Annotated in this window: 43 protein-coding genes; 28 read left to right on the top strand and 15 right to left on the bottom strand. The window is 63.3% G+C overall.

Annotated elements, in window-relative coordinates:
- Positions 1 to 525 precede the first annotated feature (525 nt).
- From ubiT to BLT42_RS13725, 4 genes are read left to right on the top strand one after another with little or no spacing between them, the layout of a single operon-like run.
- Positions 526 to 1071, top strand: coding sequence for a ubiquinone anaerobic biosynthesis accessory factor UbiT (gene ubiT / locus BLT42_RS13740; RefSeq protein WP_091771737.1), 546 nt, complete (start codon positions 526 to 528; stop codon positions 1069 to 1071).
- Positions 1068 to 2096, top strand: coding sequence for a ubiquinone anaerobic biosynthesis protein UbiU (ubiU, locus tag BLT42_RS13735; protein ID WP_091771744.1), 1029 nt, complete (start codon positions 1068 to 1070; stop codon positions 2094 to 2096). Before ubiT ends, ubiU begins: the two co-directional genes overlap by 4 nt.
- Positions 2093 to 2995 carry a ubiquinone anaerobic biosynthesis protein UbiV gene (ubiV, locus tag BLT42_RS13730; RefSeq protein WP_091771736.1) on the top strand — a complete coding sequence of 301 codons (903 nt, stop codon included), beginning with the start codon at positions 2093 to 2095 and terminating at the stop codon, positions 2993 to 2995. The genes ubiU and ubiV overlap by 4 nt, the downstream gene beginning before the upstream one ends.
- On the top strand, positions 2980 to 3336 hold the full coding sequence (locus tag BLT42_RS13725; RefSeq protein WP_091771735.1) for a chorismate mutase: 357 nt from the start codon (positions 2980 to 2982) through the stop codon (positions 3334 to 3336). The genes ubiV and BLT42_RS13725 overlap by 16 nt, the downstream gene beginning before the upstream one ends.
- A 34-nt stretch (positions 3337 to 3370) precedes the next feature.
- Here the strand turns inward: BLT42_RS13725 and BLT42_RS13720 are convergent, their stop codons facing one another.
- From BLT42_RS13720 to BLT42_RS13700, 5 genes are all read right to left on the bottom strand, one after another.
- Positions 3371 to 4129 carry an SDR family NAD(P)-dependent oxidoreductase gene (locus BLT42_RS13720; protein WP_091771734.1) on the bottom strand — a complete coding sequence of 253 codons (759 nt, stop codon included), beginning with the start codon at positions 4127 to 4129 and terminating at the stop codon, positions 3371 to 3373.
- 170 nt (positions 4130 to 4299) lie between these two features.
- Complete coding sequence (locus tag BLT42_RS13715) at positions 4300 to 5058, bottom strand: protoglobin domain-containing protein (protein ID WP_143024163.1); 759 nt, start codon at positions 5056 to 5058, stop codon at positions 4300 to 4302.
- Between the two features lie 109 nt (positions 5059 to 5167).
- A complete protein-coding gene (locus tag BLT42_RS13710) occupies positions 5168 to 6589 on the bottom strand; it encodes a coniferyl aldehyde dehydrogenase (protein WP_091771732.1) in 1422 nt (473 codons plus the stop codon).
- Positions 6590 to 6627: 38 nt separating this feature from the next.
- Positions 6628 to 8238, bottom strand: a complete 1611-nt coding sequence (locus BLT42_RS13705) for a GMC family oxidoreductase (protein ID WP_091771731.1) — start codon at positions 8236 to 8238, stop codon at positions 6628 to 6630.
- Positions 8231 to 9523 carry a serine hydrolase domain-containing protein gene (locus BLT42_RS13700; protein WP_091771730.1) on the bottom strand — a complete coding sequence of 431 codons (1293 nt, stop codon included), beginning with the start codon at positions 9521 to 9523 and terminating at the stop codon, positions 8231 to 8233. The genes BLT42_RS13705 and BLT42_RS13700 overlap by 8 nt, the downstream gene beginning before the upstream one ends.
- Before the next feature lie 249 nt (positions 9524 to 9772).
- On the opposite strand from BLT42_RS13700, the gene BLT42_RS13695 reads away from it, so the two are divergent.
- The 4 genes from BLT42_RS13695 to BLT42_RS13680 all read left to right on the top strand — a co-directional run bounded on the left by BLT42_RS13695 (position 9773) and on the right by BLT42_RS13680 (position 15174).
- A complete protein-coding gene (locus tag BLT42_RS13695; protein WP_091771729.1) occupies positions 9773 to 12493 on the top strand; it encodes a TonB-dependent receptor in 2721 nt (906 codons plus the stop codon).
- Positions 12494 to 12568: 75 nt separating this feature from the next.
- Entirely contained in the window at positions 12569 to 12985 is a 417-nt protein-coding gene (locus BLT42_RS13690) for a hypothetical protein (protein WP_143024162.1), read from the top strand.
- Positions 12986 to 13966, top strand: coding sequence for a sterol desaturase family protein (locus BLT42_RS13685; RefSeq protein WP_233342508.1), 981 nt, complete (start codon positions 12986 to 12988; stop codon positions 13964 to 13966).
- 119 nt (positions 13967 to 14085) lie between these two features.
- A complete protein-coding gene (locus BLT42_RS13680; protein WP_091771727.1) occupies positions 14086 to 15174 on the top strand; it encodes a ferritin-like domain-containing protein in 1089 nt (362 codons plus the stop codon).
- 54 nt (positions 15175 to 15228) lie between these two features.
- On the opposite strand, the gene BLT42_RS13675 is transcribed toward BLT42_RS13680, so the two are convergent.
- Together BLT42_RS13675 and BLT42_RS13670 are read right to left on the bottom strand one after the other, a co-directional pair.
- On the bottom strand, positions 15229 to 16242 hold the full coding sequence (locus BLT42_RS13675; protein ID WP_091771726.1) for a hypothetical protein: 1014 nt from the start codon (positions 16240 to 16242) through the stop codon (positions 15229 to 15231).
- A 121-nt stretch (positions 16243 to 16363) separates the two neighbouring features.
- Positions 16364 to 17794, bottom strand: coding sequence for a helix-turn-helix domain-containing protein (locus BLT42_RS13670; RefSeq protein WP_091771725.1), 1431 nt, complete (start codon positions 17792 to 17794; stop codon positions 16364 to 16366).
- 145 nt (positions 17795 to 17939) lie between these two features.
- Between BLT42_RS13670 and aceA the strand changes: the two genes are divergently transcribed.
- Together aceA and aceB are read left to right on the top strand one after the other, a co-directional pair.
- On the top strand, positions 17940 to 19226 hold the full coding sequence (aceA, locus tag BLT42_RS13665; RefSeq protein WP_091771742.1) for an isocitrate lyase: 1287 nt from the start codon (positions 17940 to 17942) through the stop codon (positions 19224 to 19226).
- An 80-nt stretch (positions 19227 to 19306) separates the two neighbouring features.
- Entirely contained in the window at positions 19307 to 20947 is a 1641-nt protein-coding gene (gene aceB, locus BLT42_RS13660) for a malate synthase A (RefSeq protein ID WP_091771724.1), read from the top strand.
- Positions 20948 to 21029: 82 nt separating this feature from the next.
- Here the strand turns inward: aceB and BLT42_RS13655 are convergent, their stop codons facing one another.
- The 5 genes from BLT42_RS13655 to BLT42_RS13635 form a co-directional block, all read right to left on the bottom strand.
- Positions 21030 to 21551, bottom strand: a complete 522-nt coding sequence (locus tag BLT42_RS13655; protein ID WP_091771723.1) for a hypothetical protein — start codon at positions 21549 to 21551, stop codon at positions 21030 to 21032.
- Positions 21548 to 23500, bottom strand: a complete 1953-nt coding sequence (acs, locus tag BLT42_RS13650) for an acetate--CoA ligase (protein ID WP_091771722.1) — start codon at positions 23498 to 23500, stop codon at positions 21548 to 21550. The genes BLT42_RS13655 and acs overlap by 4 nt, the downstream gene beginning before the upstream one ends.
- A gap of 139 nt (positions 23501 to 23639) precedes the next feature.
- Complete coding sequence (locus BLT42_RS13645; RefSeq protein ID WP_091771721.1) at positions 23640 to 25400, bottom strand: SulP family inorganic anion transporter; 1761 nt, start codon at positions 25398 to 25400, stop codon at positions 23640 to 23642.
- Positions 25390 to 26259 (bottom strand): MBL fold metallo-hydrolase, encoded by an 870-nt coding sequence (locus BLT42_RS13640; protein WP_091771720.1) that lies wholly within the window; start codon positions 26257 to 26259, stop codon positions 25390 to 25392. The genes BLT42_RS13645 and BLT42_RS13640 overlap by 11 nt, the downstream gene beginning before the upstream one ends.
- A 105-nt stretch (positions 26260 to 26364) precedes the next feature.
- The gene (locus BLT42_RS13635) at positions 26365 to 26682 is read right to left on the bottom strand and encodes an ArsR/SmtB family transcription factor (protein WP_233342507.1); all 318 of its coding nucleotides are present in this window, start codon (positions 26680 to 26682) and stop codon (positions 26365 to 26367) included.
- Between the two features lie 325 nt (positions 26683 to 27007).
- Here BLT42_RS13635 and BLT42_RS13630 point away from each other — a divergent pair, with 325 nt between their 5' ends.
- The 10 genes from BLT42_RS13630 to BLT42_RS13585 all read left to right on the top strand — a co-directional run bounded on the left by BLT42_RS13630 (position 27008) and on the right by BLT42_RS13585 (position 37465).
- A complete protein-coding gene (locus BLT42_RS13630) occupies positions 27008 to 27934 on the top strand; it encodes a DUF5655 domain-containing protein (RefSeq protein ID WP_091771719.1) in 927 nt (308 codons plus the stop codon).
- A gap of 470 nt (positions 27935 to 28404) precedes the next feature.
- On the top strand, positions 28405 to 28725 hold the full coding sequence (locus BLT42_RS13625; protein WP_233342506.1) for a YerC/YecD family TrpR-related protein: 321 nt from the start codon (positions 28405 to 28407) through the stop codon (positions 28723 to 28725).
- Positions 28719 to 29603: an ATP phosphoribosyltransferase gene (hisG, locus tag BLT42_RS13620; RefSeq protein WP_091771739.1), complete on the top strand. Its 885-nt coding sequence runs from the start codon at positions 28719 to 28721 to the stop codon at positions 29601 to 29603. Before BLT42_RS13625 ends, hisG begins: the two co-directional genes overlap by 7 nt.
- 1 nt (position 29604) lies before the next feature.
- Positions 29605 to 31506 (top strand): histidinol dehydrogenase, encoded by a 1902-nt coding sequence (gene hisD / locus BLT42_RS13615; RefSeq protein WP_091771718.1) that lies wholly within the window; start codon positions 29605 to 29607, stop codon positions 31504 to 31506.
- The gene (gene hisH / locus BLT42_RS13610; RefSeq protein ID WP_176780369.1) at positions 31503 to 32102 is read left to right on the top strand and encodes an imidazole glycerol phosphate synthase subunit HisH; all 600 of its coding nucleotides are present in this window, start codon (positions 31503 to 31505) and stop codon (positions 32100 to 32102) included. The genes hisD and hisH overlap by 4 nt, the downstream gene beginning before the upstream one ends.
- Positions 32099 to 32833 (top strand): 1-(5-phosphoribosyl)-5-[(5-phosphoribosylamino)methylideneamino]imidazole-4-carboxamide isomerase, encoded by a 735-nt coding sequence (hisA, locus tag BLT42_RS13605; RefSeq protein ID WP_091771716.1) that lies wholly within the window; start codon positions 32099 to 32101, stop codon positions 32831 to 32833. The genes hisH and hisA overlap by 4 nt, the downstream gene beginning before the upstream one ends.
- Positions 32815 to 33582, top strand: coding sequence for an imidazole glycerol phosphate synthase subunit HisF (gene hisF / locus BLT42_RS13600; protein WP_091771715.1), 768 nt, complete (start codon positions 32815 to 32817; stop codon positions 33580 to 33582). The genes hisA and hisF overlap by 19 nt, the downstream gene beginning before the upstream one ends.
- Complete coding sequence (gene hisIE / locus BLT42_RS13595; RefSeq protein ID WP_091771714.1) at positions 33579 to 34199, top strand: bifunctional phosphoribosyl-AMP cyclohydrolase/phosphoribosyl-ATP diphosphatase HisIE; 621 nt, start codon at positions 33579 to 33581, stop codon at positions 34197 to 34199. The genes hisF and hisIE overlap by 4 nt, the downstream gene beginning before the upstream one ends.
- A 31-nt stretch (positions 34200 to 34230) precedes the next feature.
- Positions 34231 to 36234, top strand: a complete 2004-nt coding sequence (locus BLT42_RS13590) for a TonB-dependent receptor (RefSeq protein WP_176780368.1) — start codon at positions 34231 to 34233, stop codon at positions 36232 to 36234.
- 28 nt (positions 36235 to 36262) lie between these two features.
- Positions 36263 to 37465, top strand: a complete 1203-nt coding sequence (locus BLT42_RS13585) for a serine hydrolase domain-containing protein (protein ID WP_091771712.1) — start codon at positions 36263 to 36265, stop codon at positions 37463 to 37465.
- A 7-nt stretch (positions 37466 to 37472) separates the two neighbouring features.
- Here the strand turns inward: BLT42_RS13585 and BLT42_RS13580 are convergent, their stop codons facing one another.
- Complete coding sequence (locus tag BLT42_RS13580) at positions 37473 to 38987, bottom strand: MFS transporter (RefSeq protein WP_091771711.1); 1515 nt, start codon at positions 38985 to 38987, stop codon at positions 37473 to 37475.
- A gap of 222 nt (positions 38988 to 39209) precedes the next feature.
- Here BLT42_RS13580 and BLT42_RS13575 point away from each other — a divergent pair, with 222 nt between their 5' ends.
- Both BLT42_RS13575 and BLT42_RS13570 read left to right on the top strand, forming a co-directional pair.
- Positions 39210 to 39809, top strand: a complete 600-nt coding sequence (locus tag BLT42_RS13575) for a hypothetical protein (RefSeq protein ID WP_091771710.1) — start codon at positions 39210 to 39212, stop codon at positions 39807 to 39809.
- Entirely contained in the window at positions 39802 to 40851 is a 1050-nt protein-coding gene (locus BLT42_RS13570) for a hypothetical protein (protein ID WP_091771709.1), read from the top strand. The genes BLT42_RS13575 and BLT42_RS13570 overlap by 8 nt, the downstream gene beginning before the upstream one ends.
- Here the strand turns inward: BLT42_RS13570 and hutC are convergent.
- Positions 40781 to 41521, bottom strand: a complete 741-nt coding sequence (gene hutC, locus BLT42_RS13565; protein WP_091771708.1) for a histidine utilization repressor — start codon at positions 41519 to 41521, stop codon at positions 40781 to 40783. The genes BLT42_RS13570 and hutC overlap by 71 nt on opposite strands.
- A complete protein-coding gene (locus tag BLT42_RS13560) occupies positions 41518 to 42888 on the bottom strand; it encodes a formimidoylglutamate deiminase (protein ID WP_091771707.1) in 1371 nt (456 codons plus the stop codon). The genes hutC and BLT42_RS13560 overlap by 4 nt, the downstream gene beginning before the upstream one ends.
- A gap of 79 nt (positions 42889 to 42967) precedes the next feature.
- On the opposite strand from BLT42_RS13560, the gene hutI reads away from it, so the two are divergent.
- The 6 genes from hutI (at position 42968) to BLT42_RS13530 (ending at position 49496) form a co-directional block, all read left to right on the top strand.
- The gene (gene hutI, locus BLT42_RS13555) at positions 42968 to 44176 is read left to right on the top strand and encodes an imidazolonepropionase (protein ID WP_091771706.1); all 1209 of its coding nucleotides are present in this window, start codon (positions 42968 to 42970) and stop codon (positions 44174 to 44176) included.
- Complete coding sequence (gene hutH, locus BLT42_RS13550) at positions 44173 to 45696, top strand: histidine ammonia-lyase (RefSeq protein ID WP_091771738.1); 1524 nt, start codon at positions 44173 to 44175, stop codon at positions 45694 to 45696. Before hutI ends, hutH begins: the two co-directional genes overlap by 4 nt.
- Entirely contained in the window at positions 45696 to 46505 is an 810-nt protein-coding gene (gene hutG / locus BLT42_RS13545) for an N-formylglutamate deformylase (protein WP_091771705.1), read from the top strand. Before hutH ends, hutG begins: the two co-directional genes overlap by 1 nt.
- On the top strand, positions 46502 to 48181 hold the full coding sequence (hutU, locus tag BLT42_RS13540; RefSeq protein ID WP_091771702.1) for a urocanate hydratase: 1680 nt from the start codon (positions 46502 to 46504) through the stop codon (positions 48179 to 48181). Before hutG ends, hutU begins: the two co-directional genes overlap by 4 nt.
- Positions 48178 to 48969: a putative phage abortive infection protein gene (locus tag BLT42_RS13535; protein ID WP_091771699.1), complete on the top strand. Its 792-nt coding sequence runs from the start codon at positions 48178 to 48180 to the stop codon at positions 48967 to 48969. The genes hutU and BLT42_RS13535 overlap by 4 nt, the downstream gene beginning before the upstream one ends.
- A gap of 281 nt (positions 48970 to 49250) precedes the next feature.
- Positions 49251 to 49496 carry a hypothetical protein gene (locus BLT42_RS13530; RefSeq protein ID WP_143024161.1) on the top strand — a complete coding sequence of 82 codons (246 nt, stop codon included), beginning with the start codon at positions 49251 to 49253 and terminating at the stop codon, positions 49494 to 49496.
- Positions 49497 to 50178: the final 682 nt, after the last annotated feature.

Raw genomic sequence — 50178 nt, 5'->3', positions numbered from 1 at the left:
CCCGACTTGCGTCAGGACGACACATTCCGAGCGATGTTATCCCCAGCCCTCCAAGGCGCGCGCATACTTCAGCCGTTCCGGTCGCACGGGAGGCGTGAGCTCAGTCATTCGCGGCGATCGGGAGCGTGGAGCTCGTCCGGGCAGAGGGGTGACATCCTCAAGCTCTGGTGAGGCCATGATCGGGGAAGGGCAGCATGAATGCTCGACTGTTCGTCCACGGTCATTTCGAGGCAGGGCCCGCGAGGGACCTGAGTAAATCTCCACGTGCGGGACGTCTCGGATGCCCCCTAAACCTACAACAGCTCCGGCATTCGCCGGCGTCCCGCACACCTCCCATGCGAGAGGTGAACCACTCAAACCTCCAGCGGCACGCCGCGTGGAGATTTTCGTGCAGCCTGCTCGCAGGCCACGGGCTGCGCGCCTATGTCGCAGATTCAGGTTTTGATAAATATCAAGTCTTGGCGTTATCACTGATCGACGGATTTTGACCCGACGGGTGATCAAAACAGGACGGGGTGCTCAATCATGCTGCCACAATCGCTGCTTCATCCCGTTCATGCTGCCGGTCGCTTTCTGTCGGCCCGGCCCTGGCCGCAAGGTCCCCTCGGACACCTGGGCGGGCGGGTGGCGGCCACGGCGATGCAGCCGCTGGCCGTGATGTTGACGGCGTCGCTGCGGCGGCTGGCGCGGCAGCGGCCCGACGTGTTCGAGCGACTGGGGCCGGCGCGTCAGGCCCGTATCCTGATTTGCCCGGCCGGTCTGCCGGTCGCCTTTCTGGTGCGTCCGGACGGCGGCGCGGGCGCGGTGCAGGTCGTCAGGGCGGCCACGCCGACGCCGTGCGAGGCGCGGATTGAAGCACCGCTCGATCTGCTATTGCGACTGATGCAGGGCAGTGAGGATGGCGATGCCGCCTTCTTCGCCGCCGATCTGTGGATCGAGGGCGAGACCGCCGTCGTCCTCAGCCTGCGCAATGCGATCGAGGAGGCCGAGATGCGGTTGGTTGATCTCGTGCCGCTGCCACCGCTGCCACCGGGCCCATGGCGCCCGGCGAAACAGGGGCGGCGATCATGAGCCGCGGCGCGCTCGAACTGGTCTGCCCGGCGGGGACACCTTCGGCCCTGCGCGCGGCGGTCAATGCCGGTGCCGACACGGTTTATTGCGGCCTGCGCGACGAGACCAATGCGCGCAATTTCCCCGGCCTCAATTTCTCTGATGCCGAACTGGCCGAGGCCGTCGCCTATGCGCATCAGCACGGCGCCCGGGTGATGGTCGCGATCAATACCTTCGCCCAGGCCGGCAAGACGGCGATCTGGGCCCGCGCCGTCGACGCGGCGGCGGCGGCCGGCGCCGATGCGATCATTGCCGCCGATATGGCGGTGCTCGGCCGGGCCGCCTCGCACCATCCCGATCTGCGGCTTCATCTCTCGGTCCAGGCCGCTGCCGGGACGCCGGAAGCGATTCGCTTCTATGCCGAACGCTTTGGCGTCCAGCGCGTCGTGCTGCCGCGCATTCTCTCCATCCCGGAAATCAAGGCCCTGATCGGCGAGATCGATATCGAGGTCGAGGTCTTCGCCTTTGGCGGGCTGTGTGTGATGACCGAGGGACGGTGCGATCTGTCCTCCTATGTCACCGGCCGTTCGCCCAATCTCGACGGCGTCTGCTCGCCGCCAGAAGCTGTGAGCTATTCGCGCCAGGACGGCAGCCGCTCGGTCGCGCTGGGTGGATTGACGATTGACCGCAAGGCGGACGGCGAGCCACTGGGCTATCCGACCCTGTGCAAGGGCCGATTCATGGCGGGCGGGCAGACGGGACATCTGTTCGAGGATCCGGTCAGTCTCAATACGATCGATGTCCTGCCGCAATTGCGCGATGCCGGGGTGAGGGCGCTGAAGATCGAAGGCCGTCAGCGTGGCAAGGCCTATGTCGAGGCCGTGACGCGGCAATTCCGGCAGGCGATTGACGGGCTTGGAAAGACCGGCGGACCGGCGGCGCCGGAGGGCGCGGCGGCGAGGGCGGCGACGGGCGTGACGCTGCTCGATACCCTGGCGGAAGGTCAGCGCGGCACGGTGGGCGCGTACAGGAAGACATGGCGATGAACCCGACCCCGATATCCCTGAGCCTGGGACCGCTCTATTTCAACTGGCCCTCGGCGCAATTGCTGGATTTCTATGCCCGCATCGCCGATGAATGCCCGGTCGATCGCGTCTATCTCGGCGAGATTGTGTGCGGCAAGCGTGGCCCGCTGACCCAGGCCGCCATCGCGAGCGCTGCGGACCGGCTCGAGCGAGCCGGCAAGACGGTCATCTGGTCGACCCTGATCTCCCCGGTCAATCGCCGCGAACGGCGTCTGACCGAAGACCTGGTCCGCGATGGCGAACATGTCGAACTGAATGATTTTGGCGGTCTGGCCAGCCGCGGCGGGCGCGCCTTCACCGCCGGCCCCTTCCTCAATGTCTATAATGAGGACACGGCGCTGATGTTGAAGGCCATGGGGTGCACGCGCTGGTGCCCGCCGGTCGAGCTGTCTCTGCAGGCAATCTCGACGATCGCGGAACTCTGCCCGGGTCTGGAGATTGAATTGTTCGGCTTTGGCCGCCTGCCACTGGCCCATTCCGGCCGCTGCTATCATGCGCGCCAGCACAAGCTGAACCGGGATAGCTGCCGCTATGTCTGCGAACAGGACCCCGATGGCTGCCGCGTCTCGACGCTCGATGGCACCGGTTTCCTCGCCTTCAACGGGGTGCAGACCCTGTCGGACGGCCTGCAGCTGTGCACCGAAACGGCGCAAAGCCTGCGCCCTGCGGGGATTTCGGCGCTGCGCCTGTCGCCGCACAGTGTCGGCATGGTCGAGGTCGCCAACGCGATGCGCGGATTTCTCGACGGCGCGATTGATGCGGCTGACATGGTCGAGACGGTGCGCACCTCGACCCTGCCATTGCCGCTGGTCAATGGCTATCTGGCCGGAAAGGCGGGGCGGGAATGGACGATGGTGTAAACGAGGCCGGACTCGACGCGGTCCGGTTGAAGATCGACCGGGTCGACCGGCAATTGGTTCGCCTGCTGGCGGCGCGCAAGGATCTGGTCGAGACCGCCGCACGGATCAAGCGCTATCCACGCTATGTCGTCGATGCCGATCGCAATGAGGCGGTGCTTGAGAATGTGCGCCGCTGCGCGGCAGAGTTTGGATTGCCACAGGCCTTTGCCGAGCGGGTCTGGCGTTTCCAGACCGAATTATGGATCCGCCACCAGCTCGACCTGATGGTCCGCGAGAGCGGCGAGATCCCCTATGCCGGCAATATGTCGGCATCGCGCGAACAGGGTCTGCGGACGCGATGAGCCGAATGCGGTTTTTGCCGGTTAAATCGGAAGCTTACCGGACATAGCTCGCGCCATTGATATCGATGCAGCTGCCCGTCGCGCTCTGGCAGGCCCCGGAGGCGAGGAAGGCGCACATCGCGGCGATCTCTTCGGGTTCGGCCATGCGCCCGATCGGAATTTCCGAATGGGCGGCGGCGACACCGGCGGCATTTTGCGGTGCCATGCGGGTATTGATCCAGCCGGGGGTGAGGGCATAGGCGTAGATCGAATCCGGCCCCCACTGGCGCGCCAGCGTCTTGGTCAGTGAGAGCAGGCCCGCTTTGGAGGCGCCATAGGCGATATGGTCGCGATCCTCGCCGCGATAGCCGGCGCGGCTGGAAATGTTGACGATCGAGCCGCCGCCGCGCTCCACCATGCCGGGAATGGCGGCGCGGCAGATATCGGCGACGGCCATCAGATTGACCTGCAGAATACCGGCCCAGCCCGCTTCCCATTCGGCATCGGTGGCCTCGAAGGGGGTGGCCCAGTGAATGCCGGCATTATTGATGATGGTGTCGAGCTTGCCGCCGGCCAGATGCTGGGCGGCCTCGACCAGGTCGCGCCCGGCGCCGGGCATAGACAGATCGGCCTGCACGGCGCCCAGCACCCTCGGTCCGATCTCGCGCACCGCCAGATCGGCATCGGCCATATTGGCATTGCCGTGCAGCACCACTTCGGCGCCCTGTTCGGCAAACAGTTTCGCCGCCGCCAGGCCGACGCCATGGCTGGAGCCGGTGATCAGGGCGCGTTTGCCGGAGAGTGGGAGATACATGATCAATGTCCTGTTGCGGCTTCACTGCAGGAGCTAACCCAACTCGCCGGGACTGCCAAGGGGAGCGTTGCTTGCCGCGGGGTGGGCGTGGAGGCCGCGGCCGATCCCGGAGTCACAGAGGTTTCGTAGGAGCCGACCCGCGGCTGGACCCGGAGCCGGCCTTGTGAATCTCAGGCGGCGCCGGTGGCGGTCAGGAACTCATTCATCTTCGACTTCAACTCATCGAGTTGGACCTGGACCGCAGCGGTGGACCGGGTGACGGACTGGGCCAGCTCGGCCGCGTTCAAACCCTGGTCTTCCGCCGGGTCGGGATTGGCGAGCTGACCGGCGGCCTGATTGAGTGACCCCATTGCCGTATCGAGTTCCGACATGGAGTGCGTGAAGGCCTGCCGGAAGGCGTTCGAGAATTTCAATCGGGACAAGCGGGCCCTGGACTGTTCGGCTTCGGAATAACTGGTGAGGGCGACCCCGATATCGAGCAGGGCAGCCCGCGTCAGGGCATCAATAACGATGTCCGGCGACTGGCTCGCTCGATGTCCCTTGCGGCCGGCGCCGCCATCAAGCTGGCTGGCATCGCGCAACAGCGCGGACAATACGGCCGCATAACCGGTCAGGAAGGCGTGCGGCTCGAGGCCGATGGAGCAATGAACCGTGCCGATGCGCTTCGCCGATTCCAGATAGGTCTCGTCGAACAGTCCGGACAGCAGCGTTCTCCAGTGCTCGTATTGCTTCTGGCGGACATGGCTGAGCTGCTCGACATCATCAAAGAATGCCGAGAGATCGGGATTATCCGCGATCGTGGTGTAGAGCTCGAGCAGGGCCTGCTTCAGGCGGGGCGCACTCTCATGCCCCCATCGATCCATTTCCTCGGAGGCTTCCGGCGTCAGCCCCATCGCGTCGACCAGGCGACGAAATTCAACAAAATCCACAGAGATGCCCCCGCTGTCCACACCGGCCGCCGGGATCGACTCACAGGTCAATCCGCACCGGATAACGTTCAAGTGTTTGGGGGTGTCGTCAATTGCAGATTGTGACGGGTCAGCTCATCTGTTTTTTCGACACGGTCTCGTAGAACTTTCCGTAAGGCGGCGCGAGCAGGCGGGACGGGTGCCATTTGCCGGTCGCAAAGACCGAGCGCTCATGGGTGAAGGTCAGGAAACCGGCCTCGCCATGATAGCTGCCCTGACCGGACGCGCCGATCCCGCCAAAGGGCAGGTCCGGTACCGAGAGGTGCAGAAGATTGGTGTTGATGCCCACGCCGCCGGACTGGCTCTGGTCGAGAATGCGCGTCGCCATCTCCTTGTCGGTCGAATAGACATAGAGGGCGAGCGGATGATCATGATCCGCGACATAATTGGTCGCCGCATCGATCTCGCTATAGCCGACCACCGGCAGAAGCGGGCCGAAGATTTCCTCGGTCATCACTTTGGAATCGGCGGGCGGATTGAGGATTACCGTCGGCGGGATCTTGCGCGCCGCCTGGGCGGCCTGGGCGTCGTGCTCGGCCTGCAGGATTTCGGCTCCGCCGGCGCGGGCTTCCTCGATCATGCCGGTCAGGCGCTCATAATGCCGGTCCGAGACGATGGCGGTATAGGCATCGTCGCTGGAGGATTCAGGGAATTCATGCTCGGCGATCTTGATGATGGCTTCGCCCATGGCGCGTTCCTCGCCATTGGGCACCATCACATAATCGGGCGCGACGCAGGTCTGGCCGGCATTGAGGAATTTGCCCCAGCCGATGGATTTCGCAGCGCTGAGCTTGGGATAGCCCGGGGTGACGATGGCTGGCGACTTGCCGCCAAGCTCGAGTGTGACGGGCACAAGATTTTCAGCGGCCGCCATCGCAACGAGGCGCCCGACCTGGGTCGAACCGGTGTAGAAGAGATGGTCGAATTTGAGCCGTGAGAAGGCCTCGCCGACGGCCGGACCGCCGGTGATGACGCAGACATGGTCTTCCTCGAAGGCTTCGCCGATCAGGCGTTTCATCAGCTCGGCCGTGGCCGGGGTCAGTTCGGAGGGCTTGATCATGGCGCGGCAACCGGCGCCGAGAGCGGCCACCAGCGGTGCCATGGCGAGCTGGAAGGGGTAGTTCCACGGCGAGACAATGCCGACCACGCCCTTGGGCTCGCGGCGGATGGTCGCCTTGCCGGGCATCAGCGTCATCGGCACACCGACGGAGCGTGTCTTGGCCCATTTGCCGATGTGCTTGGCGGTGTGATCCGCGTCCTGGATGACGAAGGCGATCTCGGCGATGACGCTTTCCTGCCTGGCACGATTGCCGAAATCACGGCTGATCGCTTCGCAGATTGCATCGCTATTCTTGCGGCACAGATCGGCAATGCGGGCCAGATCGGCCTTGCGCAGATCGATCGGCCGGTGACGTTCATGGCGAAACGCGTCGCGCTGGGTGGCGAGCAGGGATTTCATGCGTTCGATCTGCTTGGCTTCGGCTTCGCTCATGGCGGCCTCCTGATTTCGTCTGGGTTCGACGGGCGAACTCAGGCCGTGTTGTTGTCTTGCGCGATCATGTCGCCGGCGCGGGTGGCGATCATGATCGTTGGCGCATTCGTATTGCCGCCGACCAGGCGCGGCATCACGGACGCATCAACGACGCGCAGCCCGGCGACACCCCTGACGCGGCAACGGCTGTCTGTGACCGCCATTTCGCCCGATCCCATCGCGCAGGTCGAGGTCGGATGATACAGGGTTTCGGCGCGCTTTCGAACATCATCCTTGAGGCCGTTGAGCGTTGTCACCTCGGCGCCGGGCCAGCGTTCTGACTTGCGATCATAATCAAAGGCCGGTGAGGCGAGGATCTCGCGCACCTTGGACAGACCATCGGCGAGCACGTCGAGATCGAATTCATCCTCGAGATAGTTCGGCTGAATGGCCGGATGTTCATAGGGGTCAGTCGATTTGAGCGTGATCTCGCCGCGGCTCTTCGGATAGAGCTGGCAGGCATGCAGCGTGACGCCATGACCGGTGGCCTTCTCGATTCCGTGCGGATTGGAGATGGCCGGGATGAAGACCAGTTGCAGATCCGGCAGATCGCCGGCGAAGGCAGACTTGATGAAGGCGCCGCCCTGTACCGGATTGACGGTGAAGGGGCCGTCGCCGGCCAGTGCCCAGCGCGCCACCATATACATGTGGTGCGGCAGGGAGCGCAGGGAATTGCCGATCGAGGTCGAGGATTTGGTCCAGAGCTGGGCCGTGATGTCGAGATGGTCCTGCAAATTCTTGCCGACGCCGGGCAGGTCGGATTCGACACTGATGCCCATGGCGCGCAACTCATCGGCGGGCCCGACGCCGGAGAGCAGCAGGGTTTGCGGTGAATTGATCGCACCGCCCGACAGGATGATCTCCTTGCGCGCGGTGAGGGTGGTGGTGACGCCATCAATGTCGACTTCGACACCAGTGGCACGGCCACCCTCGATGATCACGCGGCGGACCATTGCCTTTGTGGTGACGCTGCAATTCTCGCGTTCCAGGGCCGGGCGCAGGAAAGCGTCGGCGGCGGAACAGCGCTTATGACCCTTCTGCGTCACCTGATAGGGGCCGAAGCCTTCCTGGGTCGGGCCGTTGAAGTCGGAATTGCGCTTGTATTGCAGCTCGTCACCGGCCTTGAAGAAGGCCTCGGTCAGTGGATTGAGCGGCGCAATATCCTGGACCCAGAGCGGGCCGTCGGTGCCGTGAAGCTCGCTGGCACCGCGAGTCTGGTGCTCGACTTCCTTGAAGGCGGGCAGGGCATTGGCCCAGTTCCAGCCTTGCGCCCCGTAGACGCTTTCCCATTCGTCGAAATTCTCATGCGCCCCGCGCATATAATGCATCGCATTGATCGAGGAGGAGCCACCCAGGGTCTTGCCGCGCGGCCAGAGCAGTTTGCGGTCGTGCAAATGCTTTTGCTCCTCGGTCCAATAGCCCCAGTTGAAGGCTTCGCCGGTGACCGCGAATTGAAGCAGCATCGGTGTGCGAATGATGGGGCTGTCGTCCGAGCCACCAGCCTCGAGCACACAGACCGAGACGGACGGATCGCGCGACAGGCGTTCCGCGACCGTACAGCCGGCCGAACCGGCGCCGCAGATGATGTAGTCGTAACGGGTCTCACTCATTGCCGGTCTCCGTGATGTCGGCAGCGGCTGGCGCCGGTTGGTCTGCGGCGGGGGCTTCGACGGGAGCCCCAGTGAGCGGATCGCCATAATGGGCGGCGAGGGCGCGCATGGCAGAAATCGATTCTGCGGTACGCCCGGTCCAGGCCGGATCCGCGGCGGTGCGTGCGATCACGATATTGCGGCGCTCATCGACCCATACATATTGTCCGTAGACACCGGCCATGAAGTATTCGCCATCATGGTTCTCGGGCACCCAGAAATGCAGGCCATAGCCGCGATGCGGATAGACCGAAGCCGGGCCGGCCTCCTGGAAGGGCGCATTCGGGCGTGTCGCCATTGTCACCCAGCCCTCGGGCAGCAGGCGCTGGCCCTCCCAGACACCGTCCTGCAGGTAGAACTGGCCCATCCGGGCATAGTCCTCGACGCGGGCATTGAGGCAGCAATAGCCGATCGCCATGCCGTTATCGCCCTGGATATTCTGGTTCCAGGACGCATCGCCCGTCATACCGAGCGGCCGCCAGATCTTGGTCTCGACGATTTGCGCCAGCGGCGCATTGTAGACGCCGCGAACGACCGCCGAGAGCACCTGGGTATTGGCGCTGACATAGTGCAGGTCCTGGCCGGCGGGGCGGTCACGTTCAATCGCAGCCACCAGCGTGTCGATATTCTGGCCATAGATATTGGCACCGAGGAAGAGGCGGCGGATGTCGGAACCCGGTGCGTTGTAATCTTCCTCGAAATCGACCCCTGCCGACATCATCAGCAGATGGCGCAGCGTGGTCTGCCCGTAGGCTGTGCCGGCATATTGCGGCGCAAACATTTCAGCGGTCTGGTCGAGACTGCCGATATGGCCGTCCTGCATCGCCATCGCGATCAGGGTCGCGACAAAGCTCTTGCCGACCGACCAGCTGGTGTGCCGGGTCTCGGCCGTGGCGTCGAGCCGGTACTCCTCATGCACAACAACGCCATCATGAAGGACGATCAGGCCGGTGGCATCTGAGTCTGCTTGCCAGGCCTCGATCGTGCGCATCTGGCCGTCGAACTCGAATCCGACGTCGTCATTGCGGGTGTTCCGCGCCAGGGGAATCGCAGAATCCTGAGCAGAAATCGTCCTGTAGGGGAAAATATCGTCCATATCGCGAAAAGTGGGCACGAGCTGGTCCGGCTGGGTGGCGGCCTGGATTTCGGCCGGTGAGTACTCGGACCAGGGCCGGTAATACCAGCCAGCGGCGATCACTGTCAGGGTCGCGATAATCGCTCCCAAGCCCATGAAAAATCTTTTCATTTCTCTCCCCAGAGTCAGTAAATTGAACGCTGTTCACTTCGCAGCCTAGCAGAGTCCGGTCAGGATGAAAGAGGCGCAGGAACGCGAAAAGGTAAATTGGTAAGTGCGGTATGCTTGCATCATGTCACAACCTTTTTCGCCAGGATCGGAAAAACGGGCTGACAGCTCGCGCCGGGAATGCTCAAATGGGCCTAGATACGCGGATCGGTTGGTTAAAAAAAACCGCGTCTTAAGGGGAGAAAAATTCACATGAAAATATTCTCAAAAGCGGCCGTCATGGGCACGACCGCCATTCTTAGCGGATTGATTGCCGCATCCGGCGCGCTCGCGCAGGTCGAAACGATCACCGTCACGGCGCAAAAGCGCGAACAGACGCTGCAGGACACGCCGGTTTCGGTTGCTGTCGTCACCGGCGAGCAAATCGAACAGTCGCAAATTCGCGATGCGGCCGATCTGCAGATGCTGGTGCCTTCGCTGCGCGTTTCTGAATTCGCGACCTCGACCAATACGGAGTTCAATCTTCGTGGTATCGGGACATCGAGCTTCAACCCGGGCCTCGAGCCTTCGGTTGGTGTCTTCATCGATGGCGTCTACCGCCCGCGTTCCGGCTCGGCGATCAATGATCTGCTGTCGGTTGAACGCGTCGAAGTTATCCGCGGTCCTCAGTCGACCCTGTTTGGCCGCAATACGCCGGCGGGTGTCGTCAGCATCCTGACCCAGAAGCCTGAATACGAGTTCGGTTATACCGGCGAAGTGACGATCGGCAATTTCGGCTCGCGCATCCTGCGCGGCACCGTGACCGGCCCGTTGTCTGACAGCATGGCCTTCCGTCTCGACGCCACGACGCACACCAATGACGGCTACATGACCGCTGAAGATGGCCGCGCCATCAATAACCGCGATCGTCAAAGCTATCGGGGTCAGCTGTTGTGGAATCCGGGCGACAATACAGAAGTTCGTGTGATCGCCGATTTCGGCACGATCGACGAAAACTGCTGTGCTGCACCGTTTGCCTATTATGACCCGATCGACCTGGGTGCCATTGTGGGGCTTGGCGGCACCGCCGTACCGGCCGATCCGCATGGTGGCCGGATCGCAATCGATGGTGATCTGAACACCGTGCTGGATACCTCCGGCATCTCCTTCCAGGTCGATCACGATTTCGACGCCTTCACGCTGACCAGCATCACGGCCTGGCGCAATTACGACGAAGACCAGAATTTCGACGCCGACTTCTCGGATCTCGACCTGGTCAGCGATCGTCATATCCAGAACCAGTATGACAGCTTCACCCAGGAATTCCGCCTGACCTCGACCGGCGATAACACCATCGACTGGATGCTGGGCGGCTTCTATTACGACAACCAGCTGCATTTCCGGAATTCGACGCCCTACGGTGCGGATGCACGGAACTTCTTTGATGCCGCATCGGCACCAAGCGTCGCGGCACTGGTTTCCAGCCTCGGTCTGCCAGCTGGCACCGGCGGCATCTCGCTGCTGGAATTCTTCCTCGACATGAATGAGGGCGCCGGCGTCGGCAATTTCGTACCGCTGGCTTCGGGCAGCGCGGCCCTGCCAACGACGCCTGCCGAGGGCTTCATCGACACCACTCATGGCCTGATTTCGGAAGATTATCAGTATGACACCGAAGCCTGGTCCATCTTTGGCCAGCTCGATTTCAACGTCACAGACAACTTCACGGTAACGGTTGGTGGCCGTTATTCGAACGAAGACAAGACGATGGTCACCCAGATCAATCAGCCGGATCCGATGTCGGCATTCAGCTTCCTTGATCTGGCCCAGGATCTGCGCCTGGTCGCACCGGGCTTCTGTAATCCGGGCCTCTTCCCGGTCATCGGCGGCGATGCCTGCGCCTATCTGGTGCCGGTCGTCCTGCTCGGCCAGGGCGCGACGCATTACCCGGATCCTCTGGGTGGCGCGCCGATCCCGATCGACCCGACCTCGCCACTGCCATCCTATCTGGCAGGTACGGCCTTCAACCCACTGCTCGGCTTTTCAGCCTTCCAGAACTGGGAACCCGTCAACGCAGCTGACTTCCCGACTTCGCGTAACGACACCAATTTCTCGGGCAATATCATCATGTCCTATGATGTGTCGGATACGCTGAACGTCTATGCCAGCTATGCCACGGGCTTCAAGCCAGGTGGTTTCAACGTCTCGACCAATGCGGCCTTCACCGGCGTGTTCGAGTTTGAGGAAGAGACCTCCAGCTCGTTCGAAATTGGTATGAAGGGCGCTCTGTTCGACAACCACTTCGCCTATGCGGTGGCCCTGTTTGATCAGGAAATCGAAGGCTTCCAGACCAATAACTTCGTTGGTAATGGCTTCGCCCTCGAGAATGCCGGCTCGATCCAGGTCTCCGGTCTCGAGTTCGAAGGCACCTGGGCACCGACCCCGGGCCTGGTCTTCACCGGTGGCTTCACCTACCTGTTCGAGAGCAAGTATGGCGACTATCAGTTCGCACCTTGCCCCGATGGCTTTAACGGCGTCGGCGTCTGGGATGCGGGTGATCCGGACTTCGCACTTTGCGAAGTCGGTGCCGAGCGTACCAACACTGCTGGCGTAACGGCCCTGTTCAACGACCTGACCGGTCGTGATCGCGGCAATTCCGAATTCGTCGGATCGATCACCGGTACCTACACCTGGGCCGTTGCCGACACGATGGAAGCCTTTGTTCGCGCCGAAGCGACCAATATCTCCAGCTTCGGTCTCATGACCTCGCAGGATCCGCGTACCTTTGCCAACCAGGATGGTTTCACCATGGTCAATGGCAGCTTCGGTATCGGTGCCGATGATGGCCGTTGGGGTCTCCAGTTCTGGGGACGCAACCTGTTTGAACAGGAATACGTCAAGGGTGCCTTCCCGTCGGTCGGTTACCTGGGAAGCAGCGTCAATGCTTATCCTGGCGATCCACGGACCTACGGTGTGACCCTGCGTATCCGCGGGTAAACAGCGTTCAATTTTCGCTTTGAATGGGGGCGAAGGCTGTATAGCCTTCGCCCTTATTCGTTGTGGGAGACGCTGATGCTGTTTGTCTGGGTCATGTTGGGGTCATTCGTCGGGATTTCCGCGATGGTCGCCCTGAATGTCGTCTTGCGCCTCGGGGAGCCGGCCCGATTGAGTAGCCTGGACGAAGCGGTCGAGCGGCTCGACACTGATGCGGTCGGCTTCCAGGCCGGTCCCGGCGTGCTGGCCCAGGCCGGCAGCGCCGCCCTGGTCGAGGAAAATGGGGGGCAGCGGATAGGTTTGCTCAAGGCGAAGGGCGATGAGTTTGTCATCCGCTATATCGAGCCAGGCATGGTGCGTGCTGCCCGGCTGGCCGAGGATGCCCGTCTGACCATTCGCCTCAATGATTTCACCTTTCCGCCATTCACCATGGCGTTTGCCGATGCCGGCGAGGCCCGAATATGGGCCGACAAGCTCAACGCAATGCAGGAGTAGATGATGGACGTCCCGGCCTTTGTAGAGACCTTTAACCCCATCTATTACGCGATCCCGCTTTTCGTGATTCTGGTCTGCATCGAGATGCTGCACGCGAAACGGACGGGCTCGGCCCGTTTCGAGGCGCGCGACAGCTTTTCCAGCCTGGCCATGGGATTCGGTAATTCCATCTCTGGCGTATTGCTTGGCGGGATTGTCACCGCCTGGGCGATGTTCATCTACCAGTTCCGCATCTTCGATATCGGCTTTCCCTGGTGGATCTGGCCGGTCGCCTTCGTGCTGGATGATTTCATCTATTACTGGGTCCACCGCCTGGGTCACACTGTGCGCTGGTTCTGGGCCGACCATATCGTCCATCATTCCTCACAGCACTATAATCTGACCACGGCCCTGCGGCAGTCCTGGCTCAGCCCGCTGACGTTGAAATTCCTCTGGCTCGGATCGGTGATGATCCTGCTCGGTTTCCATCCGCTCGTGATCGGCATCGTGTCGGGCTTCAACCTGATCTATCAATTCTGGTTCCATACCGAGGCGATCAAGAAAATGCCGGCCTGGTTCGAGGCCGTCATGAACACGCCCTCGCACCATCGCGTGCATCACGCGACCAACCCGATCTACCTCGATCGCAATTTCGCCGGTGTCTTCATCGTCTGGGACAAGATATTCGGAACCTTCCAGCCCGAGCTGGAGGAGGAGAAATGCCGTTATGGCATCATCCATAATATCGACACCCACAACCCGTTCAAAATCGCGATCCATGAATGGCTGGCGGTTTTCCGGGATATGCGTCATGCCAAATCGCTGAAGGACGCGATGATGTATCTGCTGGCGCCGCCAGGCTGGACGCCAGATGGCTCTCGCGCGACCTCGAAGCAGATCAAGGCGCGTTGGCTGGCCCGGACAGGCGGCGCAACGCAATCTGAGGCCAGCGCGGATTCCACAACAGCCCCGGCCGCCGCGTCCCAGACGGCGGCGGAGTAGGGGATTGCTCATTACATTTTTCGCAAACCGCTTGCCTTCCGCGAAAAATTGACTGATGTTGGGGAAGTGAACGTTGTTCACCTGTAGATTTCTGGCCATACCTGGGGAGGTTCAACGCCATGGGAACGCTGCGCGAGCTGTATCCGATTCCGAATATCGACAAGTCGTGGTCCGTGCCACAGGACTTCACCACCCTGTTTGACTGGGACTATGATGAAGGGCGCACGACGCTCATGCATCTCTACCAGAAGGGCAAGGACATGCAGTGGGATGCGGTCAACCGCATCGACTGGACCCAGGAACTCGACTTCGAAAATCCCATGCAAATGCCCGAAGAGGCCAATGCGATTTTCGGCTCCCCGATGTGGGACAAGATGAACAAGTCGGAGAAGCGCGAATTCCGCCGCCACTCCCAGGCCTGGAACATCTCCCAATTCATGCAGGGCGAGCAGGCTGCGCTGATCTGTGCCGCCAAGATCGTGCAGCAGGTTCCCGATCTCGACGCCAAATTCTATGCCTCCACCCAGGTGATGGACGAGGCGCGCCATGTCGAGGCCTACAAGAATCTCCTGACTAAGTTCGGTGTCGCCTATCCGATGACCGCGCCGCTGCAGCAGCTGATCGACCAGGCTCTGCGCGACAGCCGTTGGGACATGACCTATCTGGCGATGCAGGTCGTTATTGAAGGCCTGGCTCTGGCCGCCTTCGGCACGATCCGCGATGTCGCCCAGAACCCGCTGGCCCGCATGGTCAACGCCTATGTGATGGAAGACGAAGCGCGCCATGTCGCCTTCGGCCGTCTGTCGCTGCGCGATTATTATCCGACCCTCACCGATGCCGAGCGCGATGAGCGCGAGGAATTCCTCGTCGAGGCCTGTTATCTGATGCGTGACCGCTTCCAGGCGCGTGAAGTGTTCGAAGTGATGGGCCTGCCCGTCGATGAATGCGTCAAATACGTCGAGCAATCGGCCACGATGCAGCTGTTCCGGACCTTCCTGTTCCAGCGCATCGTGCCAATCGTCAAGGATATCGGTCTTTGGGGGCCGCGCATCCAGAAGGCCTATGTCGATATGGGCGTGATGCACTTCTCCGAACTCGATCTCGACGAGCTCTCCTCCCAGGATGAGAAAATCGCCGCCGAGTTCGACGAGCAGAACCAGGATGTGCGTACGGCCTATGTCCAGTCCGTTGCCGGACATGCCGAGTAAGACCTGATAACGCCGCTGGCCTCGCCCGAGGGGCAGGCCAGCGGTGCCAGTCTTCTAGTCGCAATCACGGGTCGGGTTATCCCGCGTGATGGCGCAAATCATCATTCCACCATTTTCCGCGCCATAGGTCGCGACCAGGCGTTCGCGCAGGGTTGCCCACTTGTCGGCGCTGTCTTCGATCGCAGCCTCGACGCTGCGGCGGAAATTCTCGCCCAGGGCGCCACGTTCACTTGTGCCGGCGCCGATCTGCGGGTCGATCACACCGGTATCCTTGGCCAGGTTGAGGTGGCGCACCCGGTGCTCGCCCTCATCGCCATAGAAGCAGCCACGCTCCTCGCCGAGGAAGGATTCATTGTCGAAACAACCCGAAATCAGCCCGGCCGGGAAGGCCGGGTTGGCGTTGCGCAGGTCAAGCCAGGGTGAGCGGCCGGAATGGCCCAGGCCGGGCGGGTTTTCGGCGCCGACCGGCAGGCCCGAATCGGGTCGGTCGACCCAGTTGGAATGGGAATAGAAATCCTGGCTGGCATGCAGGATCAGGCCGAGATGGGCGAGCACATTGCACTTGGCGCGGCCATGTTCGCTGCCGGCATAGACGCAATCGATATAGCTCGGGATCTGGCTGCCGCGGATATCACCATCCTCATCGAGCAGATCGGCGGCATCGAGCACGGCATGGTCGAGATTGGACATCATTTGCGTCCGGCACTCGGTCAGTGACGCCTCGGCCTCGGCGGCGCTGCGCGGATAGCCCGGCACATCGAGATAATCACCGGCGCTGCAGTGGGCGTGCGAGGTCAGCATGCCGCGGCCCCGGTCCGGTGCCCCAACGGCGCCGAATGAGCCTTCCTCGCCGGCCAGGCTGTCGAGCGTATCGGACTGGAAGCAGTCATCGGCCGCGCGCAAGCCATCGCAGGCGAGGGCGTGGCGGGTGATCCGCGCGTGTTCGGCATTCTGGCCCATGGCGCGCACCGTGCCATAGGCATGAGTGGCGATCGGCACCAGACCGGCAAGGGCGAGGGTGGTCGCCGCCAGCAATGCGGCACGATGGCGGGGTTGTGTGAGTGTCATGGTCTGTCCTTGCCTGGCAAAGCCCCCGCATCACCCGGCGGCCAGTAAGTGGCAACCCTCTAGGTATCAAAAGGAAAAGTCACGGCAAAACAGCCCAATACGCTATCAGGGCCGCAGCCGTTCAGTCCTCGCCAAAGGAGTAGGGCGAGGCGCGCAGCTGATGCAGATCCATGTGAAGCTTGCGATTGAGCGGCGGGAAGGCGCGCTGGGCGCAATCCTCGCGCTCGCACAGGCGGCAGGCAATGCCGACCGGCTGCACACGGCTGCCCTCCAGCCCGTCGGCATGGACGATCTTCTCGGCATGGGCCCAGTCACAACCCAGCGCGATCGCATGGATGACCGGGCGCTGGCCGATCGGGGCCGCGCTGACCTGACCGCGGGCGATCGAGAGATTGCGCTTGCCATCGGGTAGTTCGAAGGCCTGCACCAGCAGACGTTCGGGCTGGCCCAGCGCATCATACAGATTCCATTTCGGGCAGCCGCCGCCCGAGCGCGCAAACGGCATGATGCCGCCGCCAAAGCGTTTCGAGACATTGCCGGCCTGGTCGACCCGGATCATGAAAAAGGGCAGGCCGCGTGCGCCCGGACGCTGCAGCGTGGTGAGGCGGTGGCAGACCTGTTCGAAACTGACCTCGAAACGGCGCTGCAGCCGGTCGACATCATAGCGCGTCGCCTCGGCGGTCTTGAGCATTTCGGCATAGGGCATGTGGACCGCGCCGGCGAAATAATTGGCGAGGCCGATGCGGTAGAGCTTGCGCGCTTCATCGGAGGGCAGGCTGGCGCTGTCGCACAGCGCATCGAGCGTGTCGCCCAGTTCAAGCGAGGCGAGCACCACGGCCATGTTGAATGAGCGCGAGCCGGGGGCCAGGGCTTCGGAGAGAAGGAGGCGGCGGCCATGGAAGTCGAGCCGGCGCCGGGCGCCCGCCATGATGGTTTCGTCGAGAATGCGCACCGCAAATCCGTGCCGCTCCTGCAAATGCCGGGAGAGGGCGCTCTCGCACAAGCGTGGCCGGATGCCGGCCTGGTCGATCAGGGCTTCAGCCGCCTCTTCCAGTTCGGGAAAATGATTATGCCGCGCATCAAGGGCATCGCGCACGCTTTCCAGCACCGCGCCGGGGCCGCCATGGGCGGCGCCGGGGCCGGACATGCGGCTGGCCAGGTCGGCGGTGGCGGCACTGGTCTCGCGATAGGATTGGTAGAGCCGGGCAAAGGCTTCAGCGACGCGCGGATGCGCCTCGCTGAGCTCATTGAGTTCGATCCGGTCAAGCTCCATGCTGGCGAGCAGCGGGTCGGAGGCCGCCTCGCGCAGATCGGCCAGTAATTGCTTGTCGGACTCCTGGGCAAAGGCGCGCACATCGACATCGAAGGCATCGGCCAGGGAGAGCAGGACGCGCGCCGTCACCGGGCGTTGATTGCGTTCAAGCAGATTGAGATAGCTGGCGGAGAGGCCAAGCGCCGTCGCAGCCTCGGCCTGGGTCATGCCGCGTTCGCGCCGCAGGCGGCGCAGGCGCGCGCCGGCAAAAATCTTCTCGAGGGGCTGTAAATCGCTCATGAGATGTACCAAAATTTACAAGATGACACTATGACAATGTAATTTGTATACACCGTGTCCGCTTTCTATGGAAGGCTTTATGGACAGGCTCTATTCCGTTTGACACCGTAAGGGTAATTCAACTCCCACAGTTATGGTGACAAAAATGACAAGCTTCAAAGATCTGGTTCCCGGTGCCGCTGCTGACCGTTTTGACGGTATCGAGCGCGGCTATGGCGTCGAGGACGTCCTCAAGCTGCGCGGTTCCGTGCAGGTCCGCAATACGCTCGCTGAACGCGGCGCCGAAAAGCTCTGGAGCCTGCTCAAGACCGAGCCCTATATCAACGCGCTTGGCGCCATGTCGGGCAATCAGGCGATGCAACAGGTCCGTGCCGGCCTGAAGGCGATCTATCTGTCCGGCTGGCAGGTTGCCGCCGACGCCAATGTCGCTGGTGCCATGTATCCGGATCAGTCGCTCTACCCGGCCAATTCCGGTCCCGAGCTGGCGCGCAAGATCAATCGTACCCTGCAGCGCGCCGACCAGGTCGAATTCTCCGAGGGCAAGGTGTCGCGCGACTGGTTCGCGCCGATCGTGGCGGATGCCGAAGCCGGCTTTGGCGGCCCGCTCAACTGTTTCGAGATCATGAAAGCCTATATCGAGGCGGGCGCTGCCGGCGTTCACTTCGAAGACCAGCTGGCTTCGGAGAAGAAGTGCGGCCATCTGGGCGGCAAGGTCCTGATCCCGACCCAGGCGCATGAGCGCAATCTGATTGCTGCGCGTCTTGCGGCCGATGTGATGGGCGTGTCGACCATCACCGTCGCCCGCACTGATGCGGAAAGCGCCAAACTGCTCACCTCCGATATTGATGAGCGCGACCACCCCTTCATCGATTTCGAGGCCGGCCGCACGCCGGAAGGCTTCTACCGCATCAAGGACGGCGTCGGCGTCGATCATTGCATCGCGCGTTCGATCGAATACGGCAAATATGCCGACCTGCTGTGGTGGGAAACCTCGAAGCCGAATCTCGACGAGGCGCGCCGCTTCGCCGAAGCCGTGCAGAAGAAATATCCCGGCAAGATGATGGCCTATAATTGTTCGCCAAGCTTCAACTGGGAAGCCAATCTGGACAAGGAAACCATCGCCAAATACCAGCGCGAACTCGGCGCCATGGGCTATAAGTTCCAGTTCGTGACCCTGGCCGGCTTCCACAGCCTGAACCACTCCATGTTCGAGCTGGCCCGCGGCTACAAGGATCGTGGCATGGCGGCCTATTCCGAGCTGCAACAGGCAGAATTCGGTTCCGAAGCTGATGGTTACACCGCCACGCGTCACCAGCGCGAAGTCGGCACCGGCTATTTCGACCAGGTCTCCCTGGCCCTCACCGGCGGCACCTCCTCGACAACCGCCATGGGCGAGTCGACCGAGTCGTCACAGTTCGAAGCCGCCGAATAAGTCTCGGGCCCTCAGACCCGACGCGGGGTGCGCGCCCCAAACGCGTGCCCCGCACCTTTTTCTGCCGACAGGAGACAGCCATGACACAGATTACACCGAGCGGCGTTGAGATCCTGGGCCATCTTGAGCCGGGTTATCGCGATATCCTCAGCCATGAAGCGCTCGATTTCCTGGCCGGCCTGCACCGGCGCTTCGAGAAGCGTCGCCAATCCCTGCTGCGCCACCGTACCGAGCGCCAGGCCGAGCTGAATGTCGGCGCCTTGCTGATGTTCCCGCACGAGACCGCCGATATTCGCGCCAGTGAGTGGAAAGTCCGTCCGGCACCGGCCGATCTGCAAGATCGCCGGGTCGAGATCACCGGGCCGGTTGATCGCAAAATGGTCGTCAATGCGCTCAATTCCGGCGCCAAATGCTTCATGGCCGATTTCGAGGACGCGACCTCGCCGGTCTGGTCCAACCTGATCGAGGGCCAGATCAATCTGCGCGACGCCGTGCGCCGCGAGATCGATTATGTCGACGAGAAAAACGGCAAACGCTATTCCATCAATCAAGACGCCGCGGTGCTGATTGTCCGCCCGCGCGGCCTCCATCTCGAAGAGCGCAATCTCCGGATCAACGGTCAGGCCATCTCCGGAGCGCTGTTCGATTTCGGCCTCTATCTGTTCAATAACCACGCCGCCCTGAAAGAGCGTGGGACGGGGCCGTATTTCTACCTGCCCAAGATCGAGTCCCGTTTCGAGGCGCGGCTGTGGAGCCTGGTCTTCCAGCACGCCGAGGACGAGCTCGGTCTTGAGCGGGGCACGATCCGCGCCACCGTGCTGATCGAGACGCTGCCGGCCAGTTTCGAACTCGACGAGATCCTGTACGAGCTGCGCGGCAATATCGTCGCCCTCAATTGCGGTCGCTGGGATTATATCTTCAGCTATATCAAACGCCTGCAGGCACGCCCCGAACATGTCCTGCCGGACCGTTCGGCCGTGACCATGGCGACGCCCTTCATGGCGGCCTATTCCCGGCGCGTGGTCGCCGTGTGCCATCGCCGCGGTGCGCATGCGATGGGCGGCATGTCGGCCTTCATTCCGGTCAAGGGCGATGAAGCCGCCAATGATGCCGCGCTCGAAAAGGTCCGCCAGGACAAGCTGCGCGAAGTGAAGAACGGCCATGACGGCACCTGGGTGGCGCACCCGGATCTGGTCCCTGTGGCCATGGAAGTGTTCGACAAGCACATGCCGGAGGCCAACCAGATCGATTTCGTTGATGAATTGGCCATGCCGGTCACGACCCGCGACCTGCTGACGGCGCCGGCTGGTGACATCACCGATGCCGGGGTTGCCGACAATATCGATGTTGCCATCCGCTATGTCGCGGCCTGGCTGGGCGGACGCGGCGCGGTGCCGATTCGCAATCTGATGGAAGATGCGGCAACCGCCGAGATTGCCCGGGCCCAGCTCTGGCAGTGGCGCCGCTTCGACAAGTCGACCGTCGAGGGCACAGCCCTGACAGCTGACATGCTGGGGGCCAGGATTGAGGCGATCTGCAAGTCGATCCAGGCGGAAGTTGAAGGTCAGACCGAGCTGCAGGAGCGTATCGGCCAGGCCGCCGCGATCCTGAATGATCTGGTTCTGTCTGAGGAATTCGTCGAATTCCTCACCCTGCCAGCCTATGACGTGCTCACAGAAGGTCTCAAGAAATCGATGCGCCTGAAGGAGTTCGAGGACTAGACTCGCTCTTTCTGACACGACCATAAAAAAGACCGGCTGCGCCCTGCGGAGCCGGTCTTTTGCTGGGTGGGCAATGGCGTATTTACAGGCCGGTCAGGCCACCCGATCCCGGCATGCGATAGCCGCACATATCGGCCAGTTTCCAGCCGTCCGCGGTTTGCTCGAAACGGCAGCTGAGGAAGTCGCGCATGGCTGTACCATAGGGCGGCGGGGCGTCGGCCAGCGGCGTCGTGGCGGGTGGTGCGACGCGGCTGAAATTGGCCTGTGGGTAGACCAGGACCTGGCGCACGGTCTCCGTCGCGGCGATGCGCGGATCATCGATGATGCACAGCGGCGGTTGCGACAGCATGCCGACCAGTGTGCCTCCGGTCTCACCCGGTGCGCCCCAGACCCAGGCCCGGACCAGCGGATCACGGCGGATGAAGGCATTGCGCAGCGCGCTCGGTGCCAGCGTCTCGCTGACGGCGGTTTCGTTATGGCTGATGATGGCAGCGAAGGCCGCCATCTCATGGGCTTGTGGCGCGCGGCAGGCGGGCACGGTTTCGGTGGCGCAGGCGGCCAGCAGGCTGCTGGCGGCGACGGCAAGGACAACTACACGCTTCATCGGTTTTTCCGGTTCTCGATCAGGTCTTCAACAACGCTCGGGTCTGCGAGTGTAGACGTGTCTCCCAGATTGCCAAACTCGTTCTCCGCGATTTTGCGCAGAATGCGCCGCATGATCTTGCCAGAGCGGGTCTTTGGCAGGCCTGGAGCGAACTGGACCAGGTCCGGCGTGGCGATCGGGCCGATTTCCTGGCGGACCCATTGGCGCAGCATTTGCGCCGACTCTTCAGTCGGTATGATGCCAGCATTGAGCGTTACATAGCAGTAAATGCCCTGACCCTTGATATCGTGCGGATAGCCAACCACGGCAGCCTCGGCGACATCGGTATGCGCCACCAGCGCGCTTTCGATCTCGGCCGTACCGAGCCGGTGGCCGGAGACATTGAGGACGTCATCGACGCGGCCGGTGATCCACCAATAGCCGTCTTCATCGCGCCGGGCCCCGTCGCCGGTGAAATAGGCGCCGGGATAGGTGGCGAAATAGGTGTCGATAAAGCGCTGGTGATCGCCATAGATTGTTCGCGCCTGGCCGGGCCAGGAGCGCTGGATGATCAGATTGCCCTCGGCCGCGCCGGTATCGGGCAGGGGTTCGCCCTCATTGCTGACCAGCGCCGGCATGATGCCGAAGACCGGTTTGGTGGCGGAGCCGGGCTTGAGATCGGTCGCGCCGGGCAGGGGCGAAATCATCACGCCGCCGGTCTCCGTCTGCCACCAGGTATCGACGATCGGGCAGCGGCCATCGCCGACAACGCGATGATACCAGGTCCAGGCTTCCGGATTGATCGGTTCGCCCACCGAGCCGAGCAGGCGCAAGGAGGCCCGCGAGGTGCCCTGCACAGGCCCGTCGCCCTCGCGCATCAGGGCGCGGATGGCGGTCGGGGCCGTGTAGAAGATATTGACCTGGTGCTTGTCGACCACCTGCCAGAAGCGGTCCGGCCCGGGCCAGGTCGGGATGCCCTCGAACATCAGCGTCGTGGCGCCATTGGCCAGCGGTCCATAGAGAATATAGGTGTGGCCGGTGACCCAGCCGACATCGGCGGTGCACCAGTAGATCTCGCCGGGTTTGTAATCGAACACATATTCATGCGTCATCGCGGCCCAGACAAGATAGCCGCCCGTGGTGTGCAGCACGCCCTTGGGCTGGCCGGTCGAGCCGGAGGTGTAGAGAATGAAGAGCGGGTCCTCGGCATTCATCGGCTCGGGCGGGCAGGTTGCGGGCTGGCGCGCAATCAGGTCGTGATACCAGACATCGCGGGCCGGATCCCATTTCATCTTGCCGCCGGTGCGCTTGACGACAATGACCTGTCTGACGCCGGGCGCATGCTGCATGGCGCGGTCGACATTGGCCTTCAGCGGCGTCGCCCGGCCGCCGCGCATGCCTTCATCGGCGGTGATGACGATATCGCTGGCGCAATCATTGATCCGTCCTGCCAGCGCTTCCGGCGAGAAGCCGCCAAACACCACCGAATGCACCGCCCCGATCCGGGCGCAGGCCAGCATCGCATAGGCCGCTTCCGGGATCATCGGCATATAGATGGTGACGCGGTCACCCTTCTTCACGCCCAGTGATTTGAGCCCATTGGCGAGGCGGCAGACATGGTCGTGAAGCTCGCCATAGGTGATTTTGCTGCTGGCCGCCGGATCATCGCCCTCCCAGATGATGGCGGTATCATTGGCGCGCTCGGGCAGATGCCGGTCGATGCAATTGGCGCTGGCATTGAGCGTGCCGTCGGCGAACCAGCGGATATGCAGGTCATCCTTGTCCCAGGAGGTGTCCTCGACCTGGGTGAAGGGCGTCATCCAGTCCAGCCGTGCCGCTTCCTGGCGCCAGAAGGCATCCGGCTCCTCGACAGACAGCCGGTACATCTCGGAATAGCGTTCGGCATTGACGCGGGTTGAGCGCTTGCTGGTCTCGGTGACGGGATAGACGGTTTGATCCTGGGACGGCATGGGCGGGACTCCGGGCTGGGTCGCGGGTTATGCGATAGTTTACCCCATCAGATCGCCTGCGATAGGGGGCGAAATCACGCCTTGCCCCGGCACATTGGCAGCATGACCGGTAGAGCGCCGCTTCGCCTGGCGCTTCTGATCAGACTTGCAGACCCTCGGCCCGCAGCGTTGTGGCCGGGTCGAGGGTGCGCATGGCGGCATATTGCGACAGGAAGACCTCGCCGGTCAGTTCTTCCAGGAATCCGGCCGCGCCGAGCCGGTCGCTCACCGGGCCGATGACTTCCGACAGGTGGAGTTTCACATGCGCATGCTCGAGGCGCTGATTGATCGCGCGCAGGCTTTCCAGCGCACTGGCATCGACGAAATTCACGGCCGGAAACATCAGAACGAAATCGGTGACGCCGTCATTCTTGGCGATAATGTCGGCGACCAGTTCCTCGAGAAAACGCGCATTGGCGAAATACAATGCCCCGTCGACGCGCAGCGCATAGACATGCGGCGAGATGATCACTTCATGCCGGGCCGGATTGCGGAAATGATGCGTGCCCGGCACTTGCCCGACGCGCGTCCAGTGCGGCCGCATGGTGCGCCGGAGCGCGGCACCAACCGAGACGACCACACCAAGCGTCAGCCCGATCTCGACGCCGAGGAAGATCACGCCGAACAGGGTCAGGAATGCCGCCGCACCGTCGGCGGGCGCGTATTTCCACGCTTTCCAGAGGCCCGTAAAATCGGCCAGCCTGGCAACAGCGACGAGGATGGTTGCGGCCAGCGTCGCCTTGGGCAGGAAATGGAAGAGGGGGGTCAAAAAGACGGCCACAGCCAGGATGATGACGGCGGTGAAGACGCCGGCCAGCGGTGTCTGCGCCCCGGCCGCTTCATTGACCACCGAGCGGGCAAAACCGCCGGTGACCGGATAGCCGCCGGTCAGGGCGGCGGCGGCGTTGGCGGCGCCGAGGCCGAAGAGTTCGCGGTCCGGATTGACGCTTTCGCGGCGGCGCGCGGCGAGCGACTGGCCCACAGAGACACTTTCGACAAACCCGATCAGTGAGATCAGCGCTGCCGGTCCGATCAGGGCGCGCCAGATTGTGAGATCCACCAGGGGCAGCTGCAGCGGCGGGAGTCCGCTCGGCAAGACGCCCACAACAGCGAGCTCTGCCCGCGTGTCGAGTTGGAAGGCCCAGGCAATCGAGGTCGCCAGCACCACCAGGCCGGCCGGCGCGGCGCGGGCAATCCCGCCCGCCAGGGCCTCGCCGATTTTCATCGCCGTCAGCAGGCGTGGCAGGACGGTACGGGCGGCGATGAGAAAGGCGATACTGCCGACGCCCAGCACCAGCGCGACCAGATTGATCGAGGCCAATTGGCCGCTCATCGAATAGACCAGTTCCGGCAGGGTCGAGCCATGCGAGGAAATGCCGAGAATATGCTTGGCCTGACTGGCAATGATCAAGATCGTCGAGGCGGTGACAAAGGCGCCCACGACCGGCCGGCTGAGGAAGTTGGAGACGCTGCCCAGCTTGAACAGGCCGAACAGGAGCAGGAAAAAGCTCGACAAGGCGGCCAGCGCCCCGGCGGCGGCCATTTGCTGGGCCGGATCGGTCAGGCCGAGATTGCCGATCGCGGCGGCGGTCATCAGCGAGACAACGGCGACAGGGCCGACGGCGAGCACCCGGCTCGAGCCGAACAGGGCATAGGCGACCAGCGGTGCGATCGAGGCATAAAGCCCCGCCTGGGCCGGCAGGCCGGCCAGCAGGGCATAGGCCAGGCTTTGCGGGATCAGCAGGATCGCCGTGATCAGGCTGGCCAGCGCATCTTCGCCAAAGGTGCGGCGGCTATAGCCCTCCAGCCATTGCAGGCCGGGCAGCAACCGTTTGGCGCGCTTGAAGACCTCAGACTGCATTGAGCGGGATTTTCAGATAGCGGCGGCCATTCTCCGCCGGCTCCGGCAAATGTCCCGCGCGCATATTGACCTGCACCGAAGGCAGGATCAGCGTCGGCATGGAGAGGGTTGCGTCGCGCTCCGTGCGCATCTTGACGAAAGCGGCCTCGCTCGTGCCGGCCTTGATATGGATATTGCTCGCCTTTTGCTCGGCCACCGTGGTCTCCCAGGCAAATTCCTCGCGACCGGGCGCCATATAATCATGGCACATGAAAAGCCGCGTCTCGTCGGGCAGGGCGTAGATTTTCTGCACCGAGCGATAGAGCGTCGCCGCATCGCCGCCGGGGAAGTCGCAGCGTGCGGTGCCGAAATCGGGCATGAAGAGCGTATCGCCGACAAAGGCCGCATCGCCGATATGATAGACCTGACAGGCCGGCGTATGGCCCGGCGTCCAGATCGCCTCGGCCTCGATCTCGCCAATCTTGAAGCGCTCGCCATCCTCGAACAAATGATCGAATTGCGAGCCGTCATGGGCAAAGTCCGGTCCGGCATCGAATATCTCGCCGAACACGTCCTGCACCTGGCTGACATGATTGCCGATGCCGATCCGGCCGCCGAGCTTCTCCTTGATATAGGGCGCCGCCGAGAGATGGTCGGCATGGACATGGGTTTCCAGCACCCAGTCGATGGTCAGGCCTTGCGAGCGCACGAAGTCGATCACCGCATCGGCGGACTGGGTGTGGGTGCGCCCGGAAGCCGGGCAGTAATTGAGCACGGAATCGATCACCGCGGCGCGTTTCGTCGCCGCATCCCAGACGACATAGCTGACCGTGAACGTGTCCGGGTCGAAGAAGGATTTGATCTCGGGCGGGCGGTTCATCGATGGCTCCTGGGACGCGGTTTACTGACGCTGTTCTGGTTTGAATATGGTGTTCCTGCAAAACTATGCAAGTACGCAAGTGCGACCTGCCGGGCCGGGCGGGGATCAGGCAGGGCGTGTGGCGTCCCCGGGGGGACAATAGGTCTTGTAGAGAGATTCCATAAGGGTGCGAATCTCGGCGCTGGCGAGGCTGTAATAAATCGTCTGATTATGCCGCCGCGTCGCCACCAGCCCCTTATTGCGCAGAATCGCCAATTGCTGCGACATCGCCTGGTCCCGCACCCCCAGCCCCGCCGCCAGCTCGCCGACAGACCGCTCCTGGTCCACCAGCGCACACAGCGCCAGCAGCCGCTTGGGATGCGCCAGTGTCTTCATGATATCGGCCACGGTCTCGGCGACCGGCTGCATCTGGGTATAGTCCATCCTGGGTGCGAGACTCTGTAGCTATGAGATGATGGAGATATAGGGGGTGGGGTGGCGGATGGCGAGGGGGGTGACTCACGGGTCAGCGTAGAGGGACGTGTACCTCTGGTACGCGTCCCGGGGAAAAGGGAGTCGACGGGGCGGCCCGGCGCAGCCGTTCGGTGGCTACTGCTCTGAGCGCACGGTTGGGATTCGGACCCTGGTCCCGATGGGCGCAACTTCCGGGGCTACTACGTCCTGCGAGGAGAACCTGAGCTGGAACGATGTGCACTTGGGTTCTATACAACTTCCATAACTGTCCAGTTTTCGCGGAGACCGTAGTTGCATGAGTGATTTGAAACTCTTCCGCCTCCACGATGATCGAGTCGCCGAGATCCACGGTAAGGCTGCGGCTCTGGAGAAGTCGCTGCAGGCATTGATCGAACGCAATCTGGAGACGTTCCTGGGTGTTCGCTTTCTGGCGTCGGAGTTTTCGACCGGTCGCGAGCATGGTGGGCGCATGGACACGCTAGGCATCGATGAAAATGGATGCCCCGTGATCATCGAATACAAGCGCGCAACGAATGCGAATGTCATCAATCAGGGCCTCTTCTACCTCGATTGGCTCGTTACCCATCGCGGCGACTTTGAAATGTTGGTGTTAAAAAACCTGGGCGCTGAAGCCGCGCAGGCCGTCGAATGGTCGGCACCTAGGCTGATCTGCATCGCCGGCGATTTCAGCAAGTATGATGAGCACGCCATCAAACAGATGAACCACAATATCGAACTGATACGATATATGAGGTTCGGTGATGACTTGTTGATGCTGGAACAAGTGAACGCCGTCTCCGCGCCAACCAATGGTGCTGCAGCAGCCCAGGTGATGTCCTCCGTTTCCAGCGGCTCACGAGCCGGCGACAAGACAGTCTCGGACTATTTGGCGCAAGCTGACCAGGAACTGACGGATCGTTTTGATGCCTTGAAGGAATACCTGATCAATCTGGGTGATGATGTTCAAGTCAAGGCCCTGAAAAAGTACTTTGCCTTCAAACGCATCAAGAATTTTGCCTGCGTCGAGGTGCATACTCGAACCCGTAATTTGCTGGTTTATGTGAAGGTTGATCCGGACACGATCCAGCTTGAAAAGGGCTTTACTCGGGACGTCCGGAAGATCGGCCATTTTGGGACGGGAGATCTGGAAATCGTTATCACCTCTGCTGCCGATTTCGAAAGAGCCAAGCCGCTTCTCGATCTTAGCTATGAGAATGGGTGAGGGGCGATTTCCCACGCTTCCCCGCCAGCCCCCGCCCTGAAAACCATGCCGGGATCCGGCCAGACTGGAGTTGAGCTGTCAAGGGCGCCGCAGGCGCCGCTGCGCGGTCGAGACCCTTGACAGCTCAACTCCAGTCTGGCGCCCTGTTTGGCAAGGATTTCAGGGATGGCTCTGCCCGGCGGGCGGGGCGGGACGCATAGGGGCGCGACGCGCAATCGGGCACACGCCTTCGCGCAGCGCACCGGGACATGCTCCGGCTTTGCCGGTGCGTGTCCCGTTTTGGTGAAGTCTCGAACACCATGACCGCTCTCTCACGAGGTCCGACCAAGTCTGGGAACGCCGCGCCCGGACTCTCGCCAGTCGGGACACGCACCGGCGAAGCCGGAGCATGTCCCGTTTGTGTCCCCCCTGCATTTGCCCCATTGTGGTAGTGCGCTAACACGCTATATCGGCACTCAGGAGGACGATTCATGATCGATGACATGACTGACGACCGCCGTAATGACCCGCCGGACCTGGGTCCGCTCTGTGCTGCGCTGCGTGCCATCAAGACCGAGGAAGAGGGCGAACGCTTTTTGCGCGATCTGCTCACCCCGGGCGAGATGAAGACGCTGACCGAGCGTTGGCGGGTGGCTGGTCTGCTCGCCGAAGGTGGTCATTCCTATCGCGAAATCAGCGAGATGACCGGGGCCAGTACGACCACCGTCACCCGCGTCTCGCGCTTTCTCACCCAGGAGCCCTGGCAGGGCTACCGCCTCATTCTCGAACGCCTGAAGGAAACCCAATCGTGACCCGTTTGCGCATCGCCGTTCAAAGCAAGGGCCGCCTCTCCGAAGGCGGTATGGATCTGTTGAAGCGCTGCGGCCTGCGCTTCGCCTATGGCCGCGACAAGCTGCACCAGCGGGCCGAGAACATGCCCGTCGACCTGATGCTGGTGCGCGATGATGACATCCCGAATTTCGTCGCCAGCGGCGCTTGCGATTACGGCATTGTCGGCGAAAATGTGCTGCGCGAGGAACAACTTGCCGGTGGCCGCACCGCCGAGCTCGAAATCGCCCTGCGGCTCGGTTTCGCCACCTGCCGTCTCAAACTGGCCGTGCCGGTCGAGGGCGAAATCCGTGACCTTGCCGATCTGCAGGGCAAGGCGATCGCCACCTCCTATCCCGGCATCACCAGAGCCTATCTCGCGACACGCGGTATCGATGTCGAAATCGTCGAAATGCGCGGCTCGGTCGAGGTCGCCCCGCGCCTGCACATTGCCGATGCGATCTGTGATCTGGTCTCCTCCGGGGCGACGCTGCAGGCCAATGGGCTCAAGGCGATCGAGACCGTGTTCGAGAGCGAGGCGGTCCTCATCCGGCGCAAGGGCGTGCAGGCACCGGAGACGGACAGTATTGCCCGCATCCTGATGCGCCGCGCCGAGGGCGTGATTGCCTCCTCGCAGACCAAATACATCATGCTCAACGCGCCGAAAGACCGGCTCGACGCGATCCGTGCGCTGCTGCCCGGCGCCGATGCGCCGACCATCGCCCAGGTCGCGGGCCGCGATGATGTCGTGGCGCTGCATGCGGTGTGCCGCGAGCGCGTCTTCTGGGAAACCCTGGAAGCGCTGGAGAAGGAGGGCGCGCGCGCCATCCTGGTTCTGCCGATCGAGAAAATGCTGGCCTGAGATGATGCTTGAACCCCAAAACTGGTCCGCCGCCGACGCGGCCACGCGCCGCGCCATGCTGCAACGCCCGGAGTCTACCGACACGGCCGGTGCCGCCGCGCGCGAGATCGTCGATGCGATTTATGCCGGCGGTGAGGCGGCCGTGCGCGATTATGCTGACCGTCTCGATGGTTACGCCCCGGCGGATTTTCGCGTCGATGCAGCCGCCATCGCCGCCGCTCGCGCCGGTCTGGACGAGGCCGATGCCGAAGCCATCCTCGCCGCCGCCGACGCTGTGCGCCGTTTCCACGTCCGCCAGGGCTATGGCTCCTACAGTGTCGAGACCTGGCCCGGCGTAACGGCCTCGCGCCGCGCCACACCGGTCGATGTCGTAGCCCTCTACGTGCCCGCCGGCAGCGCACCGCTGGTCTCGACCCTCATCATGCTCGCCATCCCGGCCCAGCTCGCCGGCGTACCGCGGATAGTCATTGTTGCGCCGCCCGCGGGGCCGCAGGGCGTTGATCCGGTCCTGCTCGCGGCGGCCAGCCTGCTCGGGCTGGATGAGGTCTATGCCATCGGCGGGGCCCAGGCCGTCGCCGCGCTCGCCACCGGCTCGGCCGGTCTGCCCCGTGCCGACAAGATTTTCGGGCCGGGCAATGCCTGGGTCGCTGCCGCCAAGGCCTATGTCGCCAGTCTTCCGGGCGGCCCCGCCGTCGATCTGCCCGCCGGGCCGAGCGAGGTGATGGTGATCGCCGATGCGAATGCCGACGCCGCATTCGTTGCCAGCGATCTCTTGAGCCAGGCCGAGCACGACCCGTCGGCACAGGTCATGCTGGTCTGCTTCGATGCGGCCACGCGCGAGCGGATTGCCGCTGAAGTCGAAACACAGCTCATGGGGCTGCCGCGCGCCGATATCGCCCGTCAGGCCATGCGCCACTCGCGCACCATCCTGTGCGAAAGCCTCGATCAGGCCGCCGACATCGCCAATGCCTATGCGCCGGAACACCTGATCCTGCAGCTCGGCGAGGCGGAAGCCCTGGTGCGCCGCGTGCGCCATGCCGGTTCGATCTTTGTCGGCGCCTGGGCGCCGGAAGCGGCAGGTGATTATGCCGCCGGCCCTAACCACACCCTGCCCACGGGCGGTGCGGCGCGTGCCCATGGCGGTGTTACGGTCGAGGCGTTTCAGAAGACCACCACCATATTGCGCGCCAGCAAGGCCGGCGCAGCGGCGATGGCCCCGACGGTTGAGCGTCTGGCCGCCCTCGAGGGGCTGGCCGGGCACGCGACTGCGATGCGGCTGCGGCGCGAATGGGCGCAGGCCTGGCCGGATGACGTATCGGGTCCGCGCCTGCGCACCAGCGCCAGGCGCCGCAAGACCAAGGAGACGGATATCACCGTCTTCGTCGATCTCGACCGCGACGGGCCGAGCGCGATCTCGACCGGTATCGGCTATTTCGATCACATGCTCGACCAGATCGCCCGCCATGCCGGTATCGCGGTCAATATCGACGCGAGCGGCGATCTGGAGATCGATGCCCACCACACGATTGAGGATGTCTGCCTGACGCTCGGCGAAGCCTTGCACGAGGCGCTGGGCGACAAGCGCGGCATTGCCCGTTTCGGCTTTGAACTGCCGATGGACGAGACGCGGGCCGGGGTCTGGATCGATCTGTCGGGACGGCCCTTTGCCAAATTCGAGGGCGAGATCCCCGGCGAGCGCGTCGGAGAATTCCCGGTCGAGATGGTACCGCACGCTTTCCGTTCGCTGGCGGAATCGATGAAAGCGGCGATCCATGTCCGCGTCGAGGGCGAGAATGCCCACCACATGGTCGAGGGCTCGTTCAAGGCCTTTGGCCGGGCGCTGCGCCAGGCGGTGCGGATCGAGAGTGAGCGTCTGCCATCGACCAAGGAATTCCTCGAATGAAGATCGGTGTCATCGATACCGGCTGCGCCAATCTCGCCTCGGTACGCTTTGCGCTGGAACGGGCAGGGCTCGACCATGTCGCGGCCGCCACACCGTTTGATCTGGGCGATTGCGCCCGGCTGATCCTGCCTGGCGTCGGCTCAGCGGCGCCAGCCATGGCGCGCCTGACTGATCGTGGTTGGGCCGAGTTATTGCGCGGCGACGACCGGCCCCTGCTCGGCATTTGCCTGGGCATGCAGCTCCTGTTCGACCGCTCCGAAGAGGGCGGCGTCGACGGGCTCGGCCTGATCGCTGGCGATATCATCCGCCTGCCGCGGGCTGAGGGTCTGGTCTGGCCGCATATGGGCTGGAACGAACTGGAAGAGCTCGACCCGGACGAGCCGCTTCTGGCAGGAATCGAGTCAGGCAGCCATGTCTATTTCGTGCACGGCTATTACGCCGCGCCTGGCCCGGCAACGCGTGCCGTCTGTGACTATGGCACGCCGGTCTCCGCCCTGGTCCGCAAGGGCCATGTCGCCGGTTGCCAGTTCCACCCCGAACGCTCCGGCGCTGCCGGTGCCCGTATCCTGATGAATTTCGCCGGAGCGATATCATGATCCTCTACCCCGCCATTGATCTGCTCGAGGGCCGCGTCGTGCGCCTGCACAAGGGCGCTTTCGATGCCGTCACTGATTATGGCGATGACCCGGTCGCGGTTGCGGAAGCCTTCGGCGAGGCCGGGGCGAGCTGGGTCCATGTCGTTGATCTTGCCGGTGCCCGTGATGGTGCGCGGCGCCAGAGCGAGACCATTCGCGAGATTTGTCAGACCGGGCTGCGGGTGCAGACCGGCGGCGGTGTCCGTTCGGCGGAAGATATCGAGAGCCTGCTCGCGATCGGCGTCGAGCGCGTCATCATTGGTTCGCTCGCCGTGACCGATGCGCCGCAGGTCCGTGAATGGATTGATCAATACGGGCCCCAGAGCCTCACGCTGGCGCTGGATGTCAAACGCCTCGGCGGCAGTTATCGCCCCGCCCTGCAGGGCTGGACCGACATGATGATGACGACCTTGCCCGAAGTGATCGCCGCCTATGACGGCTCGGGGCTCAAACACGCCCTGGTCACCGATATCAGCCGCGATGGCGATCTGTCCGGCCCCAATCTGGCGCTCTATGCCGACCTGCTCGAACGCCACCCGCAGATCGACTGGCAGGCCTCCGGCGGCGTCTCCTCGCTGGCCGATCTTGAAGCCGTGCGCAAGCTCGGCATGGCCGGGGCAATCACCGGCAAGGCGCTCTATGAGGGCATTTTCACGCTGAAAGAGGCGCTGGCATGCTCGCAAGACGGATAATTCCCTGCCTCGATGTGCGCGATGGCCGTGTCGTGAAGGGCGTGCGCTTTCGCGATCACGAGGATGTCGGCGGCATTGTCGATCTCGCCCGCCGCTATGCGGCTGAAGGCGCTGACGAGCTGGTCTTCTACGACATCGCCGCCAGCACGCGCGGGCAGACGGTAGAGCCCGCCTGGGTCACGGCTGTGGCACGAGAGCTGGACATTCCCTTCTGCGTCGCCGGTGGCATTCGCACGATCGATGATGCAAGGGCACGCCTGTTTGCCGGGGCTGACAAGATTTCGATCAACTCACCGGCGTTGGAAAACCCCGGACTGATCGATGCGCTGGCAGCGGAATTTGGCTGCCAATGCGTCGTGCTGGGCGTTGATAGCCGCCGGATCGACGGTCAGTGGCAGGTTCACCAATATACCGGCGATCCGGACAAGACGCAGATCTCGCAGCGCCTGACGCTCGACTGGATCGCCGAGGGCATAGATCGCGGTGCCGGCGAGGTCGTGCTCAATTGCATGGACCAGGACGGGGTGCGCGAGGGTTATGATATTGAACAGCTTGCAGCGGCGCGGGCCGTGTGTTCCACACCCTTGATTGCTTCAGGCGGTGCGGGCAGCAAGGAAGACTTCAAATCCGTCTTCAATGCCGCCAATGTCGACGGCGCGCTGGCGGCCAGCGTGTTTCACAAACAGGTCTTCGGGATCGGCGAATTGAAAGCCTGTCTCGACCAAGCGGGTATCAGGGTAAGGACATGATCGACACGAATTCCCTGGACTGGGCCAAGGGTGACGGGCTGGTGCCCGCGATTATCCAGGATGCCGCGACGCGCCAGGTCCTGATGCTCGGCTATATGAATGCTGAAGCTCTGCAACTGACCCAGGAAACTGGAAAGGTCCATTTTTTCAGCCGGTCACGGCAGTCTCTTTGGAAAAAAGGCGAGACCTCGGGCCTCAGTTTCAAACTGGTCAATATCGCGCTGGATTGTGATCAGGACACGCTCCTGGTCGAGGTCAAGCCGAAGGGCGCCGCCTGCCATACCGGCACGGTGAGTTGTTTCGGCGATGATCCCGGACCGGGCCTGGGTTTCCTGGCGCATCTGCGCGCGATCATCAAGAAGCGCAAAAAGGACAAGCCCAAGGGCTCCTATGTCGGCTCGCTGATGGCGCGCGCGCCAAAGCGTCCGGCCCAGAAGGTCGGCGAGGAGGGGGTGGAAGTCGCCCTGGCTGCCGTCTCGGAAAGCCGGACAGCGGTCGCAGAGGAATCCGCCGATCTGATCTTCCACTTGCTGGTGCTGCTGGAGTCGCGCGATCTGAGCCTTGAGGATGTCGTCGCCGTGTTGCGCAAGCGTCACGCGGTCCGCGCGGCGCAATAGCGCCATGCCGGGCCCATGTGCCAGAGCTGCGATGTGGGCCGGTCTTCTTCTGGCCATTGCGGCTTGCCTGACCAGTGCGCCCGCGGGGGCGCAGGATATCATTACTGTCACGGCCGACCGGCGCGGCGAGCCGCGGGACGCGGCGATTATCCCGGTTGCCGTGATCGATGCGGTTGAGATCGAGTTGGTCGGGGCACAGCATGTGTCCGAACTGCTCAACCGCTCGGCAGGGGCCAATATCAATCGCGGCAATGGCGCCGAACATCTCACCGCGATCCGCTCCCCCGTCCTGACCGGCGGTGCGGGGGCTGGCTCCTTTCTCTATCTGGAAGACGGCGTGCCTCTGCGTGCTGCCGGTTTTGCCAATGTAAACGGGCTGTTCGAGGCCCTGACTGGTCTGGCGGCTGGCGTTGAACTGGTGCGCGGCCCCGGCTCGGCGCTCCATGGCTCCAATGCGCTGCACGGCCTGGTCAATATTCTCACCCCCGATCCGGCCACCACAACCACGCGCGCCGGGTTCGAGCTGGGCTCCTTTGGGCGCGTGCGCACTTCGGGCGTGCTGGCGCGGCCGGGAGCAGACGTCAGTGCGGTGCTGGCCGTCGAGGCACAGCATGAGGACGGCTGGCGCGAGGCTGCGGGCCTTGATCGGGTCGGCGTCTTGGCCCGCGCGGACGGGACGGCCGGCGATGTTCGCTGGCAATGGAGCGCCGGCATCGTGACGCTGAACCAGGAAACCGCCGGCTATGTCACCGGAGGTGCCGCCTATGAAGCGCGTACCCTGTCGCGCGCCAATGCCAATCCGGAAGCCTTTCGCGATGCCGTCGCCGTGCGCATGGCGCTGCGGCTGGACGGGGAATGGGGATCGCGATGGTCCTGGTCGCTGACGCCCTATGCGCGCGGCAATGAGATGGATTTGCTGATGCATTTCCTGCCTTCCCAGGCGCTCGAGGAAAGCGGGCATACCAGTGTCGGCCTGCTCGCCTCGACGGCGCGTGATTTCGCCGGTGGCCGCATCACAATCGGCAGCGACTACGAGCACACCAGCGGCTATCTGCGCGAGACCCAGTCGCGGCCAAGCATTTTCTCCTTCGTGCAGGGCGATCACTATGATTACGACGTGGATGCGCACGTTCTTGCCGTCTATGCCCAGGGCCGCTGGCAGGTGAACGAAAGCCTCGCAATGCAGGCCGGCCTGCGCGCCGAGCAGACCCGCTTTGCCTACGTCAATCACCTCGCTGCCGACACGATCGGGCGTTTCCTGCGCCTCGGCGATCGCATTGACAGCTTTGAGACCCTGACCCCGCATGCCGGCGCGATCTGGCGTCTTGATGCCGACCGTTCGCTCTTTGGCCGTATCGCCCGCGGTGCGCGTGCGCCACAGACGACCGAGCTCTACCGGCTGCAGGCGGGGCAGGAGATTGACGGGACCGAGCCGGAAACGCTCGACAGTATTGAAGCGGGCTATCGCCAGAACCTGGGGGGCGATGGCCGTCTGGAGCTGACGGCCTTCTCAATGGCCAAACGCCATGTCTTCTTCCGCGATGCGGACGGTTTCAACGTCACCGATGGGCGCACGCGTCATCACGGCATTGAGGCCGAGCTCGACTATCCCCTCGCGCCCGCCTGGCGCATCAGTCTTGCCGGGACATGGGCCCGCCACAGCTATGATTTCGACCGGCCCGTCGGCACGGTCAGCGAGGTGATCCGCGTGGGCGCCGATATCGACACCGCGCCGCGCTGGCTGTGGGATGCGCGCCTGGTCTGGCAGCCTCATGCGGCCTGGTCGGGCGAGCTGCAATGGAGCCATACTGGCGCCTATTACACCGATGCGGCCAATGCCCACCGCTATGACGGGCACGACTTGCTGGCCCTGCGTCTGCGCTATGCGCCGACCGGACGGATCGAGGTTTTTACGGGCGTGCGAAACCTGCTCGATGAGCGTTATGCCGAGCGCGCCGACTTTGCCTTTGGCAATGAACGCTATTTTCCCGGCGAGCCACGCGCTATCACTATCGGCATTCGCGTCACCGGCTGAACCGCTGCCGCCGCCTGGGGAGGGTTATATGAGACATTTATTGCTGGCCGGTCTGGCCTCGCTGAGCCTGTCGGGCATGGGTCAGGCACAGGACTATTTCCCGGCCGCTGGCGATGCGGATTGGGAGCGCCGCGAACCGGCCACGCTCGGTTTTGATGCCGGCGCGCTGCAAACCGCCATCGATTTCGCCATCGCCCACGAGACCCGCGCGCCTGAGGCCTGGGGCGCGGGAATTGATGCGCGTAATCTGGAAGTCATGGTGCCGCTGACCTGGGCCTATGAGCCGCATTCCAGTCCGATCGGTGAATTGCGGCCGCGCGGCGCGCCGGCCGGCATCATCATCCGCAATGGCTATATCGTCGCCGAATGGGGCGATCTCGAGCGCGTCGACATGACCTTCTCCGTGTCCAAGAGTTTTCTGAGCCATGTTGTCGGCCTCGCCGTCGATGACGGGCTGATCGAGGATGTGTCCGCTCCCGTTTCCGACCTGGTTGCCGACCCGCTCTTTCACACTGAGCACAATACGCCGATCAGCTGGGATCAGATGCTGCGCCAGACCTCGGGCTGGTCGGGCACGCTCTGGGACAAGCCGGACTGGGCCGACCGGCCGTCGCGCGATAATCCGGCCAGCGATCTGGTCGCCGGACCGCCCGTGCCCGGTGCGGCGTGGGAATATAATGATGTCCGCGTCAATGCGCTCGCCCTGGCAGCGCTGCATGTCTGGCGCGAACCGCTGGCGCAAGTGCTCGACGAGCGCATCATGACGCCGATCGGCTCGTCGGGCTCCTGGGAGTGGCAGGGCTACAAGAATAGCTGGGTCGAGCTGGAGGAAGACGAGGAGCTTTACTGGTCGGTTTCCGGCGGCGGCCATTGGGGCGGCGGTATGATGCTCTCCGCCTATGACCAGGCCCGCTTTGGCCTGCTCGGCCTCAATCGCGGCAATTGGGATGGCACGCAATTGCTGTCCGACGCCTGGTATGAGCGCTCGCTGACCCCGACCGATGTCGCACCCTTCTACGGCTATATGAATTTCTTCCTGAACCGCCCCGATATCGACGGTGCGGCGATCTCGGTCCCGTCAGCGCCGCCAGGCAGTTTTGCCTATCTCGGCGCTGGTGCCAACATGATCTATATCGACCCCGAACACGATATCGTCGCCGTGGTCCGCTGGATCGATAGCGGTGAGCGCAATGGCTTTATCGAGCGATTGATGGCGGCGGTGACGGAGTAGGAGCCGACTACGCCTCCGGCGGCTCCGTCTTGTCCTTGCCAGCTCGCGGCTTCTTCTGGCGCGACAGGCGTTCGGTGATCAGGGCGATGGGCAGGTCGCTGACGGCTTTCAGGCCGGCGATGCTCGACGCTGTCTGCACGCCGCGCCAGACACCCATCATCAACTCCTTGCGCATGCGCACGCGTCCGCCCTGGGAAGGCTCCTCGATCTGGTCCAGCCGGGTCAGCGACCACAGGCCGATCAGGGTGGCGGCGAGGAAGTAGAAATCCCAGCGCGTGACATCGAAGGCGGGGATGATGGTCTCACCGTCCGGTGCGCTCCAGTTCACGGTCAGGGAAAACTGATAATTGGCCAGCACGTCGGCATAGAGACCGCCGATGATCGGCGCGGTACCGGCGGCGATCGCGGTGAAGGCGGCGCACAGGGCGAGATGGCGTGTGGCGCCATTGGTTGGTGAGAGCGCATTGGCCATATTGCCCGAGGCCAGCGTCACACCGGCGGTGGCGATACCGGTCAGGATGTGGATGCCGACCAGTAGCGGCATGGTGAAATAATGCCGCTCCGGCAGGCTGGTAAAGGTCCAGGCGAAGATGCAGGCGATGAAGAGCGGGGCGGCAAATTGCAGGACGCGCTTGTTGGAATAGCGGTCGGCGAGACTGCCAAATGTCCCCGTCACCAGCGCATTGGCACCCTGGCTGAGCGCGGTCAGCATCATCACCGTGGTCAGGTCGAGCCCGAGCTGGCGCAGCATCTGCACGGCAAAGAAGGGCGCCGCCAGATTGCTGGCGAAATTCCACGAGAAGAGGAAGGTCACCAGGCGGCGGAAATTCTTCTCCTTCAGCGGCGAGAACAGGCCGGTTTTCTGTTCCGGGCCTTGTTCGAGCGGTAGCGGGGTCGGCTCGGGGATCTGCGCCATGGCAATGGTTTCCAGCACACCGCTGAAAGTCGCGATCACCAGCAGGGCCGAGTAGGCGTAGATCTGCGGCAGGCCGGTGAGGGCGGACCAGTTGTCGACGAAGACGCCGCCGGCCAGGGCCGCCATGGCGGCCATGATCGTCATCCAGGTCAGACGCTGGGCCGAGAATACGCCGCGCCGCTCCGGCGGCAGAAAGTCACGCACCCAGCTATTCCAGGCGCAACCGGCAATGGCACCGAAAATATAGCGGATGGCGAAGGCGACCACGAGCAGGAGCAGGGCCGCCGGGCCGGGCTGCAACAGGGCGGCCGCGGCGGCGCCAAGCAGGAGGAGACGGCTGGCCAGGGTCAGCGACACCGCAACCAGGCGCCGGCTGGCAATCCGCTCGACCAGATAGACGGCTGGCAATTGCGCCAGCTGGGTCAGGGACGGAATGGCGGCGAGCACGCCGATGACCAGATTTGAGGCGCCCAGGCTCAGTGCGTAGGCGGTGAGGAATACGCCGATCGACAGCGTTTCCATGATCTTGAAGAACATGCCATTGCGCACATACCATTTCAGACCGGCCTCACGGTCTGCTTCGGTCAGCTGCGATGTCGGGAACATGCTCGATCCTTGGCGCTCGACCGCTCGTCAGGCTTCGCCGGCCGGTACCGGGCCTTCGCAGGGCGGGAAATGCCGCATAGCATCATCGCCCCGCCCTTGCATCCGATTTGACACCGGCGCGCCCGATTTGCCCGGCTGGCGGATCTGGCCTTAGATCATCGGGGAATCAGCCTCTGACGCAGCGGAACGGGACGACATGACCGGGAATTCGGGAGCAGTGCGATGATCAGCCTGCTCTCCGATCTTGCCCGCGCGCTCGGCCTGGCGGTCGATGCCGCCCTGCTGCAGCGCGCGGCCTTTACCCATCTCGTCGAGCATCCCTCCATCGCCCTGGCGGCGCTGGTCATACCGCTTATCGCCGGCGCTTCCGAAATGCTCGGAAAGGCCTATGTTCTTGCCGCGCAGCAAGTCGGACGCTGGCGCATCATGGCCAGCCTCATCGTGACCGGCCTGGTCTATCTGCTCGGCGTGCTGGTCTGGAGCGCCAGTGCGCATGTCCTGCTCAGCCTGGCCGGCGGGCTGAGTGTGTCAGAAACCGTTCTGGCCGGCACGATCGCCCTGGCCTATGCACCGCGCCTGCTCAGCGTGCTCACCGTCGCGCCCTATTATGGCGAATTCCTCGACCGGGCGCTTGATGCCTGGACTTTTGTCTGTGTCGGTTGGGGGTTCTGGGTCGTGATCGGCGGGCCGCTTGGCCTGGTGATTGTGAGCGCTGCAGCGGGCTGGATGGTGAGTGCGGCGGTTCGCCATTATGGCGGCCGGCTGAGCGAGCCGCTGCTGCGGCGTCTGCGTCTGGTGACGCCGGGAGGCGGCCATGATTGAGGACGCGCTCGGCTGGCTGCTGCTGACCGGTTTTATCGCCTTTGTTCTGGCGAGCACGCTGGCACCGCTCGAGACCCTGTTCTGGTGGTCACGGCAGGGCAGGCGCGAGCCTGCGCCCGCTCCGGCACCGGTGACGGCGAAGCCGGCGGTCCGGGCAGCCACTGAATTCATCGTCTATCTGGGCGGGATTGACCGGATCAGCGGCACGTCCAATTCCAGCCGTGAGCGCCGTTTCCTTGCGGCTCTGCGCGAGGGCGTGCCGGATGCCGTCATGGTCGACAGCGTCTTTCCCTATGCCGCTTCGGGCAATCCGCTGCTGCACGGTCCGCGAATTTTCAGCCGGCTCTGGCGTGCCCTCGATGCGGCCCCGGCACACCAGCGCCGCCCCTTGCTGGCCAATCTCGTCAATGCCCGTAATTTTTTCCAGGTTCTGGTTTCGGCCGACCGGCGTTACGGGCCGGTGTTCAATCTCGCCCTCGCGGGCCTGATCGAGGACAGTCTGCGCGCGGCCGGCTGGCAGCCGGGCGGCGGGGCGCGCCTGACCCTGATCGGGTTGAGCGGCGGGGCCCAGATGGCCGCTGGCGCAGCCGATGATCTGGCCGGTGTCTTCGACGGCCCTATTCAGCTGATCTCGATTGGCGGTGTCATTGCCTCGACCCCGGGGCTCAACCGTCTGGCGCGGATCGATCACCTGGTCGGCAGTGCCGACCGGGTTGAGGCCGCCGGCGTTCTGGCCTTTCCGGCTCGCTGGCCGCTTTCCAGAGGGTCGGAATGGGCACTGGCCCGCTCATCCGGCCGCCTCAAACGCATTCCCCTGGCCAATGTCACCCATAACGGCCCGCGTGGCTATTTTGGTGGCGCCCATCATGGCGGTCGGCCGCAATGGGAGGAGACGGTCGCGATTGTGATGGACTGTATCGAGCGCTTCGAGAACGCCTGTGCCGCTGAGCCGGCCGGCTCGCCCGGCGGCTTCAGTCGCCCGGACGGAAGCGTTCGGTCATCACATGGCGATCGCCGGGATGGGTCAGACGGGCGAGGGTGACGACGGCCTCATTGTGAAATGTGCGCCGTTCCAGCACCAGACAGGCCTCGCCGGGCCCGATATCCAGCCGCTTGGCGAGGCGGGTATCGGCATTGATCGCCGAGACGGTGTGTTCAGCGGCGGTCCAGGGCGTCGCCGCCAGCAGCCAGGCGCCCGGCGTGGTGGTGCTGAAGTCCTGGCTCGCGGCCGCGGGCAATAGGGCCAGATTGATCCAGCGCTCCTCCAGCTCGACAACATCGCCATCGGCAGTGTGAAGACAGACCAGATGCTGTACCGGCGCACCTGGCGAAAGGCGCAGCTGGGCGGCGCGTTCGGAACTGGCCGCGACGGTCTCGTCGGTCAGGCATTGGTAGCCATAGGTCTGGCCGCGTGCCGGGATCGCCGTCGACATGTCGACAATCTCCAGCATCGCCGAAGGCGAGGGCGGCTGGGCGACGAAACTGCCCGTGCGGCGGCGTCGCACGATCAGCCCGTCCTCGGTCAATTCACGCAGCGCGCGATTGACGGTCATGCGGGCTGTGCCGAAATGCGCCGCCAGCTCGGCTTCAGCCGGAATACGGTGGCGCGGCGGCCAGATGCCTGAGCGGATATTGCCCAGGATTGCCCGCCGGATCTGGTCATAGACCGGGCCGGAGCCATCAAGGCTGAGATCGCCGGCCCATTCGCTCATTGATCAATGGCCGTGCGGATATCGAGCATGGCCGTACGATAGGCGGCCTCGATGCGGTCGCGGGTCAGGGCACGCCCCTCGCGCACGACGCATTGGCCACCGACATAAACCTCGCGCACCAGACGGCTGTCGCCGCAAAACAGCCAACTATCCAGACGCGCATCCTCGGACCGCCCGACCAGGGTCGGGTGATGATCGTCGAGAATGACGAAATCGGCGCGCTGCCCGGCCTCAATCCGGCCCGAGGGTTGTTGCAGGGCCTGATTACTGCCGCTCAGCGCGGCGTCGAACAGGCGGCGGCCTGTGCTGCCGCCGGGCGGGGCGAGGACATTGCGCCGCTGGGCCTGCAGGCGCTGACCATATTCCAGCAAGCGGATATCCTCGGCCAGGTCGATGCGTATATGGCTGTCGGAGCCGATGCCGATCCGGCCATGATCGGCCAGATAGGCGCTGGCATTGAAGAAGCCGTCGCCGAGATTGGCCTCGGTCAGCGGGCACAGGCCGGCGACAGCCCCGGACGCGGCCAGGGCGGCGGTTTCCCGGGCGCTCATATGGGTCGCGTGGATCAGGCACCAGCGCTCATCGACGCTCTGGGTATCGAACAGATATTCGACCGGACGTTTGCCGGTTGCGGCGAGGCAATCATCGACCTCTTTTTGCTGTTCGGCGGCATGGATATGGACCGGGCCGCCTTCGCTGAGCGGCAGGATGGCGGTGATTTCGGCAGTCGAGGCCGCGCGCAGGGAATGGGGCGCGATGCCGAGCACGGCATGGTCGATCGTCGCCATATGACGTTTGGCCGAAGCGATGATGTCGGCGAAATGGTCGAGCGTATTGATGAAGCGGCGCTGGCCCGGGCTGGGCGGCATCTCGCCGAAATTGGAGTGACGGTAGAGCACCGGCAGCAGGGTGAGGGCGATGCCGGTTGCTCCGGCCGCCGCGCAAATCCGCCCGGCCATCTCGCCGATGTCATTATAGGCCTGGCCGTGTTCGTCATGGTGGAGATAGTGGAACTCGCCGACCGAGGTGAAGCCGGTCTCGAGCATTTCGCAATAGACCAGTGCCGCCATCGCCTCGACATGGTCGGGGGTGAGATTGTCGTTGAAGGCATACATGATCTGGCGCCAGGACCAGAAACTGTCCTCGCCGGGTCCGCGCCGCTCCGACAGGCCCGCCATGCCGCGCTGGAAGGCGTGGGAGTGGACATTGGCCATGCCGGGGACTGCGACGCCCAGGCACACGGCCTCGGGACCGGGCGGCGTGTCGGGGCTGATACTGGCGATGCGGCCGGCCGCGTCGACCGTGATCTCGACATTGCGGACCCAGCCGCCGGGCAGGAGAATCTCGGCAAAGTGAAATTCGGACATTGGCAGGCCTCCCGGCTGGACAGACTCAGGTACGCAATTTAATTGTATAGACAATTACGCCGAATTGAAGGGCCGTTCAATGCGTTTCGACCGATTACTGACCCATGCCAGGCTCGCGACCATGGTGCCGGGCGAGGTGGCCTACGGCGCCTTGCTCGACGCGGCGATCGGGATTCGCGATAGGCGGATCGCCTGGATCGGGCCGATGTCGGAAGTGCCTGAAACGGCGCTGGAGACAGAAAGCCTCGATGGCCGCTGGGTGACGCCGGCTTTGGTCGATTGTCATACGCATCTGGTCTTTGCCGGCGATCGTTCCGATGAATTCGAGCGCCGCCTGGCCGGCGAGAGCTATGCCGGGATTTCCAGATCCGGCGGCGGGATCCGCAAGACGGTCGAGGCGACGCGCAAGGCCGGCGCGGCCGAGCTCGCCGGCGGGGCGCTGTCACGGCTCGACGCGCTGTCGGCTGAGGGCGTTGGCACGATCGAGATCAAATCGGGCTATGGCCTCACCTTCGAGAGCGAGCTGGCCATGCTCAGGGCGGCGCGTTCGCTCGGTCTGGTCTCGGGCCTGCGTGTCTCCACAACCTTGCTGGCGGCCCATTCCATTCCGGTCGAGTATGAAGGCCGGTCCGGGGCCTATATCGACGAGGTCTGCATCCCGTTGATCCGCGAAGCAGCGCGCGAGGGGCTGGCCGATGCGGTCGATGCCTATTGCGAGAGCATCGCCTTCTCGCCGGAAGAAATCCGCCGCCTGTTCATCGCCGCCAAGGCGGCCGGACTGCCGGTCAAACTGCATGCTGACCAGCTCTCCGATACGGGCGGTGCCAAACTCGTCGCCGAGTTCGACGGGCTGTCGGCGGATCATCTTGAATTCACCAATGCCGACGGCATTGCCGCCATGGCGAAGGCGGGCACGGTGGCCGTGATCCTGCCCGGCGCCTTCTACGGCATTGGCGAAACGCAAAAGCCGCCCGTCGCGGCCCTGCGCGCGGCGGGCGTGCCCATGGCGGTGGCGACGGATGCCAATCCGGGCACATCGCCGATGGTGTCCTTGCTGACGGCGGCCAATATGGCCTGCAATCTGTTCGGACTGACGGTCGAGGAAGCGCTGGCCGGCGTGACCCGCGAGGGAGCCAGGGCGCTGGGTCTGGCCAAGGACATCGGAACGCTGGAAACCGGCAAGCGCGCCGATCTGGCGATCTGGGATGTCGAGCGTCCGGCGGAAATTATTCAATGGATCGGTTTGCGGCCGCTGCATGGCCGCATCCTCGGAGGAGAATGGCTTTGAGTGCGACCATCATCAGACCTGGCCAGATGGCGCTGGCCGACTGGCAGGCCATCTATCGCGGCGCTGCTGCCCGCATTGATCCCAATGCGAAGGGCGGCGTCGATGCCGCTGCGCGCACGGTCGAGGACCTGATTGCCTCGGGCCGCGCCGTCTATGGCCTCAATACCGGTTTCGGCAAGCTGGCCCAGACCCGGGTCGCCAATGACGAGCTGGCCATTTTGCAGGAACGCCTGGTGCTCTCGCACGCGGCCGGGATTGGCGAGGCGCTGCCGGCGAATATCGTGCGCCTGATCCTGGCGCTGAAGATTGCCAGTCTCGGACGCGGCGCGTCGGGCCTGCGCTGGTCGACGCTGAAGGCGCTGGAAGATCTGCTCACCCACGATGTCTTGCCGGTGATCCCGGCCCAGGGCTCGGTTGGCGCCTCGGGCGATCTGGCACCGCTGGCGCATATGAGCGCGGCGCTGATCGGCCATGGCGAGGCCGTCTGGCGCGGGCAGCGCCTGCCCGCCGCCGAAGCCCTCAAGCGTGCCGGGCTCGAGCCGGTCAAGCTGGGCCCCAAGGAGGGCCTGGCCCTGCTCAACGGTACCCAGACCTCGACGGCGCTGGCACTCGCCGCCCTGTTCGGCATCGAGGCCGGGTACAAGGCGGCGCTGGTGACCGGGGCGATGAGCCTCGACGCGGCCAAGGGCTCGATCGCGCCGTTTGATCCGCGCATTCATGCCCTGCGCGGCCATCAGGGCCAGATCGATGCCGCCGCCGCCCTGCGCGAACTCGCCGAGGGGAGCGCTATCCTGGCCAGCCACACCGTGTGCGAGAAAATCCAGGACCCGTATTGCCTGCGTTGCCAGCCGCAAGTGATGGGCGCCGTGCTCGATCTATTGCGTCAGGCCGGCCGCACGCTCGAGATCGAGGCCAATGCCGTCACCGATAATCCGCTGATCTTTACCGATACGGGCGAGGCCATTTCCGGCGGCAATTTCCACGCCGAGCCGGTCGCCTTTGCCGCTGACCAGCTGGCCCTGGCGGCCTGCGAGATCGGCTCGATCTGTGAGCGCCGCATCGCGCTTCTGACCGATCCGGCCGTCAGCGGCCTGCCGGCTTTCCTGACGCCCAATCCGGGCATCAATTCCGGCTTCATGATTGCGCATGTCACCGCCGCCGCCCTGGTGTCGGAAAACAAGCAGAAAGCCTATCCGGCCAGCGTCGATTCCATTCCCACCAGCGCCAATCAGGAAGACCATGTCTCGATGGCCACACACGGCGCGGTGCGGTCGCTGAAAATGGCGGAAAATCTTCATGCCGTGGTCGGGATCGAATTGCTCTGCGCCGCGCAAGGCACGGATTTCCACGCCCCGGACCTCTGCTCGGCCCGGCTGGAAGCGGCCAAGGCGGTCTTGCGTCAGCATGTGGCTCCCTATGGCGATGATCGCTATTTTGCGACAGATATCGCCGCGGCGCGGGACCTGGTCGCCAAGGGTGATCTGGTCACAGCAGCCGGCGATTTGCCCGGAGTGGTTTAATGGACGTGTTTACGCTTGCCGTGGGCAATAGCCCGCTGGTGGTTTCAATGCCGCATTCCGGGCTCGCCCTGAATGATGGCCTGGCTGAACGGCTGACGCCGCAGGCAGCGGGCCTGCCGGACACGGATTGGCATGTGCCGCAGCTCTATGATTTCCTTGAAGAGCTGGGCGCCTCGACGATCCGCGCGAATTATTCGCGCTATGTCGTCGATCTCAATCGTGCGCCGAATAATACCTCGCTCTATCCCGGTCAGCCGACCACGGATCTGGTGCCGCTGACCCTGTTCGACGGCTCGCCCGTCTATCGCGAGGGGCAGGAGCCCGATGAAGACGAGCTGGAAGCACGCCGCACCGATTATCACGATCCCTATCACAAGGCGCTGACCGAGCTTCTGGTCGAGACCCGGATGGAGCATGGTTTTGCCCTGTTGTGGGATGCCCATTCCATCACCGACGAGGTGCCGCGCCTGTTCGACGGTATTCTGCCCGACCTCAATCTGGGCACGGTGGGCGGCGAGAGTTGCGATCCGACGATTGAGCGCGCGGCGCTGAAGGCGATGATGGATCACGAGGAATACGCCTCGATCGTCAATGGCCGTTTCCGCGGCGGTTTCATCACCCGCGCCTATGGCCGACCCAACCAGAATGTCCACGCCGTCCAGATGGAACTGGCCCAGTCGGCCTATCTCGACATGGAGACCAAGGCTTTCGATGAGACCAAGGCCGCCGTACTGCGCGTGGCCTTGAAAGACACCATGGCGGCGGCCCTGCGGGCTGCGGAAATCATGTATTCAGGAGAAGTGAGATGACCTCAACCCGGCTCGATAATGCGCGCGTGATCCGTGCCAAGCGTGGCAGTGAACTCGATGCTCTGAGCTGGGCCACAGAAGCGCCCCTGCGCATGCTGATGAATAATCTCGATCCCGAAGTGGCGGAAAAGCCGGAAGAACTCGTCGTCTATGGCGGTATCGGCCGCGCCGCGCGCGACTGGGAGAGCTATGACCGCATCGTCTCCACCCTGAAACGCCTCAAGCATGACGAGACCCTGCTGGTCCAGTCGGGCAAGCCGGTCGGGGTCTTCCAGACCCATTCCAACGCGCCGCGCGTGCTGATCGCCAATTCCAATCTTGTGCCGCACTGGGCGAATTGGGAACATTTCCGCGAGCTCGATAAAAAGGGCTTGATGATGTACGGCCAGATGACGGCCGGTTCCTGGATCTATATCGGCAGCCAGGGCATTGTGCAGGGCACTTACGAGACCTTTGTAGAAGCCGGACGGCAACATTACGGCGGCGATCTGGCAGGCAAGTGGATACTGACCGGTGGGCTAGGCGGTATGGGCGGTGCCCAGCCGCTGGCGGCGACCATGGCCGGCGCGTCCATGCTCGCTATCGAGTGCCAGCCGAGCCGGATCGAGATGCGGCTGAAGACCGGATATCTCGACAAACAGGCGCGCGATCTCGACCAGGCACTTGAAATGATTGACGAAGCCTGCGCCAAGGGCGAGGCCGTCTCGGTCGGGCTGCTCGGCAATGCGGCGGAGATTTTCCCCGAACTCGTCAAGCGCGGCGTCCGTCCCGATATCGTCACCGACCAGACCTCGGCGCATGATCCGGTCAATGGATATCTCCCGCTTGGCTGGAGCCTCGACAAGTGGGAATCCATGCGGGTTTCCGATCCCGATGCCGTCTCGAAAGCCGCCAAGACATCGATGGCGATCCAGGTCGAGGCAATGCTGGCCTTCCACAAGGCGGGCATTCCCACGGTCGATTACGGCAATAATATCCGCCAGATGGCCCATGATGAGGGCGTCACGAACGCATTCGATTTCCCCGGCTTCGTGCCGGCCTATATCCGCCCGCTCTTCTGCCGCGGCGTCGGACCCTTCCGCTGGGTCGCGCTCTCGGGGGATCCCGAGGATATCTACAAGACCGATGCCAAGGTCAAAGAGCTCATCCCCGACAATCCGCATCTCCACCGCTGGCTCGACATGGCCCGCGAGCGCATCCAGTTCCAGGGCCTGCCGGCGCGGATCTGCTGGGTCGGTCTGGGCGAGCGTCACAGACTGGGTCTGGCCTTCAACGAGATGGTCCGCAGCGGTGAGCTGAGTGCGCCCGTGGTGATCGGCCGTGATCATCTCGATAGCGGCTCCGTCGCCAGTCCCAATCGCGAAACCGAAGCGATGCGCGACGGCTCCGACGCCGTCGCCGACTGGCCGATCCTCAACGCCATGCTCAACACCGCCTCCGGCGCGACCTGGGTCTCGCTGCATCATGGCGGCGGCGTTGGCATGGGCTATTCAATCCATTCCGGCCAGGTCGTCCTCGCCGACGGCACGGATGAGGCCGGGGTGCGCGTGGGACGCGTGCTGTGGAATGATCCGGCGACGGGCGTGATGCGTCATGCTGATGCGGGCTATGAGATTGCGGTGGAGTGCGCGCGCGAGCAGGGGCTGGATTTGCCGAGTGTGGGGAGCGCGGGATGAGCAAGGATCAAGACGAAGTCGATGACGTAAAAACGCCGAGTACCTTGCTGATTTGGTTGGTTGCGGGTGGTGTCATCCTCGCCTGGGCCGCAAGTTTGTTGCTGCTGTTCTTCTCGCCGACGAGCAGAGGCACCTTTGGCGACATGTTTGGGGCCGCTAACGCCCTCTTTTCGGGATTCGCCCTAGCTGGCGTTATTTATGCAATTCTTCTGCAGCGCAGCGAAATTAGCGTCGCAAGAAAAGAGCTGAGACACACCAGAGATATCCTAAGCGACCAACAGGATCATCTGCGAAAGCAGAACTTCGAAGGAACCTTCTTCCAACTCCTACGGATACTCACAGAGATAACGGCGCAAATTGACTTAGCGTCAGCTAAGTCAGTGACGTCCGGAAAGGACGCGTTGAAAGTGTTCCATGAGCGCGCGCTCTCATGTGTCCTCCCCACAGCCCAGAAGTTAGCGGGTGGGCATGATTTTGATGAGGGGTATAAGACATTTTATCAGCAAAATGGACATGAGTTGGGGCACTACTTCCGCACTTTGTACAACATCATAAAGTTCATTGATCAGTCGGATGTTCAGAATAAGAATTTTTATACCAACTTGGTTCGGGCCCAGTTATCGGACCGGGAAGCCGCACTTTTGTATCTTAACGGGTTGTCGACGCATGGCAGCGAAAAATTTAAACCGCTCATCGAGCGATACAAGTTGTTGAAAAACGTGGACAAGAAGCACTTTATACATAGTGAAGTTCGTGCCCGATACGATGATGCGGCTTTTGGAAACTGAACAGAGTAAATCCGATCGAATAGCGGTTTGATGTGAGTTGCGGTGGCAAGCGTTTCTGGCTCACTTAGACGCATTTTCAGCGCCATAAAGCCACAGTAGAACCTATTCTTCGCGACGGCCCCCATTATTCGCTTGCCAAGATCCCGCCATCGGGGTTCAGCGCTAGGGCGCTCCGGTGAAACGTGTACCTCAGGCATGAGCATCTTTGGTACGTGTTCTGGCGTGGGCCCGGATATTCCAAGAACGGGAACCAGGGCTGGCTACCCCTCACGGTGTCGATGATGATCAGACTTCTTGCCCTGATATGGACCGTGCTGTCGCTGGTGACGGCGATCGCCTTCGGCTGGCTCTTCTTGACGATGCATTGGAACAACCGCGCCTGTTTCGACGAGAACGGCCGCTGCTTCCTCGACGGCGTCGTGTATCACGACACGAGCTTTCTCTATTTCTGGATCGTCTTGCTGGCGGCCGTGTCCGCGCTGGCTGGCGTCGTCATCGCCATGCGGGCGCGTCGGTCCGCAAGCTAGGTGGGTTCGATGTCGCTTCGGACTCGACGGAAGAACAGACACTTGGGGGCGTGCCCCTGTCGCCCCTGGGGGGCACTATCTTCGCCCCGGAACAAGTCCGGCGCACCTCTTCGTTGATGGAAGAGGTGGCCGCGAAGTAGTCGGAGCTGGTGAGGATGACGGACGCGACGATCCGCAGACCTTGCACCGCCGCCAATAACCCTCCGTCATCCCACGGTGCGCGCAGCGCGTTCGGGGGACCTCGGCGGTGGCGCTGGCCGTGAATGATGCCCACCGGATCGCTGAGTTCCCCCGGACACTCAGCCGCGCAAAGCGCGCCCGAGCACCGTGGGATGACGGTGGGGTGGGGTGTTTGGTGCCGGTGATTATTCGGCGCTGACCTGGCTTATCCAGCACCAAGCATACAAATCATCCTCATCCCAGCGAAGGCTGGGACCCAGATTCACGCACCGACATCTCATTGATTTGGCGCCCGTTTCCGACCCTTTTGCTCTACGAACCGGGTCCCGGCCTTCGCTGGGATGACGATCTATGACCCAAATTATCCCCACCCCCGCAGCCTGCGCCTATGCTCAACCCGTTCCGGTCGCACGGGAGGCACGAGCTCAGTCAGTCGCGGCGAACGGGAGCGTGCAGCCTGTCCGGGCGAAGGGGTGACAACCTGAGCACTGGCAGGGCGTCC

The sequence above is a fragment of the Maricaulis salignorans genome (assembly GCF_900103475.1).
In the GTDB taxonomy this organism is placed as follows: Bacteria; Pseudomonadota; Alphaproteobacteria; order Caulobacterales; family Maricaulaceae; genus Maricaulis; species Maricaulis salignorans.
The sequence above is the reverse complement of the archived record's forward strand: the minus strand, read 5'-3'. Positions and strand labels throughout refer to the sequence as shown.

Excerpts from the sequence above, each read along its gene's own strand:
- BLT42_RS13535 (WP_091771699.1), top strand. The coding sequence starts at position 48,178 with ATGAGCAAGGATCAAGACGAAGTCGATGACGTAAAAACGCCGAGTACC.
- hutU (WP_091771702.1), top strand. The coding sequence starts at position 46,502 with ATGACCTCAACCCGGCTCGATAATGCGCGCGTGATCCGTGCCAAGCGT.
- BLT42_RS13710 (WP_091771732.1), bottom strand. The coding sequence starts at position 6,589 with ATGAGCGAAGCCGAAGCCAAGCAGATCGAACGCATGAAATCCCTGCTC.
- hutI (WP_091771706.1), top strand. The coding sequence starts at position 42,968 with ATGCGTTTCGACCGATTACTGACCCATGCCAGGCTCGCGACCATGGTG.
- BLT42_RS13575 (WP_091771710.1), top strand. The coding sequence starts at position 39,210 with ATGATCAGCCTGCTCTCCGATCTTGCCCGCGCGCTCGGCCTGGCGGTC.
- aceB (WP_091771724.1), top strand. The coding sequence starts at position 19,307 with ATGACACAGATTACACCGAGCGGCGTTGAGATCCTGGGCCATCTTGAG.
- BLT42_RS13585 (WP_091771712.1), top strand. The coding sequence starts at position 36,263 with ATGAGACATTTATTGCTGGCCGGTCTGGCCTCGCTGAGCCTGTCGGGC.
- BLT42_RS13695 (WP_091771729.1), top strand. The coding sequence starts at position 9,773 with ATGAAAATATTCTCAAAAGCGGCCGTCATGGGCACGACCGCCATTCTT.
- BLT42_RS13670 (WP_091771725.1), bottom strand. The coding sequence starts at position 17,794 with ATGAGCGATTTACAGCCCCTCGAGAAGATTTTTGCCGGCGCGCGCCTG.
- BLT42_RS13560 (WP_091771707.1), bottom strand. The coding sequence starts at position 42,888 with ATGTCCGAATTTCACTTTGCCGAGATTCTCCTGCCCGGCGGCTGGGTC.
- BLT42_RS13680 (WP_091771727.1), top strand. The coding sequence starts at position 14,086 with ATGGGAACGCTGCGCGAGCTGTATCCGATTCCGAATATCGACAAGTCG.
- BLT42_RS13580 (WP_091771711.1), bottom strand. The coding sequence starts at position 38,987 with ATGTTCCCGACATCGCAGCTGACCGAAGCAGACCGTGAGGCCGGTCTG.
- BLT42_RS13720 (WP_091771734.1), bottom strand. The coding sequence starts at position 4,129 with ATGTATCTCCCACTCTCCGGCAAACGCGCCCTGATCACCGGCTCCAGC.
- BLT42_RS13590 (WP_176780368.1), top strand. The coding sequence starts at position 34,231 with ATGTGGGCCGGTCTTCTTCTGGCCATTGCGGCTTGCCTGACCAGTGCG.
- BLT42_RS13645 (WP_091771721.1), bottom strand. The coding sequence starts at position 25,400 with ATGCAGTCTGAGGTCTTCAAGCGCGCCAAACGGTTGCTGCCCGGCCTG.
- BLT42_RS13570 (WP_091771709.1), top strand. The coding sequence starts at position 39,802 with ATGATTGAGGACGCGCTCGGCTGGCTGCTGCTGACCGGTTTTATCGCC.
- BLT42_RS13675 (WP_091771726.1), bottom strand. The coding sequence starts at position 16,242 with ATGACACTCACACAACCCCGCCATCGTGCCGCATTGCTGGCGGCGACC.
- hutC (WP_091771708.1), bottom strand. The coding sequence starts at position 41,521 with ATGAGCGAATGGGCCGGCGATCTCAGCCTTGATGGCTCCGGCCCGGTC.
- BLT42_RS13635 (WP_233342507.1), bottom strand. The coding sequence starts at position 26,682 with ATGGACTATACCCAGATGCAGCCGGTCGCCGAGACCGTGGCCGATATC.
- BLT42_RS13700 (WP_091771730.1), bottom strand. The coding sequence starts at position 9,523 with ATGAAAAGATTTTTCATGGGCTTGGGAGCGATTATCGCGACCCTGACA.
- hisD (WP_091771718.1), top strand. The coding sequence starts at position 29,605 with ATGATGCTTGAACCCCAAAACTGGTCCGCCGCCGACGCGGCCACGCGC.
- BLT42_RS13530 (WP_143024161.1), top strand. The coding sequence starts at position 49,251 with ATGATCAGACTTCTTGCCCTGATATGGACCGTGCTGTCGCTGGTGACG.
- hisF (WP_091771715.1), top strand. The coding sequence starts at position 32,815 with ATGCTCGCAAGACGGATAATTCCCTGCCTCGATGTGCGCGATGGCCGT.
- BLT42_RS13655 (WP_091771723.1), bottom strand. The coding sequence starts at position 21,551 with ATGAAGCGTGTAGTTGTCCTTGCCGTCGCCGCCAGCAGCCTGCTGGCC.
- ubiT (WP_091771737.1), top strand. The coding sequence starts at position 526 with ATGCTGCCACAATCGCTGCTTCATCCCGTTCATGCTGCCGGTCGCTTT.
- hisIE (WP_091771714.1), top strand. The coding sequence starts at position 33,579 with ATGATCGACACGAATTCCCTGGACTGGGCCAAGGGTGACGGGCTGGTG.
- BLT42_RS13630 (WP_091771719.1), top strand. The coding sequence starts at position 27,008 with ATGAGTGATTTGAAACTCTTCCGCCTCCACGATGATCGAGTCGCCGAG.
- BLT42_RS13625 (WP_233342506.1), top strand. The coding sequence starts at position 28,405 with ATGATCGATGACATGACTGACGACCGCCGTAATGACCCGCCGGACCTG.
- hisA (WP_091771716.1), top strand. The coding sequence starts at position 32,099 with ATGATCCTCTACCCCGCCATTGATCTGCTCGAGGGCCGCGTCGTGCGC.
- aceA (WP_091771742.1), top strand. The coding sequence starts at position 17,940 with ATGACAAGCTTCAAAGATCTGGTTCCCGGTGCCGCTGCTGACCGTTTT.
- ubiU (WP_091771744.1), top strand. The coding sequence starts at position 1,068 with ATGAGCCGCGGCGCGCTCGAACTGGTCTGCCCGGCGGGGACACCTTCG.
- BLT42_RS13690 (WP_143024162.1), top strand. The coding sequence starts at position 12,569 with ATGCTGTTTGTCTGGGTCATGTTGGGGTCATTCGTCGGGATTTCCGCG.
- BLT42_RS13685 (WP_233342508.1), top strand. The coding sequence starts at position 12,986 with ATGATGGACGTCCCGGCCTTTGTAGAGACCTTTAACCCCATCTATTAC.
- hisH (WP_176780369.1), top strand. The coding sequence starts at position 31,503 with ATGAAGATCGGTGTCATCGATACCGGCTGCGCCAATCTCGCCTCGGTA.
- hutG (WP_091771705.1), top strand. The coding sequence starts at position 45,696 with ATGGACGTGTTTACGCTTGCCGTGGGCAATAGCCCGCTGGTGGTTTCA.
- ubiV (WP_091771736.1), top strand. The coding sequence starts at position 2,093 with ATGAACCCGACCCCGATATCCCTGAGCCTGGGACCGCTCTATTTCAAC.
- BLT42_RS13725 (WP_091771735.1), top strand. The coding sequence starts at position 2,980 with ATGGACGATGGTGTAAACGAGGCCGGACTCGACGCGGTCCGGTTGAAG.
- acs (WP_091771722.1), bottom strand. The coding sequence starts at position 23,500 with ATGCCGTCCCAGGATCAAACCGTCTATCCCGTCACCGAGACCAGCAAG.
- BLT42_RS13640 (WP_091771720.1), bottom strand. The coding sequence starts at position 26,259 with ATGAACCGCCCGCCCGAGATCAAATCCTTCTTCGACCCGGACACGTTC.
- BLT42_RS13705 (WP_091771731.1), bottom strand. The coding sequence starts at position 8,238 with ATGAGTGAGACCCGTTACGACTACATCATCTGCGGCGCCGGTTCGGCC.